The organism is Thalassotalea sp. G2M2-11, assembly GCF_017168195.1.
In the GTDB taxonomy this organism is placed as follows: domain Bacteria; phylum Pseudomonadota; class Gammaproteobacteria; order Enterobacterales; family Alteromonadaceae; genus Thalassotalea_E.
In genome coordinates this window covers 173014-230684 of record NZ_JADNYL010000002.1, presented here as the reverse complement: position 1 = coordinate 230684, position 57671 = coordinate 173014, and the positions used below count along the sequence as shown (strand labels likewise).

The window sequence follows — 57671 nt, the reverse complement described above, 5'->3', positions numbered from 1 at the left end:
CCATAAAGGCGAGTGACATTAAGCCTGCTGTGATCATCGCAATAGCTGAACCTTTAAATGGTGTTGGAACATCAGCATTAGCCAATTTTTCACGCATGGCAGAAAACATCACTAATACTAATGAAAAGCCTAGTGCCGCACTAAAACCATAAATGATTGATTGAAAAAAATTGTGTTGTTCATACATATTCAATAGTGCCACACCCAGCACGGCACAATTGGTGGTGATTAAAGGTAAAAATATCCCCAAGGAACGATATAAATTAGCACTGGTTTTATGAACTACCATTTCGGTAAATTGCACGACCACTGCGATGACGAGAATAAACATCATAGTCGTTAGAAATTCTAGTCCAAGCGGGGCAAGTAAATAAGTTTGGACTAGATAGCTTAATAGCGATGCTAAGGTCATGACAAACGTTGTGGCATAAGACATCCCAATTGCCGTTTCTACTTTCGATGATACGCCCATAAAAGGGCATAAACCGAGAAACTTCACTAAGACAAAGTTATTAACCAGTACTGTGCCAACTAATAATAATAGGTAGTCAGTCATGTTAAATAAATGATTATAATAAGTTAGCGCTATTATCCGATTTTCTGCAACAGATAACAACAGGTCAATGTAATTGCTTCATTATCTATTTGATAGTAAATATGCGATAGGTCAAATTGTGTGAAAAAAATTTTACGCACTAATTACAAGGAATTAAGAGTGATAAGGCATAGTCACCTCAAAAGGTGCTGTGCTAACTGGCTTTAGCCAAGGGTAGGGTTTGGGATCACAAGTAACAGGAGCATTGCCATTGAGCTATGATACCTCAGGTGCCACTGATAAATTTTTACCGTGGCACTTCGATGTTTATGGCGCGAGGTTTTTAATTGGCTCAGGTCGGCCTAAATAATAGCCTTGGCAACCGTCGATAAAGAGTTTTTCAAGCATGAACTTTTCTTCTTGGCTTTCAACACTTTCAGCAAGTACGGTGATACTGAGCCTATGTGCTAAGTCCACCATTAAACGAAGGAAATACTGGTTATTTCTGTCTTCATCAATGTCTCTGGTATAAGTGCTGTCCATCTTAATAAAATCTGGCTTCAATTCTCTAAAAAATTTAAAGGAAGTTAAGCCAACACCAAAGCTTTCTACTGTGACTCTTGAACCTACACGATGTATCATGTCCATAAAGTGTCGGCTGACCTTGATGTTTTGTTGTAGGCCGTATTCGGTTATTTCAAAAATCAGTTGCTTAGCAACTTTAGCTTCTTTTAACAGTCGGCGTTCTAGCCAAATAAGAAATTGTTCATTGTGAATCGTTCTGGCACTGATATTTATACCGAAATATTGATCATGAAGATTTTTGCGCTGTATTTCCATGATCACCGTTTCGATAACTAACTTGTCTACAGCGACAATTTTATCTAACTTTTCTGCCATGGCGATAAAGGAGGCGGTAGGCAACATCTCTTCATTTGTGTTGAGAAAGCGCGCTAAAATTTCATGATAAACTTTGGTATTGCGTCCCGATGGTTTGATATGTTGAATGAGTAGAGAGATCCTTTGATTCTCAATAACGTTATCAATTTCTTGACGCCAGTTTTGATTACCGTAACTAGCACTACTGTTGGCTAAAATGTCATGATCTTTTTGAGCAAACCATGAATTTATCTGTTTGGTTTGTGCGACACTGATCGCGGTGTCCGCTAATGCTAATAACTCACCTAAGGGGTTACTTTTATCAAAATAAGCTAAGCCAGTATAGCCAACGGAATCAAGATCTGAGGCTTGTTGGTATTCATTAAAACGGCTGGTAATTTCTTCCGCATAGTTTTCAGCTTCTTTAAGCGTAACATTGGGGATAATTGTCGCAAAATCAGAGCTGTTTAAGCGAAAAATTTTGGCTGACTGAAAGCCACCAGAGGCTTTTTTCAGTATATCTGCTACTTTGCAAATGTAGTTATCGCCTTCAGTGAAACCATGAATTTGATTGATAGTTTGTAATTCAGAGCATCGTGTGATGGTCAATACACCAAAATCGAACAGTTCATGCTTATTTTCAAAATATTGGACAAAACGGGTACGGTTCTCAACTTGAGTTAATGGTTCAATGTAGGCTTGTTTTTTTAAAACCCCGGTGTCATTAAGTAAGTCATTCACTAAGCTTTTAATTTCATTAATACTTTGATTTAATTCGGGTAAATTAAATAATTCCTGTTGCTCATGCATACTGCTGTTATTATTATCAAGTACAGAGGTTAACGCTTCTTTGATTTGATTATTAATACTTTTTATAACATTTTTATAGCGTTGTAGACTAAATTGCCCACCGATAAAGACTATCAAAAAAGCAAATGCGGACATGGTTATACACAGATAGAGCAACAGCGTAGCTTGTTCATTGGTATTAATTTGCAGATGAATTTTTAAAGCTTGCTTTTTTAAGGTGATCAGAGCTGGGGAAGGGGCTAACCATTGTGCCAATAAAGATAATTCTTTATTGACAGAAAATGCCGGTTGACCGTCAGTGGTTACTATGTCTAGTACGGCAAGTTTTTCAGCAGAAACAGCGGTTGCTAAACTTTTAATTGTCGATATATCATATTGTTTTTCTAATGAAAATAACTGTTGTACGTTACGAGATTGAATGTTTTGTTCTTGTTCAGCGCTGCTTGCCATTAAGAAAAATGCTATACCGCAAAAAGTTACACTACAGATAGCAGCAATAATCATATTTTTGCTGATTAATTGCGAATATGTATACATAAAAAACCTTTAGCTATTAATTCAATTAGGCAATGTCATAACTGACCATTGAACTTGCGTGCACCCTCAGTATAGTTGAAAAACAACTTATTGATTAAATTTAAAGAGTTACACTTTAATTATATTTTTATAGTGGTTGCTGTTATACCACGAAATATTATTGAACGCTAACCTCAATAATTGATGCATCACAGGAAAAATTGAACAATTGCTGATACTTTATGAGAGCAGCGATTAAATTTGGCTTAATTGCACGAATTTACTTGCGATTTAGTGAGCTGAACTATATAATTTTGCGCATTCTATTGGAGCAATAAATCACTGAAGGAAAGTTCAGGTAAATTAGGCCTTAATTTTCTTTTTATTGTTCTGGTTACTTAGCAAGAAGAAGTTGTTATTTGCTAAGTAGGCATCGTGGGTTCAGTGAAAATAGGCCCCGATAATGGGGTTTTTTTGTACCTGTCGATTGCTGGTGCAATGACAGCAAGTGTTACCGCTGGGCTATATGCCCTTTTTTTGTATCTGAGTGTTAAAAATGTGGAGAAGTTGATTGGCTAAATTTGAACATAAATTAACGGAAATGTTGCGTCCAGCCGTAGAAGAGGTTGGCAAGGAATTACTAGGTATTGAGTTTGTTAGTGCAGGAAAACATTCTGTATTAAGACTTTTTATTGATCATGAAAACGGCATTAATGTTGATGATTGTGCGGAAGTTAGTCGTCAAGTAGGCGCTATTCTCGACGTAGAAGATCCAATTAGCACAGAATACAGTTTAGAAGTTTCATCACCTGGTTTAGATCGTCCTTTATTTACGATTGAACATTATCAAGCGGTAATTGGTGAAACGGTAAATATTAAATTATCGCTTCCGTTAAATGGTCGTCGTAAATTCAAAGGTAAATTAAATGCTATTGAAAATGACAACCTAATAGTAACGGTAGATGGTGAAGAGTTTGAACTTGTTTTCAGTAATGTAGACAAAGGCAATCTTGTCGCAAATTTGAAATAATAGATGATAAATTATAACGATTAATTAAGGCTAAGTAGCATGAGTAAGGAAATTTTACTGGTTGTAGATGCCGTATCTAATGAAAAAGCATTGCCTCGCGAAAGCATTTTTGAAGCAATGGAAACCGCATTAGAAACTGCCACTAAGAAAAAGTATGAAGGCGATATCGCTGTTCGTGTGAGTATCGATCGTAAAACAGGTGAGTTCGATACCTTCAGACGTTGGTTAGTGGTCAATGACACTGATGATGCATTAGAAAACCCTTATGCTGAAATCGGCCTAGCTGCTGCACAATATGATGATGACTCGATTAATGTTGGCGACTATGTCGAAGAGCAAATTGAGTCTGTAAAGTTTGACCGAATTACCACGCAAACAGCCAAGCAAGTTATTGTACAAAAAGTACGTGAAGCTGAGCGTGCCTTAGTTGTTGATGCTTATCAAGAGCAGGTCGGTGAGTTAATCACAGGTGTGGTGAAAAAAGCCAGCCGTGATAGCGTCATTTTAGATTTAGGTAATAATGCTGAAGCCATTATTTATCGTGATGATTTATTACCTCGTGAAGTTTTTCGTCCAGGTGATCGTGTTCGTGGTTTACTTTATGCGATTAAGCCAGAAGCGAGAGGTGCACAATTATTTGTCTCACGTACAAAACCTGAAATGTTAATTGAGCTATTTCGTGTTGAAGTACCTGAAATTGGCGAAGAAATGCTTGAGATCAAAGGTGCTGCACGTGATCCAGGCTCTCGAGCTAAAATTGCTGTAAAATCAAACGATAAGCGTATTGACCCAGTAGGCGCTTGTGTCGGTATGCGAGGCTCTCGTGTACAAGCTGTGTCGGGTGAATTAGGCGGTGAGCGTGTTGATATCGTTTTATACGATGATAACCCAGCACAATTTGTCATTAATGCAATGGCTCCTGCAGAAGTTGCTTCAATCATTGTTGATGAAGACAAGGGCACAATGGATATTGCGGTTGAAGAAGGTAATCTTGCTATGGCCATTGGTCGTAGCGGTCAAAATGTTCGCTTAGCTAGTAATCTTACTGGTTGGGAGCTGAATGTGATGACAGTTGATGATATGAATGAAAAACATCAAGCTGAAAATGACAAAGTATTAACCTTATTTACAGAGCAGTTAGATATCGACGAAGACTTTGCAACTTTACTTGCGGAAGAAGGTTTTACCTCTTTAGAAGAAGTAGCTTATGTCCCAACTGCTGAGTTACTCGAAATTGACGGTATGGATGAAGATATCGTTGAAGAATTACGTGAGCGAGCAAAAGCTGCGTTAACAACACAAGCATTAGCGAGTGAGGAATCACTTGAAAATGCTGAGCCAGCTGAAGATTTATTGGCGTTAGAAGGGTTAGATCGCCACTTAGCATTTGTCTTAGCAAGTCGAGGTGTGATCACGCTAGAAGATTTGGCTGAGCAGGGTGTTGATGAGCTTGCAGACATTGAAGAATTAGATGAAACCAGAGCGGGTGAGTTAATCATGGCCGCGCGTAATATTTGCTGGTTTAACGAAGAATAATCCCCGGGGGAACTAAATAGATGGCATCTGTAACAGTAGAAGAACTTGCCAAAGAAATAGGTACACCGGTCGAAAGATTGGTAAGCCAATTGGCTGACGTTGGTGTGAAAAAACAAGCAGCCGATACAATTTCTCAAGAAGAAAAAGAGTCGCTATTAGAGCATCTGAAAAAACAGCACGGTGATGATTCCGCAGCGAAACCAAATAAAATGACATTAAGCCGTAAGAAAAAATCTACGTTGGTCATGGGTAGCGGTAGCAAAGCAAAATCTGTGCAAGTAGAGGTACGTAAAAAGCGTACTTATGTTAAGCGTAGTGAATTAGAAGAACAGCAAATTGCCGAAGCTGAAGCGAAAGCAAAAGCGGAAGCTGAAGCAAAAGCAAAAGAAGAAGCGGAAGCAGCAGCTAAAGCCAAGGCAGAAGCCGAAGCTAAGGCAAAAGCCGAAGCTGAAGCAAAAGCAGCTGCTGAAGCAGAGCGTAAAGCAAGAGCAAAAGCGGAAGCTGAAGCAAAAGCTAAACAAGCTGCAAAAGCAAAAGCTGGGCAAAATGAAAAAGTTGAGCATTCGGAGCCTGTAGAAAGCGAAGAAGCAAAAGCATTACGTTTGCAAGCGGAAAAAGAAGCGACAGAAAAAGCAGAAGCAGAAGCTAAAGCTGCTGCGGAAGCTGCGAAAAAACTTGCTGAAGAAAATGAGGCTCGTTGGAAAGCAGAAGAAGCTGAACGTAAAGCGAAAGAAAAAGAAGTTGTACACTTAACTTCTTCTAAGTACGCACAAGAAGCGGAAGATGCGATTGACTCGGCAGAAGATGGTGGTCATCGTCGTAAGAAGAAGAAAAAGAACAATCAACAAGATAGAAATAGAGCTAAAGGCAAAGGTAAGCAAACACTTTCTGCGCCACAAAGCTTAAAACATGGCTTCCAAAAACCTGTTGAGACGAAAACGAAAGAAGTTCGCATCGGTGAAACAATTTCAGTGGCAGAATTGGCAAATAAAATGTCAATTAAAGGTGCTGAAGTGGTTAAAGCTATGTTCAAGATGGGAGCAATGGCAACAATCAACCAAGTGATAGACCAAGAAACAGCAGCATTAGTTGCAGAAGAAATGGGTCACGAAGTGGTGCTTGTTAAAGAGAATGCTTTAGAAGAAGCAGTACTATCAGATCGTGGTGAGTCGGGAGAAGCTATTACTCGTGCACCGGTTGTGACAATAATGGGTCACGTTGATCATGGTAAAACGTCATTACTTGATTATATTCGTAAAGAAAAAGTTGCCGCAGGTGAAGCGGGTGGTATTACTCAGCATATTGGTGCTTATCACGTAGAAACTGGTCATGGTATGATCACTTTCTTAGATACACCGGGTCACGCAGCGTTTACTGCCATGCGTTCACGTGGTGCAAAAGCAACCGATATAGTTATTATTGTGGTTGCGGCTGATGATGGTGTAATGCCTCAAACAATTGAAGCTATTCAGCATGCTAAAGCTTCAGATGCACCTATTATTATTGCCGTTAACAAAATGGATAAAGAAACTGCTGATCCAGATCGTGTAAAAACAGAGTTGTCACAGCACGATGTTATCCCTGAAGATTGGGGTGGTGACGTACAATTTGTTCATGTATCTGCTAAAACTGGCTTAGGTATTGATGACTTATTAGATTCAATATTACTACAATCAGAAGTATTAGAGCTTACAGCTGTTGTTGATAAAATGGCTAACGGTGTTGTAGTGGAATCGAAACTTGATAAAGGTCGTGGTCCTGTTGCAACGGTACTTGTTCAAGAAGGTACGTTAAACCAAGGTGATATTGTCTTGTGTGGTTTAGAATACGGTCGTGTTCGTGCTATGCGTGATGAAAATGGTAAGTTAATTGAAACTGCCGGTCCTTCAATTCCAGTAGAGATCCTTGGCTTAAGCGGTGTTCCACAATCTGGTGACGAAGCTACCGTGGTTAAAGATGAGAAAAAAGCCCGTGAAGTGGCGCTATATCGTCAAGGTAAGTTCCGTGATGTGAAACTAGCACGTCAACAAAAATCGAAACTTGAAAACATGTTCTCTAACATGGAAGAAGGCGATGTTTCTGAAGTCAATATTGTATTGAAATCTGACGTACAAGGTTCATTAGAAGCAATTTCTGACTCATTAACTAAGCTTTCAACCGATGAAGTTAAAGTGAAAATTATTGGTTCAGGTGTGGGTGGTATTACTGAAACAGATGCAACCTTAGCTGCAGCTTCAAATGCGATTATTGTTGGCTTTAACGTTCGTGCTGATGCGACTGCACGTAAAGTGATTGAATCTGAAGGTGTTGATTTACGCTATTACAGTGTGATTTATGCCTTGATTGATGAAGTTAAACAAGCCATGAGTGGTATGCTTGCACCAGAATTTAAACAAGAAATTATTGGTCTTGCAGAAGTACGTGATGTCTTCAAATCACCTAAGATTGGTGCAATTGCTGGTTGTATGGTAACAGAAGGTACCATCAAACGTAGCGCGCCAATTCGTGTATTACGTGATAATGTTGTTATCTATGAAGGTGAGCTAGAATCACTTCGTCGTTTCAAAGATGATGTACAAGAAGTGCGTAATGGTACCGAATGTGGTATCGGTGTTAAGAACTATAATGACGTAAAAGTTGGCGATCAAATCGAAGTATTTGAAACCGTTGAAGTTAAGCGTTCGCTATAGTCAATCGCTTATCTATTGACTCTATCGTGAGTTAAGTGTTGTATTTCAACTGCTTACCGGTATCGATACGAGTTGATTTGACTAGCGCTATAAGCCTATAGCACATATTAAGAGTAAGTTTAAATGGAGGCTAAGCCTCCATTTTTATCTCCAAAGAAAGGAGTTTTATCATGGCAAGAGAATTTGCTCGCACCGATAGAGTTGCGCAAGAAATTCAAAAAGAAGTAGCGATGATCATTCAACGTGAAGTGAAAGATCCACGTTTAGGTATGGTAACGGTTTCTGCAGTCGAAGTGACGCGAGATCTTGCTTATGCCAAGATCTTTGTCACCTTTTTTACCTTAGAAGGTCAAAATGTTGATAAATCGGTTGATATTTTAAATGAAGCGGCAAGTTTTATTCGTACGCTTTTAGCTAAGCGTATTAAAGCTCGTATCATGCCTGAGCTGAGATTTGTCTATGACAAATCCATGGTGGAAGGTGTGCGAATGACCAACTTGGTAAATCAAGCGATCGCTGATGATGAGCGTAAGCATTCAGCAAAAGATGAAGATGAGTCAGCGGGCGAATAAGTAAATGGCTAAACGAAGAAAAGGGCGCGCAGTTAATGGGGTATTATTGCTTGATAAACCGCTTGAAATGTCATCGAACCATGCCTTGCAAAAAGTTAAACGCATTTACTTTGCTCGAAAAGCTGGACATACCGGAGCTCTCGACCCATTAGCGACCGGCATGTTGCCAATATGTTTAGGTGAGGGAACCAAGTTCTCTCAATTTTTGTTGGATACCGATAAAACCTATCAAGTAACAGCGAAACTTGGCGTTAGAACAACGACCAGTGATGCCGATGGTGAAGTGGTATCCGAAAAGCCTGTTAATGTGAGTGCAGAGCAATTAGCCCAAGCGTTAGAAAGCTTTCGTGGTGCTAGTAAGCAAATACCTTCTATGTATTCTGCTTTGAAATATAATGGACAACCACTTTATAAATATGCCCGAGAAGGCATTGAAGTTGAGCGTGAAGCACGTGATATTACCGTATATCGATTAGATCTTTTACGTTTTGAACATGATGAAGTAGACATGGAAATTCATGTGTCAAAAGGTACTTATATACGTACGATTGTTGATGATTTAGGCGAGTTACTTGGTTGTGGAGCATACGTTGCAAAATTAAGACGTGTTGCTGTTGGCGGTTATCCTAGAGATAAAATGGTCACGCTTGAGCAATTAGAGTTATTGCTAACTCAGGCAAAAGAGCAAAATGTGGCGCCGTCTGAATTACTTGACCCATTACTATTACCAATGAATACCGCTTGTGGTGACATGCCTAAAGTATGTGTTGATGATATGTCTGCAAACTACTTGCGTCATGGTAATCCTGTGCAGGCGAGTGATGCACCATTAGATGGCTTAGTACAAGTGTTTGTTGATAGCCATGAAGATGCTGATGAAGAGTTTATTGGCGTTGGGGTTATTGATGAAAACGGTTTAGTTGCGCCTAAACGCATTACCGTGCTTGATGCTTTATAAACTGAGTTAAGATAAACGTTCTTACGCCATTTGCTAATTTTTCGCATCAATGGAGCAGGAACGTTTAATACTACTTTTACAAACATTCACTCTACTTTTTTGATGATTGCTTATTTGGCATAAGACAGTTATTGCTAGAAACTGATCACACCTAATTTAGCTTGTTGATGAATCCAGCCAGGTTTGCTGAGGTGACTCGCCTAATGCTTCAATATACGCTTTGACAAAATCAATAAATACTCTGCGCCTTTGGGGTAAGTGTTCTCGTTTTGCGTAGATAATATACACCCCAGAGTCAATGGTATTTGATTCATCTAAGGTCGCGATCACTTTCAATTGATTGTTACTGACCCATTTTTTCGCGATAAAGTGCGGCATCAATGCAATTCCTGCATTTGCCGCGCAAAACTCTGCCATAGCCTCACCATCGTCTACAATCGTTTTGCTGCTTGGCTCTATGCGAATACGTTTTCCTTTGTAAGCAAAATCGATTGGCATCGTTTTTCCTGTTTGTTTAAAACGAAACAATATCCAAGGGAAAGTAGCTAAGCACTTTTGTGTGATCTCTATTTCATTGGCGATATCGGCTTTGGTACTGATACAAAGCACAAAACGGATCGGTGAAAGTTTTTGGGCAATTAGCCTGTTATCGGAGATAGTGCCACTTCTAATGGAAATATCGATAGACTCTTTGATCATATCCATGTACTCATCACTAAAATGCACATCTAATTGGATTTGTGGGTAGGCTTCTCTGAATTTACACAGCATCGGCAGAATATATTGGCGCCCATAAGAAACAGGCAAGTTGATTTTTAAGTTACCTTTAATGTCGAGAGAATCTTGCTTTAGCTCCTCTTCGTGCATTTTAAGGTTCAGCAGTAGTTCTTCGATGGTTTTTGCATAGCGCTTGCCGGCAGAAGTAAGCTTTAATTGGCGAGTGGAACGATTAAATAGTTGTAGTCCAAGCTGCTCTTCTAAACGCTTGATTGCTTTACTGACCGTAGAGGGATCTGTTGCGTGTCGCTTTGCGGTTTCAGTAAAGTTTTCTGTTTTTACTGTGGTGGAAAAAAGCGTCAATGCTCTAAATTTATCCATATCAAAGAATTAATTGTGAATTATTTTCATTAATATAGTGAATAACCTGCACTTCTTGCAAATGATTTATTCGGTATACTAATGAATATATTAATGAGCAAGTTATCAGCTAAGGGAGTCAAAATGAGCGGGGAAGCAATGTTAATAGCTGCCGGTATTATCGCCATTCTTCTTGGGCTAGTTCACTCAACATTAGGTGAACTAGTGATTTTTAATAAGCTACGTAGTCACAGTATAGTGCCAAATCAAGGTGGAAATATTCTATCGGTTAGGCAAGTGAGAATATTATGGGCTAGCTGGCATTTAGTGACCTTATTTGGCTGGGCGCTAGGCATTATCTTATGTTCCATAGCTGATGCTGACGGCGATATTTTGGCTACAAGAATCTGGATCACTAATGTGATTTCATTGGTGATGTTGAGCGGCGCTATTTTGGTGTTATATGCGACCAAAGGAAAACACCCTGGTTGGATCATTTTAACGATAATTGCTGTACTTTCTTGGCTAGCATAAGTGTTATTGAGTGGCACAGTAGTGCTTAACAGATATTATTTTACATGAATATTTTTCATTAAAATTATTTAGGAGCGCAGAGTGAAAATTTATTTATTATGGGCAGCAGTATTGGCCAGTGGTGTTACTTTTTGGGTGCATACCTTTATTGGTGGGCCTCGTGTTGCTGCACCATTGTTAGCAGGTACTCAATTACCTATTGCTTCTAAATGGCTCAATTATTACTGCTGGCATATAACTACCTTATATACTTTTTTCATGGCTTTTGGCTATGGCTTTGTCGCCCTTAACCCTGATAAACCTGAGCTAGTGGTCTTTTTAAGTGTATTAAATGTCTCTTTTTCGCTGTTAAGTGTGTTAGTTGCTCGCAAAGGTAATATTCATCCGTTGCGATTTCCCTCCACTACATTGTTTGCCGTGGTGTCGTTGTTGGGTATTGCCAGCCTGATCGTTTGAAGAAAATTTTTAATTATTAAATAAGTTGATGGATATGATTAATGTTATTTTTAGTGTGTTATTAGGGGTAGTAGTATTTGTGGCTACACCAAAAGTCAATGCGAGTAATTTGCCTGATAAGCTATTAGCGCAGAAAATCACGCTTATTTCGGGGGAGCAGGTAACGTTAGCAAATTATTTAGGTCAAAAACCGGTATATTTGAAGTTTTGGGCGACTTGGTGTCAGCCATGTTTAAAAGAAATGCCACACTTTGAACATGTTCAGCAAACGTATGGTGATGCAATCGCGGTTATCGGTATTAATATTGGTATCAATGATGACAGACACTCAGTGGATGAATTAATAAAAGAGTTAGGCCTGACAATGCCAACCGCAATTGACACCAATGGCGACCTTGCTAAGGCATTTCATTTTACTGGCACGCCTTATCATTTATTGTTTGATAAGCAGATGAATCTAGTGCATTTAGGGCACAAGGCTACTGAATCACTTGATAATAAGTTAGCGCTGTTAGCTCAACATAAAACCGTTGATTTTCTAAATGCAGAGCAACTTAATGATAACGAAGAAAAATTATCTATCGCGTTGAATGATGATCGCGTTCATGCGCTATTTTTTACTGCTACTTGGTGCGACTGGTATTTAAAAGATTCTCGCCCCGCCATATCGCAGCGCTGTATCGATACTCAACACGGCGTAAATACTTTAGCTGAGCAATATCCTCAAGTAGTCTGGCATGGCCTAGTGTCTCGGTTATGGACAGGTGAGCAAGACAAAAAGGCCTATCAGAAAAAGTATGCCATTGATTATCGTGTTGATATTGATAAAAGTAACACTTGGTTTTATCAATATACGGTGAATGAATTACCCGAGCTGATTTTGATTAAAAACGATAAGATATTATTTCGTGCCCATGATTTATCGGATGAAACTATATTAAAGCAAGCCAAGTCGTTTTTAGATATGTCAAAATGATATCTCGATAACCTAGCAATAAGAAAAACCAGAGGGCATAAACCATTGAACATAATCACCATTTGATTTTAATGCTCTCACACTTAGCTTTGTTGAATAATGGGGTATCTAAACTTTGAGAACGCACAGTAAATAAGTGCCTGCCAAGCGTTGATGCGCTAATTCTTAATTTTTCTCATAGCAAATAGAATTCAATAAGGTCGCAACACAGTAGCTTAGCAGCAGCATGTGGCTCATCTTGTTCTAGTAACTTAATGGTTATTTGTGGTTCAGGCTTTGTTGAGCGAATAGCTTGAATGGTTTGCGGTGATAAATTTAAAGAGAACTATTAAGTTTTATGCATTAAAGACTATGCATCATTAGTTTTTACTAAATGTTTACATAACATATGTAAACTAAAGCCGTAAAACACTAGAGCAAACAATTGCATATCCTGTGGGATGATTTCAATTACTATAAAATTATGTAAAAGAAGGATTGGTACGCACCAGAAAATTGATTTAATCAATGCCGACTTAATGCCAACTTTCTTATTACAGTGAGGACATACCACCATCTTTTTAAAAAATAGTTTATTAATGGGAAAATTATATTCGTTACAATAAGGGCATTTCATAATATTCTATTGTTGATAAATACACAGAAAAAAAAATCAATTAACGTTACTTTAAATCAATTTGCGATGAAAGACTAATTCGATTTTTTATAATTTTAACTTATTGTGCCAGATGAAATTGTTAAAGCGATTCGCTGCGTATTTACCTCTCTCCTTCCTCATAAAACTGGATAAATTCGCCGAAGGCGGCAACGTCAAATTTTCGTATTAAATTTAACGATAACTACGTATAATACGCGCCATTTAAAACGCCAAGTGAATACGCTATACCATGACTGTAGAAAAATTCGACCCCAAACAAACTACTACGCTTGATACCCCTAAAAAGGTGCTAGAAGAGCAGGCTGTTGAAGTTCAACAGGCTAAATCGGCATCAAATACCGCTCAAAATAGCACTGAGCGCGCTGCAAAGGTGGGCTTCGTGAGTCTTGGCTGTCCGAAAAACTTAGTGGATTCAGAGCGAATTTTAACTCAGCTTCGCACCGAAGGTTATGATGTTGTTCCTAGCTATGATGATGCCGACATGGTGATTGTGAATACTTGTGGTTTTATCGACTCAGCGGTACAAGAATCCCTTGATACTATCGGTGAAGCATTAAAAGAAAATGGCAAAGTGCTCGTCACAGGCTGTTTAGGTGCGAAGAAAGACGAGATTATTGAGCTTCATCCTAACGTTTTGGGGGTGACTGGTCCACATGCTTATGATGAAGTATTAACGCAAGTGCATGAGCATCTTGAAAAACCACAGCACAATCCATTCGTTGATTTAATTCCTGATCACGGTGTTAAGCTAACACCTAAGCATTTTGCTTATTTAAAAATATCTGAAGGCTGTAACCATCGTTGTACGTTCTGCATTATTCCATCGATGCGTGGCGATTTAGACTCACGCCCTGTTGGTGATGTGTTAGGTGAAGCAAAACGTTTAGCAAATGCTGGTGTTAAAGAGTTGTTAGTGATTTCTCAAGACACTTCTGCCTATGGTGTTGATGTTAAGCACAAGCTTGATTTTTATGAAGGCATGCCAGTCAAAACCCATATGCAGCAGTTATGTGAAGAATTGGCAAAACAGGGAGTTTGGGTACGTCTCCATTATGTTTACCCTTATCCGCATGTCGATAACATAATTCCTCTGATGGCAGAAGGTAAAATCTTACCGTACTTAGATATTCCATTTCAGCATGCTAATAAACGTATTTTAAAATTAATGAAGCGCCCTGGTAGTGCTGACCGTGTATTAGAACGGATTAAAAAGTGGCGAGAGATCTGCCCAGAGTTGGTAATTCGCTCGACTTTTATCGTTGGCTTTCCTGGTGAAACGGAACAAGAGTTTGAGGAGTTACTTGATTTCTTGCGTGAAGCACAGCTTGATCGTGTTGGATGTTTTAAATATTCACCGGTAGAGGGAGCCACGGCAAATGATCTCCCAGATCATGTCTCTGAAGAGGTGATGGAAGATAGGCTACAGCGCTTTATGGCGGTGCAAGCACAAATCAGTGCAGAAAAACTTCAGGCACGTATCGGTCAAGAATATTTAGTATTGATTGATGAAGTGAATGAGCTTGGCGCAGTAGGGCGTTCATACATGGATGCACCGGAAGTTGATGGTAAAGTGTATTTATCAGATCAATACGATGTTGAACCGGGTGATATGGTCTGGGTGCAAATTATCCACGCTGATGAACACGATGTTTGGGGTGTGCTCGTCGAAGATTGAGCTCAGCAATGTTGAGCCATGCTCAGCATCTTCTTCATTACCACTAATGTCATGTTGTGCAGGTATCTACCTTTCAGCATGACAATAGGAAATTCTACGAGTAAACCACCTAAACGATTAATTAGCGCAGTTCTATCTTTGATTGCGCTTTGTAGTTTCACGTAATTTACACTTGTCTTGTCCATCAATTCCATGAATACTAAAAACTAATCTGGCTAAATCAATGCCGATTGTTTTAATTGAAGATACATTGACTCTGCCAAATTGAAGCTCTTTATCAACGTCGCGATGGCAATTTGATACTGAGTGGGGGAGCCCATGTCATTTGTTCAGTGTTTAGTTTGTTAATCGACTAATTTGTAAAAATCTATGGAGTTAAAATGAATAATAAAATTATTGGAATTGTATTAATTATTGCTGGTGTTGTTTTAGCTATGTGGGGTTACGATGTTTATGATTCTGCTAGTTCACAAGTAACTCGCGCTATAAATGGTGATACTCCTATCGAAGCATGGGTTGGGATAGCTGGCGGCGTAATCGCAATTTTAATTGGTATTATAAAACTAAAATAAACAATTTAGTACTGTGATGCACCCGTCAATAGTAACCATTAGCCAAAACTATTTTAAACGTTTTAATTTGCCAACAAGGGAGCTAAATAGTTGGTATTTTTGTGATAATGAAGTTGATGCAAATGAGTGTGCTGCTTTAGTTTTGAATAATATAAAAATGGCAACGTCTCCTTCACTTTGGTGGTATCAAGCCAATAATGAACCACTACCTAAAGTTGGCGATCTCAATATAGTTACCAATTGGGCGGGTGAAGCTCAATGTATTATAGAAACTACGCATGTGTCTGTAATACCATTTAATGAGATCACCGCAGAATATGCTGAACTTGAAGGAGAAGGTGATAAAAGCCTAGCTTATTGGAGGCGAGTTCATTGGGACTATTATCATCGAGAGCTTGACGGTACTCCATTTACACCTAGTGAAGATATGCCTATTGTTTGTGAGATATTTAAAGTTGTAAGTAGAAACAGATAACAAGCCGGATAGTAGTCATCGTATACTTTATGTTGTGACTAATTTTATCAAAATATCCATCAACAGGTACGATGGCAAGGTAGTAAAGGCTAAATCACAACAAAAGAATAGCAATAGCAGCCAATAAACAGTTTAATTTGATAGTAAATAAATCTCATTTAACTGATTTTGTGCCATACAAAATCATCGCTAAGTAATTTTGCCCACTACGAGTGAGTTACTAACTGCTATTAACCTAAGCCACTGATGAGGTAGAAATAATAATGATTTCATTTTTTTTAACGCTAACCAGATTCTTTCATGGTTTATATAAAGCTTGGCTGAGCCCAAATTTTCGTTCAACATTTTTCCTTGTGATTTTGATTCTTTTTTCTGGAACTCTTTTCTACAACAAAGTCGAAGGTTGGAGTCTTATAGATTCTGTGTATTTTTGCATGATGACCCTATCAACTATTGGGTATGGCGATTTACACCCAACAACTGATTTATCAAAAATATTTACCATGTTCTATGCTATCGTCGGAGTTGGATTATTTGTCGCTTTTCTTACTCAAATAGCCATGGCGCAAATTAAAGATAAGGATGATTAATGCGGTTTGCATGATCAGTTAATCTAACAGGTTGCAGCTTCACTCTGCCAGTGTCTGAGGATTGATACCTAGGAAAGTATTCGCCTGACAGTTAACTACGCCCATGACTTATTATGAAGGGCGTAGTTTTATAAGGTTGACTGGCGCTGTTCGACTAGAGATGATAACAGGGTTTGCGTGTTCAATGTCTCTTTATGGTTTTCACCTAATACACTGATCCGTGCTTTTAGTGTTTGTCTCAGCAAGTTTTCTGCTTGCTCAAACCTTGCCGTTGCTTGATAAAGTTTTGCTAAATTATGTTTGGCAGTTAACACTTCAGGGTGCTCTTTGCCAAAAACGGCTATCGCGGCTGAGATATGTTGAGTTAATAACTCTTCTGCCTGTGTGTACTGTTTGGTGGCAAATTTAGTTTGTGATAACCGTCTCATACAGTAAAGTGTGTATGGGTTTTGAATGCCAGATGTCGCTAGCCATTTATCAACACAAAGCTGATAATACTTTTCTGCTGATTGGAATAATTTTTGGGCGTAGTAAAGATCACCTAAGTTTTCAATTGAGTATAACGTATGGCGAAAATCTGCGCCAAAGAGTGCTTTTCGTCTTTGGTATACTTGTCTGAAAATCTTTTCTGCCTGAGCAAATTCACCATTGTCTAAATAATAGGTACCTAAGTTATCAAGGGCGCCAAGTGTATCTTTATGATCTTCACCATAAATGTTTTTACTGACTTCGATGGTTTCCACGATCAAGGGTAAGTCCGTATCCTTACCAGATTTAAGCACATGCAGCCGACTAAGGTTAAACAATAAACCTAAATAATCTTCATTTTTGTCTAATTGCTTTTGTTTGTAGATTGCTAACCCTTTGAGGATGTGTTTTTCAGCAGGAAGGATTTTTCCTAGATCAATATAAATAAGGCCTAAAGTTTTATGCAGTAATGCCTCAACATAGGGCGGGTATTTGCCTTTAGGGTGCTCGATAAGCTTTTTACTGGCATCATTGAGTACATCATTGAGTGAAACTTCTTTTCCTTGAGCATAATAGGGACTTGTTGCTGCTAAGGTGTCAGCTAAAAATTTTGAAATTGCTTTGGTGCGTTGGCTTTGAGTAAGAGCATTGTCACGTTCTTGTGCCACTTGTTTAGCTTGATACCCAGTCAGTAGACTAAAGCCAAGCAGTGCCATGGTGGCTAAGCTAAGAAAGACTTTTTTCCTCCCTTGATAGCGTTTTGAGCGCGTAATGAAGGTGAGTTCATTATCGGTTAGTGTGATTTCAGTGCGGTTAATTAGCTCTTGTGCGTCAAGTACTTTTTGTTTTGAATTGAGTAAAGCATCATTTGATTTATTATTACTTAACCAATATAAACAATCGTCGGCAAGTTGTTCTCGTTTGTGTATAGCAACGCTGTTGTTGCTAAGCCATTGTCTTATTCGTTTCCAATGTTTTAATAATGCTTCATGGGCTATGCTGATAAATTGAAGTTCTTTATTGATTGTTTTATCTGTTGCTATGCTATCTGATGAGTAAGCTCGCTGTTCACCTGTTGTCGTTTGAATAATAGTGACAAATAACCGAGCATTGAGAAAATGCTGAATAAATTGTTTTTCTGCTGTTGTTTTAAAAAAGCTGATCGGGAGCTTGCGCGCAGTCACATTATGTTTATTTTTATGATCCACCTGAATTAATGCATGCATAATATTATCCCAGCAAGCTTGAACATGGCGGGGTAATTCATTAAATACTTTTTCCGCTTGCAGAGCGATTGCGCCTTCAATACCACCTAATTCGCGGTACGCACTAAGCAGTAATTCATTGTTGCTACTACGCTGTTGGTACAACAAATCGAGGGTATATTCTAACAGAGGTAATGCATCAGGGTTTTTAACGGCATCCGCGAGTAAAATATCATCTAGGTGCTCTTCATTTGTTTCGTCATGTTCAAAAGTTAACCCTGCAGCAATAGCAGGATTTCGGATCATTCGGGTAATTTCTATCGGTGTTGGGGCTTGTAAATCATATTGTAGCCCTTGATTTTTTAGATTATAAAATCCTTCTACATCGAGACATTCTGCATAGAAATCATTACGTAACAGCGCGACAAACAGTAATTGCTCACAATGTGCTAATTGACTTAAACAACTGACTAATTGTTGCTTGGCCTGTATATCTAAGTGTTCGTCTAACAAAAATTGTTCAAATTGATCAATAACTAATAGTTTATAGTGTTTAACAGGCTCGGTTTGCGTTTGCTTTGTTTTCACTGGATTGCGTAAAGCGTCGGTCAATAGCATTGGATCTGCGTTAATTTGTGAGATCAAATGGGGTATTTCTATGGTGTCTTTTAATAGTGATAGCTTTTGTAGCGCATGAACAAGTGTTTCTGTCGGGCTTTCATCAATACTTTGGCTCGGGCTGACGATATGATATTGGCTGACTTTTAATTGGGGAAAGCCTGTTTCTCGGCGAAGATGTGGCAATACTCCTGCCCGAATTAATGAGGATTTACCGCTGCCACTTTTCCCTAAGATCAATAAAAAATTATTTGGCCGTTTATCTATTGATTCTAATCGATGGATCACATCAACAATTGCTTTTGTTCGGCCAAAATAAATGCCACTGTGATGTTCATCAAAGGTATTTAAACCTAAGTAAGGTGAACCTTGCGTCCATTTCTGCAGGGATTTTCGATGTGAAAGTTGATCTGATTTATTGGGAAAATTAACTGGGGCAATGATTTTGTAGCCACGACGATAGATTGTTTCAATGTAGCTTGGTGCTTTTGCGTTGCAACCTAATTTTTTTCTTAAGCCCGCAATGCATTTTTGCACCGGAGCATCGCCATAAAATGTGCCCGACCAGCAGGCAATTAATAATTGATCTGCACTAATGGTTTCGCCGGCATGTTGACAAAGATAAATCAAGACATCCATCATTTTGGGTTCAATCAAAATATGATTTTCTTTGTTAATTAGCTGGTTTGAATCACCATCGACCGTCCATGCACCTAAGGTAAATGTACGATGTTGCTCTGCAAATTCTGAAGTGCTTTTAGCGTCCACTGCTTAACTGCCTTTATGAATAAAGTTTAATGGTTGCTTCAATCTTAATGCAAAAACTTGATGTTTACCACTGATAACTGACAGAGGGGTTTTATATAAATCTATGAATTTATTGGTTTTATTTTTTATTTCGAAATGGTAAGGAAATCGTAAGTCTTTTTGACTTTTTTTAAACAATAATACTGATTGCTATATGGAGTAGCGACTAAATATTAATCATTAATATTACAAGACTAAGGAGTAGATGATGAACAATGGCATCAAATTATTAATAGTGGTAAGTCTGGTATTCTGTCATTTATCGATAAATGCTAAGCATATAACGAGTTCTCCCAAGTTGTCATCAGGCAGTCATCAAGTATGGAATGCAACTAACGAATTGAAAGCTCAGTTTATTAAAAAACAGCATGTTGATTATTTAGTGATCACTAATGCGGCAGATAGCGTGATTGCAGAGCATTTGATCCCCAGAGCGAAAAATTTGGCTAATATTACTTGGTCAGCAGACGATCAATATGTCACTTTTACTGAAAACAACAGAAATTTATGGCTTTTTAATATAGAAAATAATGCGGCTAAGCTGATTGATTATCATTTTTACCATCAAACACCGTTAAATGTTAATGTGCAATGGTCAGCTGATGGCCAATGGTTACAGTATTTATCAAGTAACAAATCGCGTCATTTTGCCAAGGTTTATTCATTAGCACGTCAACGGTCTTATATTGTGCCAGTTGCCTCAGGCATTATTTCAGATATTGCATGGCATGATATAGATAATGAATTAATGATTAATACTGTTCATCCGAGTCAAAAACATAACGAAATGTCGCTATACGGTATTAAGATGACGGTTAACGCCGGTGATCAAATCGTTCAGCTAAATGAGCTGTGAGGTATAGGAACTAGTTAGTGATAAAATAACAAAGCCGTATTTATATCAAACACGGCTTTGTGGTATTTTTGGCTACGTTAACGCTTTATTTAAAAGCCACATTGTTTACCTTTATTTTGTGCTTTTAGCCAAGTTTGTAATGGTGAAAAGTAGTCAAGTACAGCAGTTGCATCCATTTGCTCTTTACCTGTTAACACTTTATACGCCTGTTGCCATGGTTTGCTTGAGCCCATTTCTAACATAGTATTAAGTGCTTCACCCGCGGCTTTACTGTTGTAGATTGAACAGCGGTGAATTGGGTCGGTATTACCAGCAATTTCACAGAGCGCTTTGTGAAATTCAAATTGCTGAATGTGCGCTAAGAAATAGCGGCTGTATGGTACACCACCTGGGACGTGGTATTTGGCACCTGGATCAAATGCATCGGCAGGGCGGTCAACTGGCGCTGCAACGCCTTGGTATTTCTCACGTAATTCCCACCAGACTTTGTTGTAGTTTTCTGGCGTAACTTCGCCTGAATAAACTTTCCAACGCCATTGATCAACCATTAATCCGAATGGAATAAAGGCTATTTTTTCTAATGCCATCTTCATCAATAAACCTATGTCTTTTGATTCATCAGGTATAGTGTCAATTAAGCCTATTTCTTTTAAGTATTTCGGCGTAACAGATAGGGCAATGGTATCGCCAATAGCTTCATGGAAGCCATCGTTGGCGCTGTTTTGATAAAACACGGGTTGATTTTTATAGGCACGTTGATAGAAGTTATGCCCTAATTCATGGTGAATAACATTAAATTCTTCACCCGTTTTTTGAATGCACATTTTGATGCGAATATCGTCTTTTGCATCTAAGTCCCATGCGGAGGCGTGACAGACAACATCGCGATCGGCAGGTTTTGTGAATAATGAACGTTGCCAAAATGTCTCTGGTAATGGCTCAAAACCGAGTGAAGTGAAAAAGGTTTCTGCGCCCTTAACCATTTTGATTTCATCATAATCGTGTTTAGCAAGTTGTTCGGTGACATCATAACCAGGATCGGCATTATCAGGTGCAACTAAGTCGTAGATATTTCCCCAAGATTGTGCCCACATGTTGCCCAATAAGTGGGCTGGAATCGGTTGATCTTGTGGTACTTTATCTTCCCCATAGGTTTTTGCTAATTCACTGCGCACATAACAATGTAGGTCATCATAAAGTGGCTTGACTTGTCCCCATAAACGGTTGAGTTCTTTACCAAATTCATCGGCAGGCATATCGTAGTTTGAACGCCACATCGCGCCTAAATCTTGATAACCTAAGCCTTGTGCACCTTCATTTGCTAATTCAGCTTGGCGGGCAAATAATGGTTTCATTTCGGGGCTAATCGTGCGCCAACCTTGCCATAATTCCAGTAATTCATCGTAATCACGAGAGGTTGCCATGGTGGCTGTCATATCGCCTAAGCTCAGTGTTTCTCCTGCTTTAGTGGTGTACTTACCTTTACCATACATACCGCCTAGTTCAGAGCCTATTTTAGCAAGTTCTGCGGATTTTTCGGCATCTTGCGGGGCTGGCATTACTAAACTTTGTTTTAAGGTATTTAATTTTCTGCGTTGATCAGCGCTTACGTCGACGTTATCAAATTTTGCTGCTTCCATCGCAAAGCGTACACCTGCCTCGGTAGATTTTTGATCAGCATCTGCAGCAAGCGACGCGGTGTCATCAGTGATAAAGTTTGAATAAATCCATGCCGCACGTGCATTTTCTAGATTAAGTGCTGTGAGCTCTTTCTCTACTTTTGTGAGAAATTTTTCCACATCAGGTGTTTGTGTTTTCGTTGCGGTTGACGTTTTAGTGGTGACATTATTGTTACTATCTGCTTGATTATTGCAGGCGGGTAACGCCAGCATGACGCATAAGGCAATGCTTGATTTGATGAATATTTTTTTCATGAGCTTGTCTTTGTTAATTTTTTGTTATTTTGAGTGGTTAGTATATAAAATCGTAGCGCTTGTACAATAGCTATTGTGTTTAATCTTGCTTCTATTCATTGATTGGTTTCTCAATGAATAGAAGCGGTAAATTAACAGGGAGCTTAATGGGAGACTTGCTTGAACACCTGCTCACCATTTACCCAAGTAGCTAACACGCTATTTTGCCAAATTTGAGCTTCTGGCTGAGTAAAGTAGTTATCACGGAGTAGGATAAAATCCGCTTTTTTTCCGGGCAGTAAACTACCAAGTAATTTTTCTTGATGACCCGCATAGGCTGCATCTAAGGTGAAGGTTTTAAAGGCTTCTACTCGGCTCATTTTTTCATTAGGGTACCAGCCACCTTTAGGTGTGTTTTGTTTATCTTGGCGCGTCACAGACGCATGTAAGCCATAAAAAGGATTAGGCGATTCAACAGGGAAGTCAGAGCCTGCGGCAATGATTGCTCCTGCATTGAGCAATTTACGCCATGCGTATGCTCCTAAAATGCGTTCGCTGCCGACTCTGTCTTCGGCCATATTTTTGTCGCTGGTAGCATGTGTTGCCTGCATTGATGCAATAACACCTAATTGATGAAAACGTGGAATATCATCTAGGCGCAATATTTGTGCATGTTCAACCCGATGACGCAACGCTTTTGTATTATTTTTATCAATGGCGGACTGATACAGATCAAGCACGACTTTATTGGCATTATCACCAATGGCATGAGTATTAACCTGAAAGCCATTGTTCATGGCGGTATGAATGTATTGTGTCAGCGATTTCTTATCGTGCAGCATTAATCCTTTATGACCAGCATGATCAGAATAATCCTCAATCAGTGCCGCACCACGACTACCTAATGCTCCATCGGCTTGTATTTTTACACTATTAAAATTGAGCATACTGTCGGGAGATGAAAACTGTCCTTGCGATAGAATGTTTTGCCAATTAGCACTAGGTAAGTACAGCATGGCATTGATACGAATAGGCATCTTGCCTGCCTGTGCTAACTGTTTAAAGGCGTTGAGGTTTGTTTCATCTATTCCAGCATCGTGTACACTGGTTAGCCCCATGCTAGCTAAGGCATTCATTGCTTTGACTAGAATATTTTTTTGCTGGGCGATGGTGAGAGGGGGAATCTTTTGTTCAATTAATGCCATAGCATTATCGATGAAAATACCACTAGGCTCGCCTTGGGCATTACGAATTATTTCACCACCTTCAGGTGCTTTGGTGGTGCGAGTAATACTAGCTAATGCCATGGCTTTGCTATTAGCCCAGCCGGCATGACCATCAACCCGTCTTAACCATACGGGTTGATCTGAAAAATACTTATCCAACATCTTAGCGGTTGGAAACTGATTGCTCGGCCATTGTACTTGATTCCAGCCTCGCCCTGTGATCCAGGTTAAGCTAGGGTTATTTTTAGCAAAGTTTATTGTACGTTGCAGTGCATCTTGTTCAGAATTTGTGTTGGTGAGATCCGCTGTAATTAAGCTTTGACCAAAACTTAATACGTGGCCATGGGCATCGATTAACCCAGGTAAAAGTGTTGCGCCTTTGCCATCGATGACTTGCCAATTTTTTTCAGGAGTTACTTTGTCAGACTCTTGATAAAGCTTATCTATTTTATCATCGGTAAATTGAAGTGCAGAAAACTGGGTTAACGAATTGCCAGTAGCATCTAAGGTATAGCCTTGTACGTTTTTTACTAACGTCGTTTGTGCCAAGGCTTGGCTGCAGGTTAACAGAAACGTAGCTGCTAATGTAAGAGTGTTGATTTTGTTCATAAAACTAACGCTATTATTATTGTGATGATTTCATCATAGCATGTTCAATGCGCTTTGCATTAATCTCTGTTAGAGCTAGGGGCTTTATGCGACTTATAGAAGCAGTTAATGAATAAAATGATGACTAGATTGACAAAAGCAAGTAAGTATATCAGTACCGGGCCATATTGACTAAAAGGCGTCATGCCGTCGACTAGACTGATTTTAGTGGTTAGCACTGCCTGTTGAAACTGTGGTAGTTGCTCAATGATATTACCCAAATGATCTGTTGCGGCCGTGACACCGTTATTGGTTGCTCTTAGCAGTGGTCGGCCAAATTCCAGTGCACGCATTCGTGCAATTTCCATATGTTGATGTGGACCATGTGAGTCACCAAACCAGGCGTCGTTACTAACGGTCAGTAAAATATTACTTTCATTAGAAAAGTTAGCTGCTAATTGTTCGGGAAAAGCAATTTCAAAACAAATTAATGGCAGTAAGTTTATATCATTGGCAATCAGGTTATTTTGCACATAGGTGCCGCGAGTAAAGGATGACATCGGCAGATTGAATAAAGGCGCTAATGGTCGCAACAAGTCGCTGAAAGGAACAAATTCACCAATAGGTAGCAGGTGGTTTTTATTATAACGATTACTGTGGTGATAAAAATAATTACCTTCGATATCATTTTGGTGTTTTTTGCCTAATACAATAAGGGAGTTAAAATACTCTTTTGATTCAAAGTTGTAATTAATGATCCCTGTGACAATTGCGGCATTATTTAATGCGGCTGATTGATTGGCCATATCAAGAAACTCTTGCGTGGTTGACAAGGTTTCAATTGCAGGTATTGCCGATTCCGGCCAAATGATCAGATCAGCACTATAATTGATACGGGTTAAATCAAGGTATTTGAGCATAGTCGGCCATTGCTCTTCGGGGGCCCACTTGATTGATTGTTTAATATTACCTTGGATCAGCGCCGCTTTAACGGTTTTTCCAGTGGGTTTTACCCATTGAGCTTGCTGAGCCATGAAGCAAAATATCAGTATGAAACTAATAGTGATTAAAGGAAGTGTTCGCTGACGAGTAATTACTAATTGGGCGATGGCAATAGTGATTAATAACAAAAAGAAGCTTACGCCTATCTCACCTATGACAGGTACTAAGGAGGCTAATGGTCCATCAATTTGGCTATAACCTAACGATAACCAAGGAAAACCAGTTAGAAATACACCACGTAAGTACTCAGTGAATAACCAAAAACAAGGGAATAAAGCGAGTATTAATCTACCGTCAGAGGATATTAGGCGTGAGCATTTTGCGGTTAAATAGCCAGCAATAGCTGGAAAAAGTGCTAAATACCCACATAAGAGTAACATTAAGAACAGCGAAATAATTAACGGCATACCGCCAAATTCGGCAATACTGACATGCACCCAGCTTATGCCACTGGCAAACCATCCAAGTGCAAAGCTAAAGCTGTGCTTCGTGGTGATTCTTATCAGTTCATCAGCATGTTGCACAGTGACTTTTGTTAAATGAATAAACCAAAGTGGTAATACAACAACAGGTAGCCACCAGTATGAAAACGGCGCATAAGCGAATACTAGACTGAGCCCTGCAACAAAGCTCAGCCATAGTGATTTATCTGTTAAGTTGCGTGTGCTTAACTTGCGTAAACGCTTGAATGGTGTATCCAAGTCATTAATATCCGTAAAAATTCGCTTAATTGTAGTGATATAACAAGTGTTATTTATTCAACCACTTTACCGTTTATTTGGAAGTCTTTTGGGATGGTGACTTGTAACATCTGGATACGTCGACTATTTGCTGAAGTGATCTTGAATTCAAAACCATCAACTTCTATCTCTTCACCTTTCTTAGGCATATGACCGAATTTATGCAAGATAATGCCACCAATGGTATCGGCATCGTCGCGATCAAAAACACAATTAAAATAGTCGTTAAATTCGGCAATTTCTGTCAATGCTTTGACCTGATAAACATTGCCAGCAAGGTGTTTAATATCTTCAGCTATTTCATCATCGGTTTCATCTTCAATTTCACCAACAATTAATTCTAAAATATCTTCAATGGTGACTACACCTGAGACACCGCCGTATTCATCTACAACAATAGCCATATGGTAGCGTTGAGAGCGAAACTCTTTTAGCAGCGGTTCAACTTTTTTACTTTCAGGTACGATAATAGCAGGGCGGATCACATCAGCTAATGATGTTGGTGTTTCTTTTTGGTCAAAGCTGTACGCTAATAAATCTTTAGCGAGGAGAATTCCTTCAATATGATCAATGTCTTCATTGACCACAGGGAAACGTGAATGGCCTGATTCCACAATAATAGGCAGAGAGTCACTCAATGGTGTTGCGATATCCAGTGTTACCATCTGTGAGCGTGGGATCATGATATCTCTTACTCGCAGATCAGAAACTCCGAGCACACCTTCGATCATTTGTTTGGTTTCAGACTTGATTAAGTCACGATCTTTTGCATCGTTTAATACTTCAAAGAGCTCTTCTTTATTTTGCGGCTCCCCAGTAAACATTTGAACAATTTTGTCCAAGATGGTTTTATTTGTAGAGCCGTTGCTAGAGTGGGGGTTGTCTTCGCTCATGGAGCTTTATTATACCTTTATTTATGTGAGTCGTTTAGTTTCTAATCAATTGTGATCGAATTCAAGTATTTATAGTAAATATTGCTAAACTAAATAACTCAACGTTGATCTATTATTTTATCTGATAGGGATCTGGAATGGTTAAATTTGCTAGTAATTGTACTTCTAACGCTTCCATTTCTTCCGCTTCTTCGTCTGATATATGGTCATAACCAAGTAAATGCAAGCAACCATGGATCACCATATGTGCCCAATGATGCATTAACGGTTTATCTTGCTCTTTTGCCTCTTGGGCAACTACATCGGCACAAATGATCAAATCACCTAGTAAATCAAGTTCAACACCATCGGGTAATTCAAACGGAAAAGATAACACATTGGTTGGTTTGTCTTTTCCTCGGTATTGTAAATTTAGCGATTGACTTTCATCTCGTTCAACAAGACGTACAGTTACCTCAAATGGCTTGTTATAGGGTGCTAAAGCGGTTGTTAACCAAAGTGAAAAGTCACTTTCATTCGGTAATTGCGCGTGTTTACATGCTATTTGCAAGTCCAATGTAATAGACATTACTTGGCGTTATCCTGAGCTGATTGGTTATTATCTTGCGCATTTTGTTGTTCTTGTGTACGTTTTTGCATTTTTAAACGATTCACTTTTTGTTCATGCACTTCATAAGCTTCAACAATTCGAGCAACAACTGGGTGGCGCACAACATCTTTTGATTGGAAAAAATTAAAGCTGACACCTGGAATATTATCAAGCACTTCAATGGCATGACGTAAACCTGATTTTTGTCCACGAGGTAAATCTACTTGTGTGACATCTCCAGTGATCACCGCACGTGAATTAAAGCCAATACGGGTTAAGAACATTTTCATTTGTTCAACGGTAGTATTTTGGCTTTCATCTAATATGACAAAGGCATCATTTAAGGTACGGCCACGCATGTAAGCAAGCGGGGCGATCTCTATCACGTTACGTTCGATGAGTTTTTCCACCTTTTCAAAACCTAACATTTCAAATAACGCATCATATAAAGGGCGTAAGTAAGGATCGACCTTTTGGGATAAGTCACCGGGTAAAAAACCCAGTTTTTCACCCGCTTCAACCGCAGGACGGGTGAGCAAAATACGACGAATTTCTTGTCGCTCTAACGCGTCTACCGCACAAGCCACGGCGAGATAGGTTTTACCTGTACCCGCGACACCAATACCAAAACTAATATCATTGGTGAGTACATTTTGTACATAGGCTGATTGATTTTTATTACGCGGTTTGATGATGCCACGTTTAGTTTTAATGGTGACCATTTGTTCATAGTCAACATCGACTTTGGTTGGCGCTTGCTCAAGCACATTAGCGTCTAAAATGGCCAAGTGCACCATTTCATCGGTAATGGTTTTATCTTCGCCTTTAACGGTTTCTGTTTCAACATATAAGTCTTTTAATAACTTAATCACCGCATTGGCATTATTTGGCTCACCAACAATTTTAAAGTGGTTACTACGGTAGCTTATTTCTACCCCTAAACGACGTTCAATGGTTTTTAGATTATCGTCCATTGGGCCACATAAATTGGCTTGTCTTGAATTATCAACTGGCTCTAAAACTAAACTGTGATTACTAATTTTACTCAAGTGGTTATCCATTTATGTTGTAAATTAAGGGGTAAATACACCAACACCAAGATCATCAACATTGGCAGGTTTTGCCTGATGATGACTGTTAGACAATATATCGGCCGGAGAGTGCGCAATTCTTAAACCCATTTCACTTTCTTGACGAATTAATTCACCGCGCAGTGAATTTGCGTAGACATCGGTAATTTTGACATCGACAAACTGTCCAATAACAGAATGTGGTCCTTCAAAGTTGACGATACGGTTATTCTCGGTACGGCCTCTAAGCTCCATTGGGTTTTTCTTCGATGGCCCTTCAACTAAAATGCGTTGTTCGGTATCTAGCATTTGTCTGGCAATACGTAATGCCTGCTGATTAATGCGGTCTTGTAAAATTTGTAAGCGCTGTTTTTTCACGTCATCACTGATATCGTCAACCATATCAGCGGCAGGTGTACCTGGACGAGCGCTATAAATAAAGCTGAAGCTTAAATCAAAATCTACCGCTTTGATCAAGTCCATGGTCGCTTCAAAATCGGCGTCGGTTTCACCAGGAAAGCCAATAATGAAGTCAGAAGACATGCAAATATCTGGGCGTGCTTTTTTCAGTTTGCGAATTTGAGATTTGTATTCCAGCGCGGTATGACCACGTTTCATTTGGGTAAGAATACGATCCGCGCCACTTTGTACTGGTAGGTGTAAGTGACTGACCAGCTCTGGGACATCTTTATAGACATCAATAATATCGTCAGTAAATTCAACAGGATGAGAAGTGGTATAACGAATACGATCAATGCCATCGATGGTGGCGATTAAACGAATTAATTCAGAAAAACGACAAATAGTGCCATCATGGGTTTCACCGCGATAGGCATTCACGTTTTGGCCTAATAAATTCACTTCACGAACACCTTGCTCAGCGAGTTGAGCAATTTCATATAAGACATCATCTAATGGACGACTAACTTCTTCACCTCGAGTATAAGGCACAACACAGAAAGTACAGTATTTACTACAACCTTCCATTATGGAAACAAAAGCGGTTGCCCCTTCGGCTTTAGGTTCAGGTAAACGATCGAATTTTTCGATCTCTGGGAAACTAACATCAACTACGGGAGTTTTCTCTCCGGTGACTTGCTTGATCATCTCAGGAATACGATGCAAGGTCTGCGGGCCGAATACCATATCAACAAACGGCGCACGTTGACGAATGGCATCTCCTTCTTGGGAAGCAACACAGCCACCTACACCAATTAATAATTCTGGCTTATCTTTTTTTAAGTTTTTCCAACGACCAAGTTGATGAAACACTTTTTCTTGTGCTTTTTCACGAATAGAGCAGGTGTTAAGTAAAATAACGTCAGCATCTTCTGCTTCGTCTGCTAGTTCATAACCATGGGTGGAGTCTAATAGTTCTGCCATTTTCTGCGAGTCATACTCGTTCATTTGACAGCCCCAAGTTTTGATATATAGCTTTTTACTCATTTTGTGCCTACTTTTACTTTGAAATTGATTCTAGTTTTTGCTAGAGAATTTTAGGGGGCGCATTTTATACCAATTTATCGGTTATTTCGACTTTATCGTGCAACTAATAGAAAAAAATTGTCTTGATTGTTTAACCGCTATCTCAGCAGCAAAAAATTAATAAAGCTTGATATCAAACAAAGACACAAAATCACTAAATGTTAAGCTTAATTACTTATGCCTTTGCTGGTTTTGGTTGAGTTGTACAGAAGGTGAAGTTTTATAATGAGTAAAAAATGGAATTGTCGTTTGAATATTAGTACTCGGTTACGCTTATTATTATTTTTACCATGGCTGGTTGTCTTTTTGTTTGGTGGTATGCAAACCTTGCAATATGTTGACAATATTCGACAAGCTAAACGGGCAACGTTTTCCATCGATATTTCCTTGCAAATTGTCAACTTAATTTATGAACTACAAAATGAACGGGGGCTCACCCAAGGTTTTTTGGCTAATCAGCATGAGGACAACAGAGTAAAACTAGTCAAACAGCGTATTAATACCGATGAACAGTTAACCCGTTTTTTTCGATTGATTGATGTTAACAATTTCAATGGTGAAAATGCACTTAGTCAAACGCTCTTTCAAACCGTATATCAAAATGTGATTAATACTTGCGAAAGCATGAGTAGCCGACGAAGTAATGTTGATCGTCTGCTCACCAGTGATCATTTTCAATATTATTCTCGATTTATTGAACAGCTCATTCGTTTATTGTCGCAAATACAAGTGAGTTTTAAACATACAGAACAAAGCAGGGACAGTCTCGATTTTATTAACCTTATTCGTCTTAAGGAAAGAGCTGGCCAAGAGCGAGGCGTCTTAAATGGTATGTTAAATTCAAAAATGATGACCATTAGTCAGCTCCAGCGCGTTATTCTTTATGGTAAAGAGCAAGAGCAATTAATTGCCGATCTCTTTGCTATTTCAAAAAATCATCATCAAACACGCTTGATTACTTTGTTATCGTCAACCGTTAATATGAATGTGTTAGCGGTTCGAGAACAGCTTATTCAAAAATTTTCGATCATTGAACAATTGTTCACGCAATATTACCGTCAATTTGACACATCAGAACAATCTGTGAATAAGAACGATATCGGACAAAAACTCATAGAGAATGAGCATAAGATAGAGAGTGCGATTACTCATTTACAATCTGCTCAACTAAATATCAGTAGTGAGCGGTGGTGGCAAATTGCGACTGAGCGAATCGATGCTTTTAAAGGGATTAGTGAGCATATTGGTAAAGATATGAAATCATTAGCTCATCAACAACAAAGCCAGGCTCGTAATGCGTTGTTACTTTATTCTGTGTTCTTTTTATTTAGTTTTTTGAGCATCTTATTTTTATCGTTTTCAGCCATTAAACGTATTATTAAAAAGTTACGCTATATTGCTGATGCTATGAGAAAAATGCAAGTGGATCATCAGTTTAATGTACCTCTTGTTGTTAAAGGCGATGACGAAATTGCTGCAATGGCGCTTGCTTTTAATCAGATGCTTGAAGAGCGGAGTAAATCAGAGAGTGAATCGAAAATTTCAGCGGCAGTTTTTGAATATGCATCGGAAGCAATAGTGATAACTAATGCTAAGAATGAGATAGAAACTGTCAATCCAGCATTTTGTACAATCAGTGGTTATCACCCCTCAGAAGTGATCGGGAAAAATCCAGGTTTATTAAGCTCTGGTAAGCATACTGATGCGTTTTATAGAAAAATGTGGCGAGCGCTTGAGCAAGACAATTGTTGGCAAGGGGAGATATGGAATAAACGAAAAAATGGAGAAGTTTACCCCGAGTATTTGGCAATAAGCGTCGTAAGAGATACAAGTGGTCAGCCTATTCAATATATTAGTTTATTTTCTGATATTACTCAGTACAAACAATATGAAGAAGATATTTGGTTGCAAGCTAATTATGATGCATTAACGGGCTTGCCAAATAAAAAGCAATGTTTGGATTTGCTTCATTATGAAACGACAAAATCTCATTTGAAAGCTCCTCAGGTGGCGGTGTTGTTTATTGACTTAGATCGCTTCAAAAACGTGAATGATACATGGGGTCATAATAGTGGCGATGAGCTGTTAAAAATTGCTGCGGATCGATTAAAAAAATGCGTGAGGGAGTCTGATGTTGTTGCGAGGTTTGGTGGCGATGAATTTGTTGTTTTATTGACAGGAACTTCACACCGAAAAGATGTTGAACAAATATCAAAACACATTTTACAAAGTCTTGCTATGCCATTTCATCTAACAGGGGCTGTTGACTCTGTCAGCAATGAAGCCGTGGTATCGGCCAGTATCGGTATCAGTTTAGCGCCGAAAGATGGCAATAGTGTACAAACCCTGATAAAAAACGCGGATACAGCCATGTATGAAGTAAAAGAAGCCGGTAAAAATGCTTACCGATTTTTTGATATCAGCATGCACCAAGTCGTTACCGAACGGATGAAAATCGAGCAAGATCTTAGAATTGCGGTGAAACAAAATGAGTTTGTCTTACATTACCAGCCGGTGATGTGCTTAGTCACTGGAGACATTGTTGGCGCAGAAGCCTTGATCCGTTGGCAACACCCCGAAAGAGGATTGATTTATCCCGATAGTTTTATTGCTATTGCAGAAGAGACTGGCTTGATTGAACCCATTGGACGTTGGGTGATAGAGCAAGCTTGTAGAGATTTAAGGCATTGGCTAGATATCGGCTTATCTCTTAAAGTGGCGGTTAATGTCTCCAGCCGCCAGTGTAAAAAAGTTAGCGAAGATGCTATTGATAAAGTGATTGAACGTGCATTAGAGACTAATCGGGTGTCAGCTGAACAACTCAAAGTTGAAATCACAGAAAGTTTATTAATGGATAACTCACAAGCAATGATTTCTACTTTACAACGTATTAGAGATCTTGGTGTTGCTATTCACATGGATGATTTTGGTACCGGGTATTCCTCCCTGAGTTACTTAAAACAGTTTCCTATTAATGTGTTGAAAATCGATCGTTCTTTCATTGCTGGTGCCTTAGAAGATGAGACCGATGCGAGTTTAGCAAAAGCAGTCGTACTTATTGGGCACAGTTTGCAATTAAAATTAGTGGCAGAAGGCATTGAAACTCAACAGCATTTAGACTTTTTGAAAGGCTTAGGGTGTGATTATGGGCAAGGCTACTTTATTTCAAAGCCTATTGCCGTTGATGACTTTATTACATTCTGTCAGCAAAAGTTGGCGTAAAAGTTAAAGGCTTTTATTGGCAAGCTTGATAAATCAATCGATATTCAGGCTGAGCAACGTTAGAATATCAATCAAGAATAATACTGGGTATAAATAAACCATGGAAAACTTTGATTGTGTGATTATTGGTGGTGGTATGGTTGGCGCAGCAAGCGCGCTTTCCCTAGCAGAGCAGGGCCTAAAGGTTGCTGTGATCGAACGTACTGCGCCAAAAGAATTTTCTCATGATCAAGCTTTTGATTTACGCGTTTCGGCAATCTCGTTAGCTTCACAGCATTTGTTAGAACAACTCGGTGCTTGGCCGTTGTTGTCGCAATGGCGAGTCTGTCCCTATCGTCGCTTAGGCGTCTGGGAGCTGGAAAGCTTATATACAGAGTTTTCTGCGCAGGAAATCGGACAATCTCATCTCGGACATATCATTGAAAATCGTCTGATCCAATTGGCATTATGGCAACAAATTGCACAACAGCCTAATATTCATTTATTGTGTCCAGAGTCATTGACTGGCTTTGAACAAACTGAACATCAGGTAAAAGTAAGTTTATCGAACCGTGATATAAACACTAAGTTACTGATTGCTGCCGATGGTGCAAATTCACAGGTTAGAAAACTGGCTAATATTGGCGTTACTGGCTGGGATTATCAACAATCATGTTTGTTAATTAATGTTGAAACCTCTTTATCGCAACAAGATATTACTTGGCAACAATTTACGCCGACAGGTCCTATGGCGATGTTGCCAATGCCAGGTCAGCATGCATCGTTAGTGTGGTATCACAATAAAGCCACCGTTGCGCAATTATCCCAGTTATCTCATAGTCAGCTGCAACAGCAAGTGCATCAACATTTCCCCTCAAAGCTTCACACTATTTCTGTGGTCAATAAAGCGAGTTTTCCATTAACCCGACGACATGCAAATCAATATCGAAATAATCGTGTTTTATTGCTGGGCGATGCCGCGCACACGATTAACCCGTTAGCAGGACAAGGGGTTAACTTAGGTTTTAAAGATGTAAAAGCATTACAAACCTTAATAGCAAAGGCCATAGGTGAGGGAAAATGCTGGCATAGTCCAGAGGTGTTAAGGCAATATGAGCAAAGTAGACGAGCGGACAACTTATTGATGATGTCTACGATGGATGCACTATATGCAGGCTTTAGCCATCCTTCACCCGTTGTAAAATTAATGAGAAATGCCGGGCTTACCTTGGCAAATAATATTCCATTGTTAAAAAATAAAGCGCTTGCCTATGCTTGTGGCCTGTAGCGGAAAAATATAAATGCTTTGATAACGAGAAGTATGATATTGGCTGAGAAAGAGTATTAAATTACTAAAAAGAATAGGTTGAATTTTTTTACTTGAAGATAAAGAAAGTGGCTGGGGTACAAGGATTTGAACCTTGGAATGACGGGATCAAAACCCGCTGCCTTACCGCTTGGCTATACCCCAACTGGAGTGCATTACATTGATTGGACTTTCTTTTACAAGAAGAGAAAAGAAAGTGGCTGGGGTACAAGGATTTGAACCTTGGAATGACGGGATCAAAACCCGCTGCCTTACCGCTTGGCTATACCCCAACAATGTAACTTACTTTCTTCGCAACATAGATGTCGCTAGAAATGGTACGGGGTGAGAGACTTGAACTCTCACATCTTGCGATACTGGAACCTAAATCCAGCGCGTCTACCAATTCCGCCAACCCCGCATTTCTATGGTGGCTACACCGGGATTTGAACCTGGGACCCCATCATTATGAGTGATGTGCTCTAACCAGCTGAGCTATGTAGCCTTTCCATCTTGCCTCTCAGCAAGTGGCGCGTATTATGCAAATCTGCTTGGGCTACGTCAACCGTTTTTTTTCAAAAAACTCGAGTTTTTGTTTGTTTGGCTAAACTCTCATCAAAACGCTGTTAATATGTGCAATTTTATCGCTTATTGTAGGCGTTCTTGAATCAACTTTGCAATATCAGGCGAGCTAGCTTCAATTGCAGGTAAACTTTCTTTCAATATTCTTTTGGGGAGTTTTTTCACAATCAGCTCGCTAACTTCTTTTGCATTTCGTTCGGCAGAAAATTCGAGCATAGTTTTGCCATTACAAGAAATATCTGAATATAACTTGCGTATTTTTAGGTGATTTGCCTTTAACAACTGACGTAATCGTTTTTTATCGTCTACGGCAATATACTCACATATATTCTGAGCGATATTAAATGCGTTGACCTGAGGGGGGAGAAGATACAGAGAGATAATGCAGCATATTATCAGGTAATGTTTATTCATAACAATTCCTCAAATAAATTTAACACTCTACGTTTAAGTGTAGGCACAGCATGTTACTTTTGCCTGTTTTATGTACAATAAATTAGAAAGAGATAGAGAAAGATAAAAGGTTTTGAGGAATTAGTGATTAGCGAGATAGTGACGACTGATAAGTGCCCAAAAGGCGGTAGTCGTCACTAAGTAATATATAGTAGGGGGATCTTTATTTAATACGTTCTCTGGCTTTTTCTGCTAGGTGTTTTGAATGCTTATCTAAATTATCAATTTCAGCTGCCACTTTTTTCGAAGGTACTTTACCAATAATGTATTCACCCACATCTAACGCGCTAGACTTTGCACCAAAAATTAATAAATTATCGCCATTACAGCGAAGTTGGTCGAAAATATTTCGAATTTTAATATTTTGCTGCTTAAGAAACTTTCTCAAGCGTTGTTTATCATTAGCTTGTACATACTCGCAAATACGCAGTGATAACGTATCATTTGCATAGATTTTCGGCGAGAAACTTAATATTAAAGCCGAAAGGGCTAGGGTGGTGACTAATCTTTTCATTTGGTTACCTGCTTTCAAGGAATAGTTGTTATCCAAGTGAATTAAGTATTTGAACTGGTTAAATATTAATACAATTGGTATTATTGTTAGGCTATTTAAGTTTGGCTCAAAAATAAAAAAAAACAAGGAGCATAATGCTCCTTGTTTTACAATGTATCGTTGTTTATAACAGCTGAATTAGACGTTAAATCTAAAATGAACAACATCACCATCTTGCACTTGGTAATCTTTACCTTCTAAGCGCCATTTACCAGCTTCTTTAGCACCTGATTCACCATTATATTCAATAAAATTATCATAGCCGACGACTTCAGCTCGAATAAAGCCTTTTTCAAAGTCAGTGTGAATAACACCCGCAGCTTGAGGAGCCGTAGCGTTTTGTTTTACTGTCCAAGCTCGAACTTCTTTAACACCAGCGGTGAAATAAGTTTGTAGATTTAATAAACCGTAACCAGAGTTGATGACGCGGTTTAATCCAGGTTCATCAAGCCCCATTTCTTCCATAAATATCTCGCGATCTTCTTCATCCATTTCAGAAAGTTCACCTTCAATCTCAGCACAAACTGGTACAACAACGGCACCTTCTTGTTCTGCAATTTCACGTACTGTATCTAAATAAGGGTTATTTTCAAAACCATCATCGTTAACGTTCGCAATATACATGGTAGGTTTGACGGTTAAGAAGTTAAGGTATTTAACCGCGTTGAGCTCTTCTTTTGTTAACTCTAAAGAGCGAATCATATGGCCTTCTTCTACATGTTTTAATATTTTCTCTAATACAGGTAGTTCAAATTTGGCGTCTTTATCGCCGCCTTTGGCACGTTTGGTTTGACGTAAAATAGCACGTTCAGCAGTGTCCATATCAGCCAGTGCTAATTCTGTGTTAATCACTTCTATATCATCTGCTGGGTTAACGTTACCAGCAACGTGGACGATGTTTTCATTTTCGAAACAGCGTACTACATGCCCAATAGCATCGGTCTCACGGATGTTAGCGAGAAATTTATTACCTAAGCCTTCACCTTTTGATGCGCCAGCAACAAGGCCCGCGATATCAACAAATTCCATCGTGGTTGGTAATACACGCTCAGGATTGACAATGGCAGCGAGTTTATCTAATCGAGGATCAGGAACAGGTACAACACCAGTATTAGGTTCTATTGTACAAAAAGGAAAGTTAGCAGCTTCAATGCCTGCTTTGGTTAATGCATTAAATAATGTTGATTTACCTACATTAGGTAAACCGACAATGCCACACTTAAAACCCATAATGAATACCTATTTATTGTGCCTTAAAAGAATGTAAGCGATTTTGCGCTTTCTTTAAGTCATCTTTCATCCAAATTTCAAAGCAACGACTTGCTTCGTCGATTGCTTGTTCAATTAACTGTTGTTCTTGCTGGGGAGCTCTACCCAGTACATGTCCAGTTACACGATCTTTATGACCAGGATGGTCAATACCAATGCGTAACCGGTAAAAATCTTTGTTGTTTGCCATACGAGCGATGATATCGCGCAAACCATTGTGTCCGCCGTGCCCGCCACCTTTTTTTATTTTGCAAACTCCAGGTGGAATATCGAGCTCATCGTGAGCAACCAGTATATCTTCCACTGCTATTTTATAAAAGTTTGCTAAAGGAGCGACAGCTTGACCGCTTCGGTTCATAAATGTTGTTGGGATAAGTAAGTGAACTAAATGTTCCCCAATATATCCTTTACCATATAAACCGGCATATTTTTTTTCAGGTCTAAGCGAGATATTATATCGAGATGCAAGTTCATTAATGAACCAGACGCCTGCGTTATGGCGAGTTTTTTCATATTCGGGGCCTGGGTTACCCAGGCCCACAACTAGTTGAATCGTCATTTAAGGAAAAACCTTAATTACTCTTCAGTAGTTTCTTCTTCTGCATCGTCGTCACTTGATGAACCTTTCGGTGCATTTGCAGTAACAACGGCTTGGTCATGGTTTTCACCTTTAGATAATTCATCAGAAGATACGCCTTCTGGGAATTTAACATCAGATAAGTGATAAGTTTGACCAACCTCTAAATCAGCAAGATCAACTTCGATATACTCAGGTAACTTGCCTGGTAAACATGTGATTGCGATTTCAGCAATGTGATGAGCTACAGCGCCACCTTTTTTAACAACTGCTTCTTCGTTGATGAAGTGAACAGGTACGTTAGTGTGAACGTCGTGAGTTGCATCAACACGCATAAAATCCATATGCATGATAATTGGTTTGAATGGGTGACGTTGCATGTCTTTGATCAAACACTCAACTGGCTTGCCATCTACGTTTAACGTTAAAACGTGAGAATAAAATGCTTCTTCTTGTTGTGCACGGAACACTTTGTTGTGTGCTAACGTTAAAGAAACAGGCTCTTTGCCTTCACCGTAAAGGATAGCTGGAACTTTGTTCGCATGACGTAGGCGGCGGCTCGCACCTTTCCCTAAGTCTGTACGTACTTCAGCATCCAAAGTAAATATATCTGTCATGGTTTTATTACCTTATGTATATAATTAAGTTGTTGTTTTTCGCGACCAAAAACAACGCTATTTGCCTTTATCTGATAAAAAGTTAATTTTCGCCAGATAAAAAAGGCGCGGCATAATAACACTCAGCCAAGACAAAATCCAATGTTTATCTTGCGTAAATAAAAAAAGCACCTGAAAAGGTGCTTTTAAAATAAAATCTCTTTACAGAGCAAAGCCTGAGGACTAATTGTCAAACATCGCCGAAATCGATTCTTCGTTGCATACGCGACGAATAGCTTCTGATAACATGCCACTTAATGTAAGCTGGCGAACATTACCAAGCGCTTTTATTTCTGCTGAAAGTGGAATTGAATCAGTGACAATGACTTCATCAATGACTGAATTTTTTAGGTTTTCTGCAGCATTGCCTGAAAGTACTGGGTGGGTTGCATAAGCGAATACTCGATTAGCGCCATGCTCTTTTAACGCTTCAGCGGCTTTGGCTAATGTACCACCTGTATCAATCATGTCATCAACAATAATACAGTCTCTGCCTTGTACATCACCAATAATGTGCATGACTTGAGCAACATTGGCTTTTGGACGACGCTTATCGATAATGGCAAGATCTGCATCATCAAGTAATTTTGCGACTGCTCGAGCACGTACCACACCACCAATGTCTGGTGAAACAACCACAGGGTTGTCTAACGCTTTTTCTTTCATGTCTTCTAAAAGAATAGGAGTACCAAAGACGTTATCAACAGGGACATCAAAGAAGCCTTGAATTTGCTCTGCGTGTAAATCTACAGTTAGTACGCGGTCAACGCCGACACTAGATAAGAAGTCTGCCACAACTTTTGCCGTAATTGGCACACGTGCACTACGTACACGACGATCTTGGCGTGCATAACCAAAATAAGGCATTACCGCAGTAATTCTACCTGCTGATGCACGACGTAATGCATCGATCATTACGATCAATTCCATTAAGTTATCATTCGTTGGAGCACAGGTTGATTGAATTATAAAAACGTCAGCACCACGTACATTTTCAGTTATTTCAACACTAATTTCGCCATCGCTAAAGCTGCCCACTTTGGCTTCGCCTGGGGTGATATACAGACGATTAGCAATTTGTTTGGCCAGTTCAGGGGTGGCGTTACCCGCAAAGATTTTCATGTCAGGCACTATCAGTTCCTCAGAAACTTTTGACATTGGATTTCAACACTGATTAAACATTATGGTTTAATATCAGCACAATATTATAAAAAAGCCAAATTTGTTGGCTTTTTTATGTAATTTACGTGTTCATCTAAGTTGTTCTTGCATTCGTTGATGAAGAATCGAGCGATTAACACCTTTTGCGACAAACGATTCAACCGAGGAAGGCAATAAATCAGCTATTTGCCGCGCTTCTTTTTCTGTATCAAAACGAGAAAAAATACACGCCCCAGTTCCAGTCATTTGAGACGGCGCGTATTCTACCAACCAAGCAAGTAACTTGGCAACCTCAGGATACTGTTTTATCACTAAAGATTGGCAATCATTGTGTGCACTATGGATGATGTCATCAATGGGCGCCGCATTAATATCAATTTTTGCGCTATCACGGGTTAATGCTTTAGCATTGAAAACTGCTTGGGTCGAAATGCTACAGTTTGGTTTAGTGACTAAGTAGTAATACTCTTTGGGATACACAGGCGTGAGCTGTTCTCCCACACCTTGCGCAAAAGCTGAAAATCCGTGGATAAAAATTGGTACATCAGCGCCAAGTGAGAGTCCTAGAGTAGCTAATTCATCGAATGACAAGCCTGTTTGCCATAAGTAATTTAAGGCGATCAATACCGTTGCTGCATTAGAAGAACCGCCGCCTAAACCACCGCCCATCGGCAGCACTTTGTTGAGTTTTATTTCTGCTCCATTTGAATATTTGGCTTGTTTTTGTAATAGCTGAGCAGCTTTGATTATCAGATTGTCTTCATTGTTAACCCCATCTATAGGGGTGAGTAGTTTAATTTCATCACCAGCGGTAGTGCGAATAGCAATATCATCACCGTAGTCTAAAAACTGAAACACGGTTTCTAATTCATGATAGCCATCGGTTCTTTGGCCAACAATATGTAAGAATAAGTTTAATTTTGCTGGTGATGGAAAGTGTTGAAAATAAGATTGTTCTGCCATAGTTAGTTCGTCAAAGTGTCCACTGGTTGATATGTATTTTTATTGTCAAACCACCTTGTTCTATCGTGATTTTCGTTGCCATGGGTAATTGGTGGTAGTACTGATAATCACCATAATGTATTTGCCATAATTGATGATCATAAACACTGGAAAGTTGTTTGGGTAATCCAGTCGCTGTGTCGTATGTTATTTGATCTTGCATTGACCAAGTTAACCCTTTTAACCAATGTTGCATGGCTTGTGTGGGTAATGTCAGTTCGGTGAGATGAAATATCAGTTGTTCCAGATTGGTCGTTTGATATTGTTCTCCATCAACTTCGACGGTATGTAAACCTTGCTCAGAAGAAAGTGATAATACATTAATGCCTAAATATGACGTTAGTTTGAGTGTTTGGCTGGCTTGTTTTTGATTGACTTGCCAAAAAAGGTTGGCGCTGTGTCTTTTTTTGCTACTGATAAATGCGAGTTTGCCGGTGACTTGCCATTGGTCAATGTTGGATAATTGGCTCTGTCGTTGTGCTTTACTTAAAGCAATTGGCTCAAGTGACTGATTGCGTTCAACCATGCTAGAGCAGGCAGTTAATAGCAATGCAATAGTAAGCAAGCTTAGGTGAAAAAAATGGCGCATAAGAGAGTCGATTACCAGCTAAGTTTCCTGAATCCACATAAAATACAGGGATTTTCTTTTATTCATAGCGAATATTACGTAAAATTATCACAATAGTTTGTGATAGATCACGAATTGTTGTTTATAGATGAGCAATAATACACAAGTGGTTTATATTTTCAGTGTTTTTTATCACGTAAGGCACTGAACCATGAAAAACATTTTATACATTGTAAGTAGGTTGAGTCGTTAACATTATGTCTATTGTTGCTGTCGGAATAAATCATAAAACTGCACCTGTAGCTGTTCGGGAGAAGATTTCGTTTAATCCTGATAAGTTATCTTCAGCGTTACAGGAAATGTTACAGCATGTGCAATGTAAAGAAGCGGCAATATTATCGACTTGTAATCGTACCGAATTGTACCTTGTTCAGTCTGAAAAACTAGATATCACACAAGAGAAGGTTGTTGCTTGGCTATCACAACATCATAATATTCCTGCATCAAGTTTTATTCCCAGCCTTTATTGGCATAGTGAGCAACAAGCGGTTAATCATATGATGCGTGTTGCCTGTGGTTTAGATTCCTTAGTATTGGGAGAGCCACAAATCTTAGGTCAAATGAAGCAAGCTTATAATCAAGCAAAAGCATCTGGCTCAATGGCCTTAGTGATGGATCGTTTGTTTCAACGCACTTTTGGTGTGGCAAAGCAAGTAAGAACAGAAACGGACATTGGAGCAAGTGCGGTTTCGGTCGCTTTTGCTTCGGTTAATCTCGCTAAGCATATTTTTGCGAGTTTAGAAAAAGCGAAAGTGTTGTTAGTCGGGGCTGGTGAAACCATCGAGTTGGTTGCTAAGCACCTTTATGAAAACAAAGTTGGCAAAATTACGGTCGCCAACCGTACATTGTCTCGTGCTGAATTAATGGCGGAGCAGATTGGGGCTGATGTTATCACCTTAGCGCAAATTCCTGAAAAAATGGCTGATGCAGATATTGTTATCAGTTCTACCGGCAGTACCTTACCTATTATTGGTAAAGGTATGGTAGAGCAGGCGTTATCTAAACGTAAACATCGTCCTGTTTTCATGGTTGATTTAGCTGTGCCTCGTGATATAGAAGAACAAGTGGCCGAGTTAGAAGACGTGTTTTTATATACCGTGGATGACTTGCAAGGCATTATTGCTAAGAATATGGAAAGCCGCCGAAAAGCAGCAATAGAAGCCGAGGCCATTGTAAACCAACAAACCACCGGTTTTATGTCTTGGTTACGAGGTTTAAATACTCAAGATACTGTGGTGAGCTACCGTAAGCAGTGCATGGATGAACGTGACATTTTGTTGGAAAAAGCAAAACAGCAGCTCAGTGCTAATAAAGATCCTGAAGCCGTGTTAGCCGAACTTGCCACTAAGTTAACCAACAAGTTTATGCATGCGCCAACGAATGCCATACAGTCAGCTGCTCAAGGGGGCGAGCTAGATAAGTTAATTTATTTACGAGATATATTTAATATTGATAAATAATTGACTCTCCATTGAAACTAGCGGGTTAAATCTTTACACTGCCGCCATTCCAGATAAAATTTCGTCCCATATTGCATCATAACTAGGTTATAATAGCCGATTAGTGATTGTATGCGTTTACTATAAAGATAATTTAATGAAAGAATCTGTTTATCAAAAACTTGAAGGTTTAGTGGAACGTTTTGAAGAAGTTCAAGCCTTATTGTCTGATCCTGAAACTATTGCCGATCAAGAAAAATTTCAAAACTTATCCAAAGAATTTAAGCAATTAGAAGAAGTTACTGGGGTTTTTAACCAATATCAGGAAGCAGAAGAAAACTTTGCCACTGCTGAAGAAATGCTTAAAGATGATGATCCTGACATGCGTGAAATGGCGCAGGATGAATACAAAGAAGCGAAAAAAGCAGTCGAAGAAATGTCTGATCAGTTACAGATATTATTATTACCGCGTGATCCTAATGACGATAACAACTGTTTTGTTGAAATTCGCGCTGGGGCGGGTGGAGATGAAGCGGCAATTTTTGCAGGTGATTTGTATCGCATGTATACCCGCTACTGTGAAAAACAAGGCTGGCGTACAGAAGCCATGAACCTAAGTGAAAGTGAGCAGGGTGGTTTTAAAGAAGTGATCTTTAAAATCATTGGTGACGGTGTTTATGGCCAAATGAAATTTGAATCGGGTGGACATCGAGTACAACGTGTACCAGAAACAGAATCACAAGGCCGTGTACATACCTCAGCCTGTACTGTGGTGGTGATGCCAGAAATACCTGAATCTGAAGCAATTGAAATCAATAAAGCGGACTTACGCATTGACACTTTCCGAGCTTCGGGAGCGGGGGGGCAGCATGTTAACAAAACCGATTCTGCCATTCGTATTACTCACATTCCAACTGGGGTGGTAGTGGAATGTCAAGATCAGCGTTCACAGCACAAAAACCGTGCGCAAGCCATGTCAGTATTACAAGCAAGATTACAGCAAGCCGAAGATGAAAAGCGTCGTGATGAAGAGGAATCTTCTCGACGTAGTTTAGTGGCCAGTGGTGATCGTTCTGAGCGCATTCGCACTTATAACTATCCGCAGGGGCGTATGACAGATCATCGTATAAATTTAACCTTGTATCGTTTAAATGAAGTGATTGAAGGTAACTTGCAATTGGTGCTAGAGCCTATAATGCAGGAAAACCAAGCTGATTTATTAGCAGCACTTGCTGAAAATGGCTAAGTAAGCATTTTAGCTTGTCAATGATTAGCACTTTATGCCGATAAATATTGATACGATTGCCTCAGCGATAAATTATGGTAGCAGTGCACTGGCTGAGGTATCAGACAGTGCTAAGCTTGATAGTCAAATATTATTGGCGCATGTGTTAGCGAAAACAACAGCTTATTTGTACACTTGGCCAGAACAGCTGTTATCCCAAACTGAGCAACAAGATTTCTTATCTTTACTTGCAAAACGACAACACTGTGTCCCTATTGCCTACCTTATCGGTTATAAAGAGTTTTGGTCGTTAAACTTTAAAGTCTCTCCTGCGACATTAATTCCTCGACCTGACACTGAAGTATTAGTTGAGTTGGTGTTAGAGCATTATGCTGAGCAACAGCTTTGTTGTTTAGATTTAGGTACAGGCACGGGGGCGATTGCTCTGGCACTGGCATCGGAGCGCAATAGCTGGCAAATAGATGCCGTTGATTTTCAAGTGCAGGCGGTCGAATTAGCAAAAGAAAATGCAACTGAGTTGTCTTTATCACAGGTAAATATTTTTCAAAGTGACTGGTTTAGTGCCGTCCCAATAGGTAATATTTATCAGGTGATTGTTTCTAATCCACCTTATATTGATCCCCTCGATCAACATTTAACTCAAGGTGATGTGCAATTTGAACCTAAAAGCGCTTTAGTTGCAGAGCAGCACGGGCTTGCTGATATTCATAAAATTATCAGTCAGGCTAAAGATTATTTAGCCACCGGAGGTCGATTGTACTTTGAGCATGGTTATGATCAGGGGCCTGCTGTGCGAGAGCTGTTTGCAAAGCAAGCTTTTGAACACATTGAAACAGTAAAAGATTATAACGGAAACGATCGTATTACTTACGCAAGTTTTTATCATAAAAATAATAAAGAGGATTAACAACAATATGTTATTAAAACACTTACATATGATGGTCGCGTTTATCAGTGTTGCATTATTTACCTTTAGGTTTGCATTGACCTTAGCGGGGTCGGCACAATTATCTAAAAAATGGCTTAAAGTAACCCCTCATGTGATTGACACCTTATTATTATTATTGGGTGTGATCATGATGATGAAGTTAGCGTTGAATCCATTTGAGCAGCTGTGGCTAGGAGAAAAATTATTAGGCGTATTAGCCTATATTTTTACGGGGTATTACACCCTGAAACTAGCACGTAATAAGATGATGCAAGTTTTTGGTTATTTGGGTTCCATAGGCTGGGTGTTACTTGTGGTGCGATTAGCCATGACAAAACAACCTTTATTTTTTGTTGGTTAGAGCTTTAAAAATACAATTTTGCCCTTATTAATTAAGCATGAATTTAAAGGTTTAGTTTTATTTAAATGAATGATTTGTTGTTATCAGAATTACACTCTGAGCAAGAAGCGTTATTAGCTTCTTTAGTGCTTATTCAAGAGCATATTTTTGATGAAGTCGTATCGATTGATGCTTTAGTCGCGCCAATTATTAAAGAATGCCAATTATCAATTACTGGTATTGATGATTCAATGGCGCAAGCAGAATGTTTGATTAATGAACTCTATGTAGGGCAATTATTGCTTGATAATGATCGTTTGCTTTGGCCTGTGATCGCGCAAAAGCTTAATAAAGCGGTTGAGTATAAGTTAATAGCCCCTGTACTCAAAGCGGCACTGATCCAACATGTAGCCAATGCTTGTCAATTAGAAGCTGAATTGGTTTATGTGCCAGAAAAAGTAATGGTACGTATTATTTGTGATGATATGTACTCAATTATTTTTGATCCCATTTCCGGGGAGTCGCTCAGTGGACAAGAATTAGATCAGCGTTTAGATGAATTATCGGGTGAGCCGAGCCAGACATTTTTGCCACAAATGGAACGACAAAGTATTATTGTTGAATACTTAAGTGCACTTAAAGCATCATTAATTAATGAGTTACAATTTGACAAAGCGTTAAAGTGTGTGGATTTATTGTTAGCATTACGTCCAGATGATCCATTTGAGCGCCGAGATCGTGGTTTTTTGCTGCATCAGCTTGACTGTTTTAAAGTCGCCTATGATGACTATCAATATTTTGTGAAAGAGTGTCCACAAGATCCAGCAGCACAATTATTAAAATTACAATTAGATAAGATTACACTCACCGAAACCGTGCTACACTAGCCCAATTTTATAATAATTAGACAAACAACTTCTGGGAGAATTTATGTTTGCATCATCTTCAGCCACTGAAGTAGCTACTGAAGCGAGTCAACACACTCCATTAATTACTAACGACGCTACCATTTTAGGTATATTAGCTATTATGCTTGGTTGGGTATTTTATACTTCGCATAGCCAATCTGCTTTTTGGAAGAAATTTTATGGTGTCGTACCTGCGGTACTATTATGTTACTTCTTACCATCATTACTCAATAGCTTTGATATTATTAGTGGAGAAGAATCAAATCTTTACTATGTTGCTTCACGATATTTGTTACCCGCGTGTTTAGTTTTACTTACCATTAGTATTGACTTACCTGCGATCAAACGACTCGGTAGTAAAGCGATTATTCTGTTTTTAACAGGAACTGTCGGTATTGTCATTGGTGGGCCTATTGCTTTATTGGTTGTCTCCACTTTTGTGCCTGAGCTTATTGGTGTTTCTGGGCCAGAAGCTGCATGGCGAGGAATGACGACTGTTGCTGGTAGTTGGATTGGTGGTAGTGCTAACCAAGCGGCAATGAAAGAAATATACGGTGCCGGCGATGCAATATTCTCCACCATGGTGACGGTTGATGTTATCGTTGCGAATTTATGGATGGCAGTCTTACTCGTTATGTCGGGCAGGGCAGCTAAAATTGATGCGAAATCAGGTGCCGATATTTCTGCAATTGATGAGCTAAAAGAAAAGGTTGAACAATTTCATGCCAAACATGCCCGTATTCCAACACTTTCTGATTTGATGATTATTGTCGCAGTTGGCCTTGGGGTGACAGGCTTTGCGCATTTATTTGCTGATACTGTGACACCATATTTTGTTGCAAATCATCCTGAACTTGCGAAGTTTAGTTTTCACAGTAAATTCTTTTGGATGATCGTTTTTGCCAGTACTGTAGGTATTTTCTTATCGTTTACCAATGTGAGAAAACTCGAAGGAGCAGGAGCTTCAAAAGTGGGTAGTGCATTTTTATACGTGCTAATTGCTACAATTGGTATGAAAATGGACGTGCGAATGATTGTCGATACCCCCATTTATTTTGTCATTGGTGTTATTTGGATGCTAGTCCATGCAGGATTAATGTTATTTGTGGCAAAACTGATCAAAGCGCCGTTGTTTTATATGGCTGTAGGGAGTCAGGCAAATGTAGGTGGGGCAGCGTCAGCACCAATTGTTGCTTCAGCATTTCACCCGTCTCTTGCTCCGGTAGGTGTGTTATTAGCCGTTTGTGGTTATACCTTAGGCACCTACATGGCATGGTTATGTGGCCAATTTTTACAAGCGGTAGGTTAAGCTTAAATTTTAGGAAATGATATGACAATCAACAGTGTAAATATCGGATCGTTAACGGTTGCTAATGAACAGCCATTTACTCTATTTGGCGGTATGAATGTGCTTGAGTCACGAGATTTAGCAATGAGTATTGCTGAGCATTATGTCAAAGTGACTGAAAAGCTTGGTATTCCTTATGTCTTTAAAGCATCATTTGATAAAGCGAATCGTTCATCTGTCAACTCTTACCGTGGGCCAGGTATGGACAAGGGCTTGAGGATATTTGAGGAAATTAAAGCCACGTTTAATGTGCCAATTATCACTGATGTTCATGAGCCTTATCAGGCTCAGCCAGTTGCTGATATTGTTGATATTATTCAACTTCCTGCGTTTTTAGCAAGACAAACTGATCTGGTTGTTGCTATGGCAAAAACTGGGGTGGCAATTAATGTCAAAAAGCCACAGTTTTTAGCGGCACATGAAATGAAACATATTATTAATAAATTCGCTGAAGCAGGCAATGAGCAGGTGATTTTATGCGAGCGAGGCAGTTGCTACGGCTACAATAATCTTGTGGTCGACATGCTTGCAATGGACGAAATGAAATCAATGGCTCCAGTCATTTTTGACGCGACACATGCTTTACAAAAACCAGGGGGAAGAAGTGAGTCTGCTGATGGTCGACGTGCACAAGCTGCGCAGTTAGCCAGAAGTGGTATGGCATTAGGACTTGCTGGTTTATTTATTGAGGCTCACCCTGATCCAGAGCAAGCTAAGTGTGATGGTCCTTGTGCATTACCGCTTGATAAGTTGGCACCATATTTAACACAAATGAAGGCGATAGATGATTTGGTTAAAAGTTTCGAACCATTGATCACAGATTAAGCTTTGAATCTCGCTTTAAGCGTGTTTTTCGATGAGTTAAAAAAAAGGGTGCCTAGAGAGCACCCTTTGTTTTTTATGCGCGAGCATCTTATTTCACTATAATAGCTCTAGAGAAGCTATCAGTGACTTCAGTGTATTGCTTGGTTGGGGGGAAACAATACTTGAATTATTGGTTTATTCTGCTGTGATTAACGCCTTAGCCATCATACGCTTAGTTACGCTGCTTTTCTTTGCCTTTGCTAGCGTTAAACGAGAGTCTGTTGTGACTAATGTAAGGTTTAATTGCTTAATAGATTTCGCTAAATCGATTTCTACTGATTTCACTAATTCACTAGTATTAATTGGTTGTAACTTTGTAATGCTAGTAGTGAAAACGTCAGTGGTTTTTGCATTAGCGGTTGCTGTGAGTAAAGCAACGGTAATGATTGAGAGTGTGTTAATTAATTTCATGGTCGTGTTACCTGTATAAAACGTCAAATATTTATATAGATGTCTTAGGACCTTTTCTTTGCTCTCTCGGGTGAATGATTTCTGTTTGATAACATTCGTTGCCTACCTACCTACTTTCTATATCACTGTAGGGTAAAGATGGTGTCCTTCATCTACAGGTAGAATAATAAGTTAATACTGGTAAAAAGAAAAATGACAAATTATAATGTTTTGTATTAGAAAAACTAATGGATTGGCTCGGTTGTTTATTGGTTAGAGTAAATATTCAATAAATTGTCATATTCATACTGTATTATAGGTGATATTTTGGCTATACGTTTACCTCCACTTAACGCCCTTAAAGCGTTTGAAGCATCCGCTCGCCAACTGAGTTTTACTCGAGCTGCTGAAGAATTATTCGTTACTCAAGCGGCGATAAGTCATCAAATTAAATCCTTAGAGGAGTATTTAGGGTTAAAGTTATTTATGCGAAAAAATAGAGCTTTGTTATTAACAGAAGAAGGGCAAGCTTATTTTTTAGACATTAAAGATGTGTTTAACTCAATCAATGATGCGACCGAACGGTTACTTGCGCGAGGAGCTAAAGGTGCTATCACGGTAAGTTTACAACCTAGCTTTGCCATTCAATGGTTAGTGCCACGCCTAACTCGTTTTAGTCAAGACAACCCAGATATAGATGTGCGTATTAAAGCCGTTGATCAGACCGACGGCTTATTGACAGAAGATGTTGATGTTGCCATTTACCATGGCCGAGGTCGATGGCCGAATATCCATGCAAATAAATTACATACTGAATATTTATTACCCGTTTGCTCGCCTTTATTATTAGAGGGGGAAAAGCCATTAACGAGTGTTGAAGATTTTACTTTGCATAATTTATTGCATGATACATCAAGGCGCGATTGGAAAAGGTGGTTTAAAGAAGCCGATATTAAAGCGACAAACGTTAACCATGGCCCTATCTTTAGTCATTCAGCGATGGTATTGCAAGCGGCTGTTTATGGGCAAGGGATTGCATTAGTGCAAGGAGTGTTAGCCAAACCAGAAATTGACGCAGGTCGTTTAGTGGTCCCTGTTGACCATAAGCTGATCAGTAAAGATGCTTTTTATATTGTGTGTCGTGAAAGTCAGTTAGATGTTGGTAAAATAGCGACTTTTCGTAATTGGGTTTTGGAAACCGTTGCTGAAGAACAAGAGCTTATTGAAGAAGATGACGAGCTGTTAGCATAGATGTGTGCGCTATTAGCTTAATACCCTTAATGCTCTCTATTAACAAAAGAGAGCAATTAATAATCGATAATGCTAGGAAGAGATAATGAACTCGCCATCTATCATTCAACAAGAAGTAACTAATGCTAAAGCGTACCTTGTATTTGCTCATGGTGCAGGTGCGGATAAATCGTCAGCGTTTTTAGAGCAAGTATCTGAGCAGTTGAACCAACGACAGTTTAATGTCTTACGTTTTAATTTTAACTACATGGATAAGCGTTTGGCTGATGGCAAACGTTACCCGCCAGAGCGCATGCCTAAGTTAGTCGATTGCTTTAATCAAGTATTAGCGAGCTTAGAAACAAGCTTACCGGTTTTTTTGATCGGTAAGTCGATGGGCTCCAGAGTAGCAGCCACTATCGCGAATCAGCCTGAGCAACGGTTTCGTGGCGTTATTTGTTTAGGTTATCCATTTCACCCTCAAAAACAGCCTGAGAAGCTTCGCCTTGAACCTTTGCAGCAAAGCTTGAAGCCAATTCTTGTGGTGCAAGGCACGCGTGATGCATTAGGTAATCAGCAAGAAATCTCAGAATATGATTTACCTTCTTCAGTGCAAGTTGAATTTTTAGCTGATGGCGATCATGATTTGAAGCCGCGTAAAAAGTCAGGTTACAGCCATGAGCAGCATTTGAGTTCAGCACTAGATAAAATAGAGGCATTTATTGATGAATGGCGTTAATTTTGCGAAGGTTTTATTGGTTTTGATTGCACTAAGTGGTGCGAGTTCGGTACTATTAGGCGCTTGGCTTGCACATGCTGGTCAACAGTTAATTTTGGCGGATAAAGCGCGTTTAGTTACGGCGCATCATTACCAAATAATCCATACATTAGCCGCACTTGCGAGTATATTGTCTTATCGAGTTAAATTATCTCGGGTATTACTTATTTCATCGTTGTTATTTATTGTTGGTATTCTGACTTTTAGTGGCAGCTTATATATGAAAACTTATACTGGCATTGATGATTTAGGTAAACTGGCACCATTTGGCGGCGTTATTTTAGCCCTAGCTTGGATTTTACTTGCTTTTGTTTCTATAGGTACTAAAGAAAAATGACATCAATAGTTTTATATTGCCGCCCAGGCTTTGAAAAAGAGTGTGGCGCGGAAATTCAAGAAAAAGCGGCATGGAATGAAGTCTATGGCTACTTACAACTAACGAAGAAGCAAGGTATTGTTTTTTTTCACCTGAACAACCCTGAAGAAGGTGAAAAACTGATGGAGCGGATACCGCTTAAACGTTTGATTTTTGCACGCCAGTGGTTTGTGAGTTTAACCGAGCGGATCGCTTTACCTGAATATAATCGTGTTGAAGCCATTTGTGAGCAATTAGGTACAGAGTGGCAATACGCTGATTTAAGGATGGAAACTCCCGATACTAACGATGGTAAAGCCTTATCTAAGTTTTGTCGCAAACTAGCGGTGCCTTTGCGTCAGGCATTACGCAAAAATAAAGTGCTGACTGAAAAAAATGATAAAAGTGGCGCTGTATTACATGCTTTGTTCTTTAGTGGTTCAGAAGTTATGTTAGGTTTTTCGCTTGGACATAATACTTCTCCTCATGTGATGGGCATACCGAGATTGAAATTTCCTAACCAAGCGCCAAGTCGATCAACCTTGAAATTAGACGAAGCGTTTTTACATTTTATTCCTAAATCTGAGTGGGAAACTCGATTGACTTCCGGAATGAATGCGGTTGACTTAGGTGCTGCACCAGGTGGTTGGACATACCAATTGGTGCGACGAGGTATGATGGTGACTGCTGTCGATAATGGCCCGATGGCTGAGTCGTTAATGGAAACAGGGCAGGTTAAGCATAAAATGTTTGATGGCTTTAAGTATGTACCGCAAAAGCAAAACGTTTATTGGTTAGTGTGTGATATGATTGAAAAGCCTCAGCGGGTGGCTAAGCTAATGGCTAATTGGTTATTACACGGTTATTGTAAAGAAGCGATGTTTAACCTTAAATTGCCAATGAAAGGACGTTATCAGCAAGTTGTTGATGATTTACAAACCATGAAGGATATGTTTTCGGAGCATCAAGTGAAATATGAGCTTTATGCTAAACACCTGTATTATGATCGTGAAGAAGTTACCGTTCATGCGCGACTGTTATCGCCTTTACCTCAGCTTTAATTTAATCCAGACATAAAAAAAACGGCTAATTAAGCCGTTTTTTTTATGTGCAATGTAATGTTGTCTTTATAGACGTTCTAACAATGCTTCTGTAAAGTCTGTCGTACCGTGTGTGCCGCCTAAATCACGCGTTGTGCGATCACCACTTTCGATAACATCAGTAATGGCTTTACGAATTGCATCCGCTTTATCAGCCATTTCTAAGTACTCTAGCATTTGAATTGCCGCTAAGATAACTGATGTTGGGTTAGCTAGGTTTTTACCTGCAATATCAGGTGCACTGCCATGTACGGCTTCGAAAATTGCACATCCTTTACCAATATTAGCTCCTGGAGCCATGCCTAAGCCGCCCACTAAGCCTGCACATAGATCAGAGAGAATATCACCGAATAGGTTCGTGGTAACGATCACGTCAAATTGCTCAGGGTTCATCACCAATTGCATACAGCAGTTATCAACGATCATCTCTGTTGATTCAATGTCAGGATAACGCTTAGCAACTTCACGAGCCACTTTTAAGAATAAACCTGAAGTTGATTTTAAGATATTGGCTTTATGTACTGCAGTGACCTTTTTACGGCCTTCTTTACGTGCTGTCTCATAAGCAAAAGTGACAATACGCTCTGCGCCTTCACGAGTGATCAGGCTTTTTGCTTCGGCTTCTGAACCATCTTCTGTCGTTGTTTGCCCTAAGCCTGAGTACATGCCTTCAGTATTTTCACGAATAGTGATGATGTCAATATTGTCATAACGTGCTTTCGTGCCTTTAAAAGAAAGGACTGGGCGCACGTTTGCATATAATTGAAATTGTTTACGTAAAGTGACATTAATTGAAGTGAAACCTTCACCTACTGGGGTTGTTAGTGGACCTTTTAAGGTGATTTTGTTTTTCTCAATTAATTTTAAGGTCTCTTCAGGTACGAGTTCACCATGTTTTTCTAAAGCTACTAAACCTGCGTCTGCATACTCGTAATCAAAATCACAACCTGCTTTATCTAATACTTTTATTGTTGCGTCGATAATATCAGGACCGATGCCGTCACCGGGTATTACTGTGATGGTTTGTTTAGCCATTGTTTTTTGCCTTTTTAAGTAGAAAATTCATTACTCCCACGCTTTTCTCGCTAGCATGGTCAATTGCGCTGGTTTATATCATGTTTTATGCGTGTAAGCCAGATGGAAAACTTTCGTTTTTACTAACAAATATTAACTAGATTGCATAGTGGTAGATATAACTTAAGCACCTTTAGTTTAGTCTATAGATTATAAGTTATTACCTGAATGCTTAATTTAACTAAGATCAAAAAATACACAATAAGACCTAAGTCGAGTATATAAAGTCAACGCGCCTTAGTTGTGCAGAGTATCTATTGGTTGGTTTTGTTTGTTGAAAGCGTTTTTTATGGTGTATTCCGTGATGATTTCATCTAAACCTTCATAATGTTCGGCTTTCGCGTACTCAATGAGTTTATTATTGATAAATAGCATGTAGGAACATTCATCTTGAGTCGTTAAGCCATCGGATTTTACGTGTTGAGTGCGATAGAACAATACTTGAAAGTTAGTGTTGTCGACTAATTTCGCTTCGGTGATATCTGGGCTACCGAGTTTCTCAATCGCCTGTTCGAAAGTAAATTTCCCTAATTTAAGACTATTAATAAATTGACGGTTATAGGCCTCACGATCTTTCCATTGCATGTTAGCAGGACTATCGTCGTAAAAGTTAACCACTAATGCAACAAAAACACCATAAGCAGCTAGTGCTAACAATATACGTGAGATAACCTTTTTACTCATTTTTAACCTTAAATAAAACACAGAACATTTTGACGTATAGGATAACTATATGTGAAAGTGAATGGAAGTGCTGGGCTGTTAAACCTGTAAAATGGAGCGTTAAACGCATTTATTGCTCATCGTTTGCTAAACGGATATCTTTTAGATTAAAGCCTAAGGGGATATTTTGTTTTAATTGTAATAGCTGTTTGCTTAGCTCAATTTGTTCAATATGGCGATCAAGCTTCTCTTTGATACTTGCTTTTAAATCATTTGCCACTAACAGCGCGTTCAGCGAACCATAGCTATTAAGCAGTTCAGACGCAGTGACTTGGCCAATGCCTTGAACACCAGGGATTTTGTTGGTTGTATCGCCTGTTAGGGTCCATAAATCGAGTAGCTGTGCTGGTTTTACGTCAAATTTATCTTTGACATAGCTTTGATCAAGGTAGCGACGGTTAAAATAATCATATACGTGAATGTTATGATTGAGCAGAGAAAGGAAGCATTTGTCGGTTGAAATGATCGTCACTTGTTGTCCACGAAGTGCTACTTTGAGTGCTAAGGTTGCAATGATATCATCAGCTTCATCTTCGTCAGGCTCTAATGAGTCAACTTGTTGTTCCATAAAGGCATCTTGAATCTGATGCAAACGCTCAGCAAGGTGTTCAGGCATTTTCTTTCGCCCTTTTTTATAATCGGGATATAGTTGGTAACGCCAACAAGGTTGCTTGCTATCAAAAACGGCTAAAGCATGCGTTGGTTGATGGATATCGATAATGTTGCTTAATGCTTTGCAACAAGCTTGCTCGGTATTAAACAGTACTTGCTGTTTGGTATTTTCAGCTAACTCGTTATTGAGAAGAAATGGCCGCTCTTGAACAGCATAAATACGCCTGATCAGGTTTAATGCATCAATTAATACCAAGTGAATTGACATATGATTAATCCCTGACAACTTGATAACACGGAATGTATTTACTGCCAGGTAATTTCATTCGTTGCTGGCAAACAAATGAGTTGAGCAATTCGTCCATTAATGCCATGATTTTTTTATCACCTTGAATGGTATAGGGCCCATGTTGACGAATTTGTTGAATACCATCCGTTTTGACGTTGCCTGCAACAATGCCTGAAAATACTCGTCTTAAATTAGCAGCCAATGTCGCGGTATCTAAATCAAAGCTAATTTCATTGGCGAGCATATTGTCATGGGTTGGAATAAAAGGGTGTTGGAAATCACTCTCGATTACCAGTGACCAGTTAAAGTGATAGGCATCACCTGTTTGTTTACGGTAGGTAAGTACGTCACTCAATCCAGATTTCATGGTTTTGGCTACCGCTTTAGGATCATCAACAATAATTTGGTATAACGCTTGAGCCTCGCTGCCTAGGGTAGCACCAATAAATTTATCTATTTGTTTAAAATAGTCTGCACTCTCAGCAGGGCCGGTTAAGATGATCGGTAATTGCTGCGCTTTGTTTTTGGGGTTAAGCATAATGCCTAAAATATAAAGCAGCTCTTCAGCTGTTCCTGCGCCGCCTGGAAAAATAATAATACCGTGTGAAATTCTCACAAAGGCTTCTAACCTTTTTTCGATATCAGGCATGATCACAAGTTCAGTGACAATAGGATTAGGAGGCTCAGCAGCAATAATGCTTGGCTCGGTTAAACCGATATACCGTCCTTTTGAGTTACGTTGTTTAGCATGACCAATATTGGCGCCTTTCATTGGGCCTTTCATTGCCCCTGGACCACAGCCAGTACAAATATTGAAATTTCTTAAACCAAGCTGGTAGCCGACTTCTTTGGTGTATTTATACTCTGACTCATTAATGGAGTGTCCTCCCCAGCATGTCACTAAGTTAGGGTCTGTATGGGGCATAATAACATTGGCATTTCTTAAAATATCAAAAGTCACATGGGTTATATTGACACTTTCTTCAATATTTTTTTGATAGCGGGTATTGGTGAATAAAATATCTCTTAAGACTGCCGATAAATGTTCTTGAATCCCCTTAATGATTTTGCCGTCAACAAATGCGTGTTGTGGTGGATTTTCTAACGCAATTTTTACTCCGCGTTCACGGCGTAATACCTGAATATTAAAATCTTGGAATTGCTGGTAAATTTCTTCAGCGTTATCTGTATGGCTGCCAGCATTTAAAACAGCCAACGAACAATTACGATATAATTGATAGAGTTGGCTACTTGCTGATTGCTGTAACTGTGCTACCTCAACCGGAGATAGTAGGTTCATATTCCCAACAGGATTAAGTTCTATATGCATAATAGCCTCCTATGAATACAAGGATAACAAGGGGAAAGTTATTCAATATAAATAACTTTATCTTTACCTTGCTTTTTCGCTTGATAGAGTGCGGTATCGGCCCGTTCAAATGCAATGTGAACATTATCGTCAGGCTGGATAAAGGTGACACCAATAGATAAGGTCATACTCACTTTATTATTTTTAAATTTAAAAGGAAGCTTGGCGACTTTTAGTTTCAGTGTATTTAATTTTTTAAGTAGTGTGTTTTTGTCTAAATCGGCAAACACAAAGACAAACTCTTCTCCGCCATAGCGGGCAATAAAGCAATCATCTAAATATTTTTTAAACGTGTTGGCAATGACTTGCAGGGTTTTGTCTCCCGCGGTATGGCCATAAGTGTCATTAATTCGTTTGAAGTTATCTAGATCTGCAACCACCAGTGCTAGCGGTGTATGATTATGTTGGCAACGCACAATTTCTTTGGCAAAGTGCTCATCAAACGCTGCTCTGTTATACAGTTTGGTTAATGCATCTTGTAAGCTTTTAACATGTTGTTCATGTATACGTTTTTCAAACTGTTTGCTTTGTTGCTCAAGCGTATTAACTTTTGTTTGCATATCAACAAGCTTACGCTCTAATTCACATTGTTGATCATGCTCTATTGTTGATTTTTCATTAATGGTTGCCGCAATTGCTTTTAGTTTACTATTGATATCAACTTTAATATCCACCAGTGAATTTGCTTGTTCTAAGTTAGTCGACATATCATCAATTTGGCTTTGTAATCTTATGTTTAGCTTTTGATGTTGTTCTTTGTTTTTTTCTTGAACATTGAGTGTGCTGGTTACAGCTGTCTGCACCGTAGTAAGCGTTTCACTCAAGGTGGATAAAAAGCGTTTTGCGGTGTTTTGCTCTTGTAATAAATCATTACTCAGTAAGTCAAATGCGGCTAAAAAGCTATTGAGTAGCTTGTCATTGGGCATGTTCTCTTTGAGTTCAAGTTTGATTTTTTTGAGTTTACTTTCATGCTTTTTTGACACATGAATTTTACTCAAAAACTCACTAAACCTTAGGATAACGTGTTGATTAGCAACAGGCGGCTGACTAGTTGGCGCATTGTTGTTTGATATACCATTACCATTTTGTGCAATGTTACCTTGCTTTAACGCCGCTTGGTAAAAACCAACTAGATCGCTTAATAATGGCACATATTGCGATAAGGCATCTTTGGATTGCTCATTTTCTTTTAGCAGGCTTCTTAGATTTCTTCGTAGCTCAGCAGGTAGACCATTTACTTTTTGTAATGCGGTGCCTGCAGAAGAGAATTGCTGGCGTAATTGGCTTATTT

51 protein-coding genes, 4 tRNA genes and 1 pseudogene (2 of these 56 only partly in view) are annotated in these 57671 nt (G+C 39.1%); 26 read left to right on the top strand and 30 right to left on the bottom strand.

Features of this window, described 5'->3' with window-relative positions; genetic code table 11:
- Positions 1-556: the 5' portion of an electron transport complex subunit RsxA gene (gene rsxA / locus IV514_RS06950; RefSeq protein ID WP_206484238.1), read on the bottom strand. Its footprint begins 26 nt before the window's first position; the window shows 556 of its 582 coding nt (coding positions 1-556); the start codon lies at positions 554-556; its stop codon lies off the left edge, out of view.
- 306 nt (positions 557-862) lie between these two features.
- Positions 863-2761, bottom strand: a complete 1899-nt coding sequence (locus IV514_RS06945; protein ID WP_206484237.1) for a GGDEF domain-containing protein — start codon at positions 2759-2761, stop codon at positions 863-865.
- Positions 2762-3311: 550 nt separating this feature from the next.
- Here IV514_RS06945 and rimP point away from each other — a divergent pair.
- From rimP to truB, 5 genes are all read left to right on the top strand, one after another.
- Positions 3312-3770, top strand: coding sequence for a ribosome maturation factor RimP (rimP, locus tag IV514_RS06940; protein WP_206484236.1), 459 nt, complete (start codon positions 3312-3314; stop codon positions 3768-3770).
- Positions 3771-3809: 39 nt separating this feature from the next.
- Entirely contained in the window at positions 3810-5306 is a 1497-nt protein-coding gene (gene nusA, locus IV514_RS06935; protein ID WP_206484235.1) for a transcription termination factor NusA, read from the top strand.
- 20 nt (positions 5307-5326) lie between these two features.
- Complete coding sequence (infB, locus tag IV514_RS06930; RefSeq protein ID WP_206484234.1) at positions 5327-7996, top strand: translation initiation factor IF-2; 2670 nt, start codon at positions 5327-5329, stop codon at positions 7994-7996.
- A gap of 170 nt (positions 7997-8166) precedes the next feature.
- Positions 8167-8568 (top strand): 30S ribosome-binding factor RbfA, encoded by a 402-nt coding sequence (rbfA, locus tag IV514_RS06925; RefSeq protein WP_206484233.1) that lies wholly within the window; start codon positions 8167-8169, stop codon positions 8566-8568.
- 4 nt (positions 8569-8572) lie between these two features.
- On the top strand, positions 8573-9526 hold the full coding sequence (gene truB / locus IV514_RS06920) for a tRNA pseudouridine(55) synthase TruB (RefSeq protein ID WP_206484232.1): 954 nt from the start codon (positions 8573-8575) through the stop codon (positions 9524-9526).
- A 156-nt stretch (positions 9527-9682) separates the two neighbouring features.
- On the opposite strand, the gene IV514_RS06915 is transcribed toward truB, so the two are convergent.
- Positions 9683-10624 (bottom strand): LysR family transcriptional regulator, encoded by a 942-nt coding sequence (locus IV514_RS06915; protein ID WP_206484231.1) that lies wholly within the window; start codon positions 10622-10624, stop codon positions 9683-9685.
- 123 nt (positions 10625-10747) lie between these two features.
- Here IV514_RS06915 and IV514_RS06910 point away from each other — a divergent pair, with 123 nt between their 5' ends.
- The 4 genes from IV514_RS06910 (at position 10748) to rimO (ending at position 14902) form a co-directional block, all read left to right on the top strand.
- Entirely contained in the window at positions 10748-11137 is a 390-nt protein-coding gene (locus IV514_RS06910) for a hypothetical protein (protein ID WP_206484230.1), read from the top strand.
- 81 nt (positions 11138-11218) lie between these two features.
- The gene (locus IV514_RS06905) at positions 11219-11593 is read left to right on the top strand and encodes a hypothetical protein (RefSeq protein ID WP_206484229.1); all 375 of its coding nucleotides are present in this window, start codon (positions 11219-11221) and stop codon (positions 11591-11593) included.
- Between the two features lie 34 nt (positions 11594-11627).
- Positions 11628-12569: a redoxin domain-containing protein gene (locus tag IV514_RS06900; protein ID WP_241242238.1), complete on the top strand. Its 942-nt coding sequence runs from the start codon at positions 11628-11630 to the stop codon at positions 12567-12569.
- Between the two features lie 887 nt (positions 12570-13456).
- Complete coding sequence (gene rimO / locus IV514_RS06895) at positions 13457-14902, top strand: 30S ribosomal protein S12 methylthiotransferase RimO (RefSeq protein WP_206484227.1); 1446 nt, start codon at positions 13457-13459, stop codon at positions 14900-14902.
- Positions 14903-15040: 138 nt separating this feature from the next.
- On the opposite strand, the pseudogene IV514_RS17450 reads toward rimO, so the two are convergent.
- Positions 15041-15142 (bottom strand): annotated as a pseudogene (locus tag IV514_RS17450) (IS110 family transposase); the annotation flags it as partial.
- A gap of 140 nt (positions 15143-15282) precedes the next feature.
- On the opposite strand from IV514_RS17450, the gene IV514_RS06890 reads away from it, so the two are divergent.
- The 3 genes from IV514_RS06890 (at position 15283) to IV514_RS06880 (ending at position 16539) form a co-directional block, all read left to right on the top strand.
- Complete coding sequence (locus tag IV514_RS06890; protein ID WP_206484226.1) at positions 15283-15474, top strand: DUF3185 family protein; 192 nt, start codon at positions 15283-15285, stop codon at positions 15472-15474.
- A gap of 16 nt (positions 15475-15490) precedes the next feature.
- Positions 15491-15949, top strand: a complete 459-nt coding sequence (locus IV514_RS06885; RefSeq protein ID WP_206484225.1) for an ASCH domain-containing protein — start codon at positions 15491-15493, stop codon at positions 15947-15949.
- 263 nt (positions 15950-16212) lie between these two features.
- On the top strand, positions 16213-16539 hold the full coding sequence (locus IV514_RS06880) for a potassium channel family protein (RefSeq protein ID WP_206484224.1): 327 nt from the start codon (positions 16213-16215) through the stop codon (positions 16537-16539).
- 128 nt (positions 16540-16667) lie between these two features.
- On the opposite strand, the gene IV514_RS06875 is transcribed toward IV514_RS06880, so the two are convergent.
- Entirely contained in the window at positions 16668-19598 is a 2931-nt protein-coding gene (locus IV514_RS06875; protein WP_206484223.1) for a tetratricopeptide repeat protein, read from the bottom strand.
- Between the two features lie 244 nt (positions 19599-19842).
- On the opposite strand from IV514_RS06875, the gene IV514_RS06870 reads away from it, so the two are divergent.
- Positions 19843-20493 (top strand): hypothetical protein, encoded by a 651-nt coding sequence (locus IV514_RS06870; protein ID WP_206484222.1) that lies wholly within the window; start codon positions 19843-19845, stop codon positions 20491-20493.
- 89 nt (positions 20494-20582) lie between these two features.
- Here the strand turns inward: IV514_RS06870 and IV514_RS06865 are convergent, their stop codons facing one another.
- The 7 genes from IV514_RS06865 to miaB all read right to left on the bottom strand — a co-directional run bounded on the left by IV514_RS06865 (position 20583) and on the right by miaB (position 29960).
- Positions 20583-22427 carry a M2 family metallopeptidase gene (locus tag IV514_RS06865; protein ID WP_241242237.1) on the bottom strand — a complete coding sequence of 615 codons (1845 nt, stop codon included), beginning with the start codon at positions 22425-22427 and terminating at the stop codon, positions 20583-20585.
- A gap of 143 nt (positions 22428-22570) precedes the next feature.
- On the bottom strand, positions 22571-24241 hold the full coding sequence (locus tag IV514_RS06860) for an amidohydrolase (RefSeq protein WP_206484221.1): 1671 nt from the start codon (positions 24239-24241) through the stop codon (positions 22571-22573).
- A gap of 59 nt (positions 24242-24300) precedes the next feature.
- On the bottom strand, positions 24301-25923 hold the full coding sequence (gene lnt, locus IV514_RS06855) for an apolipoprotein N-acyltransferase (protein ID WP_206484220.1): 1623 nt from the start codon (positions 25921-25923) through the stop codon (positions 24301-24303).
- A 53-nt stretch (positions 25924-25976) separates the two neighbouring features.
- Complete coding sequence (locus tag IV514_RS06850; RefSeq protein ID WP_206484219.1) at positions 25977-26855, bottom strand: transporter associated domain-containing protein; 879 nt, start codon at positions 26853-26855, stop codon at positions 25977-25979.
- Between the two features lie 112 nt (positions 26856-26967).
- The gene (ybeY, locus tag IV514_RS06845; RefSeq protein ID WP_206484218.1) at positions 26968-27423 is read right to left on the bottom strand and encodes an rRNA maturation RNase YbeY; all 456 of its coding nucleotides are present in this window, start codon (positions 27421-27423) and stop codon (positions 26968-26970) included.
- A complete protein-coding gene (locus IV514_RS06840) occupies positions 27423-28493 on the bottom strand; it encodes a PhoH family protein (RefSeq protein WP_206484217.1) in 1071 nt (356 codons plus the stop codon). The genes ybeY and IV514_RS06840 overlap by 1 nt, the downstream gene beginning before the upstream one ends.
- 24 nt (positions 28494-28517) lie before the next feature.
- A complete protein-coding gene (gene miaB / locus IV514_RS06835; protein ID WP_206484216.1) occupies positions 28518-29960 on the bottom strand; it encodes a tRNA (N6-isopentenyl adenosine(37)-C2)-methylthiotransferase MiaB in 1443 nt (480 codons plus the stop codon).
- A gap of 264 nt (positions 29961-30224) precedes the next feature.
- Here miaB and IV514_RS06830 point away from each other — a divergent pair, with 264 nt between their 5' ends.
- Positions 30225-33221, top strand: coding sequence for an EAL domain-containing protein (locus tag IV514_RS06830; protein ID WP_206484215.1), 2997 nt, complete (start codon positions 30225-30227; stop codon positions 33219-33221).
- 100 nt (positions 33222-33321) lie between these two features.
- Complete coding sequence (locus IV514_RS06825) at positions 33322-34488, top strand: FAD-dependent oxidoreductase (RefSeq protein ID WP_206484214.1); 1167 nt, start codon at positions 33322-33324, stop codon at positions 34486-34488.
- A gap of 108 nt (positions 34489-34596) precedes the next feature.
- Here IV514_RS06825 and IV514_RS06820 read toward each other — a convergent pair.
- From IV514_RS06820 to lolB, 12 genes are all read right to left on the bottom strand, one after another.
- A tRNA-Gln gene (locus tag IV514_RS06820) sits at positions 34597-34671 on the bottom strand.
- Between the two features lie 53 nt (positions 34672-34724).
- Positions 34725-34799: transfer RNA gene (locus IV514_RS06815), tRNA-Gln, on the bottom strand.
- A gap of 43 nt (positions 34800-34842) precedes the next feature.
- A tRNA-Leu gene (locus IV514_RS06810) sits at positions 34843-34927 on the bottom strand.
- Positions 34928-34934: 7 nt separating this feature from the next.
- A tRNA-Met gene (locus tag IV514_RS06805) sits at positions 34935-35011 on the bottom strand.
- A 143-nt stretch (positions 35012-35154) separates the two neighbouring features.
- Positions 35155-35502, bottom strand: coding sequence for a DUF3718 domain-containing protein (locus IV514_RS06800; RefSeq protein ID WP_206484213.1), 348 nt, complete (start codon positions 35500-35502; stop codon positions 35155-35157).
- 202 nt (positions 35503-35704) lie between these two features.
- Positions 35705-36055: a DUF3718 domain-containing protein gene (locus IV514_RS06795; RefSeq protein WP_206484212.1), complete on the bottom strand. Its 351-nt coding sequence runs from the start codon at positions 36053-36055 to the stop codon at positions 35705-35707.
- Positions 36056-36232: 177 nt separating this feature from the next.
- Positions 36233-37324 carry a redox-regulated ATPase YchF gene (gene ychF / locus IV514_RS06790; RefSeq protein WP_206484211.1) on the bottom strand — a complete coding sequence of 364 codons (1092 nt, stop codon included), beginning with the start codon at positions 37322-37324 and terminating at the stop codon, positions 36233-36235.
- A 13-nt stretch (positions 37325-37337) separates the two neighbouring features.
- Entirely contained in the window at positions 37338-37922 is a 585-nt protein-coding gene (pth, locus tag IV514_RS06785) for an aminoacyl-tRNA hydrolase (protein WP_206484210.1), read from the bottom strand.
- A 17-nt stretch (positions 37923-37939) separates the two neighbouring features.
- Positions 37940-38557: a 50S ribosomal protein L25/general stress protein Ctc gene (locus tag IV514_RS06780; protein WP_206484209.1), complete on the bottom strand. Its 618-nt coding sequence runs from the start codon at positions 38555-38557 to the stop codon at positions 37940-37942.
- Positions 38558-38779: 222 nt separating this feature from the next.
- Complete coding sequence (locus IV514_RS06775; protein WP_206485267.1) at positions 38780-39727, bottom strand: ribose-phosphate pyrophosphokinase; 948 nt, start codon at positions 39725-39727, stop codon at positions 38780-38782.
- A gap of 120 nt (positions 39728-39847) precedes the next feature.
- Positions 39848-40720: a 4-(cytidine 5'-diphospho)-2-C-methyl-D-erythritol kinase gene (gene ispE / locus IV514_RS06770; protein WP_206484208.1), complete on the bottom strand. Its 873-nt coding sequence runs from the start codon at positions 40718-40720 to the stop codon at positions 39848-39850.
- A 10-nt stretch (positions 40721-40730) separates the two neighbouring features.
- A complete protein-coding gene (gene lolB / locus IV514_RS06765) occupies positions 40731-41348 on the bottom strand; it encodes a lipoprotein insertase outer membrane protein LolB (RefSeq protein WP_206484207.1) in 618 nt (205 codons plus the stop codon).
- A gap of 236 nt (positions 41349-41584) precedes the next feature.
- On the opposite strand from lolB, the gene hemA reads away from it, so the two are divergent.
- The 7 genes from hemA (at position 41585) to kdsA (ending at position 48421) form a co-directional block, all read left to right on the top strand.
- Entirely contained in the window at positions 41585-42847 is a 1263-nt protein-coding gene (gene hemA / locus IV514_RS06760; protein ID WP_206484206.1) for a glutamyl-tRNA reductase, read from the top strand.
- Between the two features lie 136 nt (positions 42848-42983).
- Positions 42984-44072 carry a peptide chain release factor 1 gene (gene prfA, locus IV514_RS06755; protein ID WP_206484205.1) on the top strand — a complete coding sequence of 363 codons (1089 nt, stop codon included), beginning with the start codon at positions 42984-42986 and terminating at the stop codon, positions 44070-44072.
- 34 nt (positions 44073-44106) lie between these two features.
- Positions 44107-44979, top strand: a complete 873-nt coding sequence (gene prmC, locus IV514_RS06750; protein ID WP_206484204.1) for a peptide chain release factor N(5)-glutamine methyltransferase — start codon at positions 44107-44109, stop codon at positions 44977-44979.
- A 7-nt stretch (positions 44980-44986) separates the two neighbouring features.
- Positions 44987-45361 carry a SirB2 family protein gene (locus tag IV514_RS06745; protein WP_206484203.1) on the top strand — a complete coding sequence of 125 codons (375 nt, stop codon included), beginning with the start codon at positions 44987-44989 and terminating at the stop codon, positions 45359-45361.
- A 65-nt stretch (positions 45362-45426) separates the two neighbouring features.
- On the top strand, positions 45427-46227 hold the full coding sequence (locus IV514_RS06740) for a tetratricopeptide repeat protein (protein ID WP_206484202.1): 801 nt from the start codon (positions 45427-45429) through the stop codon (positions 46225-46227).
- 43 nt (positions 46228-46270) lie between these two features.
- Positions 46271-47557: a DUF819 family protein gene (locus IV514_RS06735; protein ID WP_206484201.1), complete on the top strand. Its 1287-nt coding sequence runs from the start codon at positions 46271-46273 to the stop codon at positions 47555-47557.
- A 21-nt stretch (positions 47558-47578) separates the two neighbouring features.
- Positions 47579-48421: a 3-deoxy-8-phosphooctulonate synthase gene (kdsA, locus tag IV514_RS06730; RefSeq protein ID WP_206484200.1), complete on the top strand. Its 843-nt coding sequence runs from the start codon at positions 47579-47581 to the stop codon at positions 48419-48421.
- Between the two features lie 174 nt (positions 48422-48595).
- On the opposite strand, the gene IV514_RS06725 is transcribed toward kdsA, so the two are convergent.
- Positions 48596-48871, bottom strand: a complete 276-nt coding sequence (locus IV514_RS06725) for a hypothetical protein (RefSeq protein WP_206484199.1) — start codon at positions 48869-48871, stop codon at positions 48596-48598.
- 306 nt (positions 48872-49177) lie between these two features.
- Here IV514_RS06725 and IV514_RS06720 point away from each other — a divergent pair, with 306 nt between their 5' ends.
- From IV514_RS06720 to rlmM, 4 genes are all read left to right on the top strand, one after another.
- The gene (locus tag IV514_RS06720) at positions 49178-50101 is read left to right on the top strand and encodes a transcriptional regulator GcvA (protein WP_206484198.1); all 924 of its coding nucleotides are present in this window, start codon (positions 49178-49180) and stop codon (positions 50099-50101) included.
- An 85-nt stretch (positions 50102-50186) separates the two neighbouring features.
- Positions 50187-50819 (top strand): alpha/beta family hydrolase, encoded by a 633-nt coding sequence (locus tag IV514_RS06715; protein WP_206484197.1) that lies wholly within the window; start codon positions 50187-50189, stop codon positions 50817-50819.
- Positions 50806-51195, top strand: coding sequence for a DUF423 domain-containing protein (locus tag IV514_RS06710; RefSeq protein WP_206484196.1), 390 nt, complete (start codon positions 50806-50808; stop codon positions 51193-51195). Before IV514_RS06715 ends, IV514_RS06710 begins: the two co-directional genes overlap by 14 nt.
- Positions 51192-52274 (top strand): 23S rRNA (cytidine(2498)-2'-O)-methyltransferase RlmM, encoded by a 1083-nt coding sequence (gene rlmM / locus IV514_RS06705; protein ID WP_206484195.1) that lies wholly within the window; start codon positions 51192-51194, stop codon positions 52272-52274. Before IV514_RS06710 ends, rlmM begins: the two co-directional genes overlap by 4 nt.
- A gap of 66 nt (positions 52275-52340) precedes the next feature.
- On the opposite strand, the gene IV514_RS06700 is transcribed toward rlmM, so the two are convergent.
- The 5 genes from IV514_RS06700 to IV514_RS06680 all read right to left on the bottom strand — a co-directional run.
- Positions 52341-53348, bottom strand: coding sequence for an isocitrate dehydrogenase (locus IV514_RS06700; protein ID WP_206484194.1), 1008 nt, complete (start codon positions 53346-53348; stop codon positions 52341-52343).
- Between the two features lie 276 nt (positions 53349-53624).
- On the bottom strand, positions 53625-54071 hold the full coding sequence (locus tag IV514_RS06695; protein ID WP_206484193.1) for a DUF3192 domain-containing protein: 447 nt from the start codon (positions 54069-54071) through the stop codon (positions 53625-53627).
- Between the two features lie 109 nt (positions 54072-54180).
- Complete coding sequence (gene xni / locus IV514_RS06690) at positions 54181-54990, bottom strand: flap endonuclease Xni (RefSeq protein WP_206484192.1); 810 nt, start codon at positions 54988-54990, stop codon at positions 54181-54183.
- A 4-nt stretch (positions 54991-54994) separates the two neighbouring features.
- Positions 54995-56341 carry a nucleotide 5'-monophosphate nucleosidase PpnN gene (ppnN, locus tag IV514_RS06685; RefSeq protein ID WP_206484191.1) on the bottom strand — a complete coding sequence of 449 codons (1347 nt, stop codon included), beginning with the start codon at positions 56339-56341 and terminating at the stop codon, positions 54995-54997.
- Between the two features lie 38 nt (positions 56342-56379).
- Positions 56380-57671, bottom strand: partial view of a GGDEF domain-containing protein gene (locus IV514_RS06680; RefSeq protein ID WP_206484190.1) — the 3' portion only. It continues 292 nt past the right edge of the window; only the last 1292 of its 1584 coding nucleotides appear in the window; the start codon falls outside the window, past its right edge; its stop codon occupies positions 56380-56382.

What these genes read in the sequence shown, in the direction of transcription:
- IV514_RS06800 (WP_206484213.1), bottom strand. Translation starts at nt 35,502, where the DNA reads ATGAATAAACATTACCTGATAATATGCTGCATTATCTCTCTGTATCTT.
- IV514_RS06725 (WP_206484199.1), bottom strand. Translation starts at nt 48,871, where the DNA reads ATGAAATTAATTAACACACTCTCAATCATTACCGTTGCTTTACTCACA.
- IV514_RS06870 (WP_206484222.1), top strand. Translation starts at nt 19,843, where the DNA reads ATGATGAACAATGGCATCAAATTATTAATAGTGGTAAGTCTGGTATTC.
- ppnN (WP_206484191.1), bottom strand. Translation starts at nt 56,341, where the DNA reads ATGCATATAGAACTTAATCCTGTTGGGAATATGAACCTACTATCTCCG.
- truB (WP_206484232.1), top strand. Translation starts at nt 8,573, where the DNA reads ATGGCTAAACGAAGAAAAGGGCGCGCAGTTAATGGGGTATTATTGCTT.
- ybeY (WP_206484218.1), bottom strand. Translation starts at nt 27,423, where the DNA reads ATGTCTATTACATTGGACTTGCAAATAGCATGTAAACACGCGCAATTA.
- lolB (WP_206484207.1), bottom strand. Translation starts at nt 41,348, where the DNA reads ATGCGCCATTTTTTTCACCTAAGCTTGCTTACTATTGCATTGCTATTA.
- IV514_RS06945 (WP_206484237.1), bottom strand. Translation starts at nt 2,761, where the DNA reads ATGTATACATATTCGCAATTAATCAGCAAAAATATGATTATTGCTGCT.
- prfA (WP_206484205.1), top strand. Translation starts at nt 42,984, where the DNA reads ATGAAAGAATCTGTTTATCAAAAACTTGAAGGTTTAGTGGAACGTTTT.
- IV514_RS06860 (WP_206484221.1), bottom strand. Translation starts at nt 24,241, where the DNA reads ATGAACAAAATCAACACTCTTACATTAGCAGCTACGTTTCTGTTAACC.
- IV514_RS06735 (WP_206484201.1), top strand. Translation starts at nt 46,271, where the DNA reads ATGTTTGCATCATCTTCAGCCACTGAAGTAGCTACTGAAGCGAGTCAA.
- IV514_RS06865 (WP_241242237.1), bottom strand. Translation starts at nt 22,427, where the DNA reads ATGAAAAAAATATTCATCAAATCAAGCATTGCCTTATGCGTCATGCTG.
- prmC (WP_206484204.1), top strand. Translation starts at nt 44,107, where the DNA reads ATGCCGATAAATATTGATACGATTGCCTCAGCGATAAATTATGGTAGC.
- ispE (WP_206484208.1), bottom strand. Translation starts at nt 40,720, where the DNA reads ATGGCAGAACAATCTTATTTTCAACACTTTCCATCACCAGCAAAATTA.
- hemA (WP_206484206.1), top strand. Translation starts at nt 41,585, where the DNA reads ATGTCTATTGTTGCTGTCGGAATAAATCATAAAACTGCACCTGTAGCT.
- IV514_RS06715 (WP_206484197.1), top strand. Translation starts at nt 50,187, where the DNA reads ATGAACTCGCCATCTATCATTCAACAAGAAGTAACTAATGCTAAAGCG.
- IV514_RS06710 (WP_206484196.1), top strand. Translation starts at nt 50,806, where the DNA reads ATGAATGGCGTTAATTTTGCGAAGGTTTTATTGGTTTTGATTGCACTA.
- pth (WP_206484210.1), bottom strand. Translation starts at nt 37,922, where the DNA reads ATGACGATTCAACTAGTTGTGGGCCTGGGTAACCCAGGCCCCGAATAT.
- IV514_RS06850 (WP_206484219.1), bottom strand. Translation starts at nt 26,855, where the DNA reads ATGAGCGAAGACAACCCCCACTCTAGCAACGGCTCTACAAATAAAACC.
- IV514_RS06745 (WP_206484203.1), top strand. Translation starts at nt 44,987, where the DNA reads ATGTTATTAAAACACTTACATATGATGGTCGCGTTTATCAGTGTTGCA.
- IV514_RS06700 (WP_206484194.1), bottom strand. Translation starts at nt 53,348, where the DNA reads ATGGCTAAACAAACCATCACAGTAATACCCGGTGACGGCATCGGTCCT.
- IV514_RS06900 (WP_241242238.1), top strand. Translation starts at nt 11,628, where the DNA reads ATGATTAATGTTATTTTTAGTGTGTTATTAGGGGTAGTAGTATTTGTG.
- IV514_RS06890 (WP_206484226.1), top strand. Translation starts at nt 15,283, where the DNA reads ATGAATAATAAAATTATTGGAATTGTATTAATTATTGCTGGTGTTGTT.
- rlmM (WP_206484195.1), top strand. Translation starts at nt 51,192, where the DNA reads ATGACATCAATAGTTTTATATTGCCGCCCAGGCTTTGAAAAAGAGTGT.
- IV514_RS06885 (WP_206484225.1), top strand. Translation starts at nt 15,491, where the DNA reads ATGCACCCGTCAATAGTAACCATTAGCCAAAACTATTTTAAACGTTTT.
- IV514_RS06830 (WP_206484215.1), top strand. Translation starts at nt 30,225, where the DNA reads ATGAGTAAAAAATGGAATTGTCGTTTGAATATTAGTACTCGGTTACGC.
- kdsA (WP_206484200.1), top strand. Translation starts at nt 47,579, where the DNA reads ATGACAATCAACAGTGTAAATATCGGATCGTTAACGGTTGCTAATGAA.
- IV514_RS06780 (WP_206484209.1), bottom strand. Translation starts at nt 38,557, where the DNA reads ATGACAGATATATTTACTTTGGATGCTGAAGTACGTACAGACTTAGGG.
- nusA (WP_206484235.1), top strand. Translation starts at nt 3,810, where the DNA reads ATGAGTAAGGAAATTTTACTGGTTGTAGATGCCGTATCTAATGAAAAA.
- IV514_RS06695 (WP_206484193.1), bottom strand. Translation starts at nt 54,071, where the DNA reads ATGAGTAAAAAGGTTATCTCACGTATATTGTTAGCACTAGCTGCTTAT.
- IV514_RS06915 (WP_206484231.1), bottom strand. Translation starts at nt 10,624, where the DNA reads ATGGATAAATTTAGAGCATTGACGCTTTTTTCCACCACAGTAAAAACA.
- miaB (WP_206484216.1), bottom strand. Translation starts at nt 29,960, where the DNA reads ATGAGTAAAAAGCTATATATCAAAACTTGGGGCTGTCAAATGAACGAG.
- rbfA (WP_206484233.1), top strand. Translation starts at nt 8,167, where the DNA reads ATGGCAAGAGAATTTGCTCGCACCGATAGAGTTGCGCAAGAAATTCAA.
- IV514_RS06825 (WP_206484214.1), top strand. Translation starts at nt 33,322, where the DNA reads ATGGAAAACTTTGATTGTGTGATTATTGGTGGTGGTATGGTTGGCGCA.
- infB (WP_206484234.1), top strand. Translation starts at nt 5,327, where the DNA reads ATGGCATCTGTAACAGTAGAAGAACTTGCCAAAGAAATAGGTACACCG.
- IV514_RS06910 (WP_206484230.1), top strand. Translation starts at nt 10,748, where the DNA reads ATGAGCGGGGAAGCAATGTTAATAGCTGCCGGTATTATCGCCATTCTT.
- IV514_RS06880 (WP_206484224.1), top strand. Translation starts at nt 16,213, where the DNA reads ATGATTTCATTTTTTTTAACGCTAACCAGATTCTTTCATGGTTTATAT.
- ychF (WP_206484211.1), bottom strand. Translation starts at nt 37,324, where the DNA reads ATGGGTTTTAAGTGTGGCATTGTCGGTTTACCTAATGTAGGTAAATCA.
- rimO (WP_206484227.1), top strand. Translation starts at nt 13,457, where the DNA reads ATGACTGTAGAAAAATTCGACCCCAAACAAACTACTACGCTTGATACC.
- IV514_RS06740 (WP_206484202.1), top strand. Translation starts at nt 45,427, where the DNA reads ATGAATGATTTGTTGTTATCAGAATTACACTCTGAGCAAGAAGCGTTA.
- IV514_RS06795 (WP_206484212.1), bottom strand. Translation starts at nt 36,055, where the DNA reads ATGAAAAGATTAGTCACCACCCTAGCCCTTTCGGCTTTAATATTAAGT.
- xni (WP_206484192.1), bottom strand. Translation starts at nt 54,990, where the DNA reads ATGTCAATTCACTTGGTATTAATTGATGCATTAAACCTGATCAGGCGT.